At 68.2% G+C, this 54,894-nt stretch carries 56 protein-coding genes (2 of these 56 cut by a window edge); 35 read left to right on the plus strand and 21 right to left on the minus strand.

The features are described from left to right. Positions 1-735 carry the 5' portion of a CAF17-like 4Fe-4S cluster assembly/insertion protein YgfZ gene (gene ygfZ / locus AC1Q5A_RS06525; protein ID WP_492699454.1) on the minus strand. 39 nt of this gene lie to the left of the window's left edge, so 735 of the gene's 774 nt are visible here — the first part of the coding sequence; it begins with the start codon at positions 733-735; its stop codon lies off the left edge, out of view. Between the two features lie 161 nt (positions 736-896). Here ygfZ and AC1Q5A_RS06530 point away from each other — a divergent pair, with 161 nt between their 5' ends. From AC1Q5A_RS06530 to lpxK, 14 genes are all read left to right on the plus strand, one after another. Next, the gene (locus AC1Q5A_RS06530; RefSeq protein WP_492699456.1) at positions 897-1,064 is read left to right on the plus strand and encodes a DUF1674 domain-containing protein; all 168 of its coding nucleotides are present in this window, start codon (positions 897-899) and stop codon (positions 1,062-1,064) included. A gap of 87 nt (positions 1,065-1,151) precedes the next feature. Next, positions 1,152-1,547 (plus strand): succinate dehydrogenase, cytochrome b556 subunit, encoded by a 396-nt coding sequence (gene sdhC, locus AC1Q5A_RS06535; protein WP_492699458.1) that lies wholly within the window; start codon positions 1,152-1,154, stop codon positions 1,545-1,547. Continuing rightward, a complete protein-coding gene (gene sdhD, locus AC1Q5A_RS06540; protein WP_492699460.1) occupies positions 1,544-1,948 on the plus strand; it encodes a succinate dehydrogenase, hydrophobic membrane anchor protein in 405 nt (134 codons plus the stop codon). Before sdhC ends, sdhD begins: the two co-directional genes overlap by 4 nt. Positions 1,949-1,972: 24 nt before the next feature. Further along, entirely contained in the window at positions 1,973-3,760 is a 1,788-nt protein-coding gene (gene sdhA / locus AC1Q5A_RS06545) for a succinate dehydrogenase flavoprotein subunit (RefSeq protein WP_114341000.1), read from the plus strand. Between the two features lie 84 nt (positions 3,761-3,844). Next, entirely contained in the window at positions 3,845-4,627 is a 783-nt protein-coding gene (locus AC1Q5A_RS06550; protein ID WP_492699462.1) for a succinate dehydrogenase iron-sulfur subunit, read from the plus strand. Positions 4,628-4,730: 103 nt separating this feature from the next. Beyond that, positions 4,731-4,979, plus strand: coding sequence for an FAD assembly factor SdhE (locus tag AC1Q5A_RS06555; protein ID WP_114340998.1), 249 nt, complete (start codon positions 4,731-4,733; stop codon positions 4,977-4,979). Next, positions 4,951-5,391 carry a protein YgfX gene (locus AC1Q5A_RS06560; RefSeq protein ID WP_492699464.1) on the plus strand — a complete coding sequence of 147 codons (441 nt, stop codon included), beginning with the start codon at positions 4,951-4,953 and terminating at the stop codon, positions 5,389-5,391. The genes AC1Q5A_RS06555 and AC1Q5A_RS06560 overlap by 29 nt, the downstream gene beginning before the upstream one ends. A 97-nt stretch (positions 5,392-5,488) precedes the next feature. Further along, positions 5,489-6,730 carry a lipoprotein-releasing ABC transporter permease subunit gene (locus AC1Q5A_RS06565; protein ID WP_492699466.1) on the plus strand — a complete coding sequence of 414 codons (1,242 nt, stop codon included), beginning with the start codon at positions 5,489-5,491 and terminating at the stop codon, positions 6,728-6,730. Next, on the plus strand, positions 6,723-7,436 hold the full coding sequence (gene lolD, locus AC1Q5A_RS06570) for a lipoprotein-releasing ABC transporter ATP-binding protein LolD (protein WP_492699468.1): 714 nt from the start codon (positions 6,723-6,725) through the stop codon (positions 7,434-7,436). The genes AC1Q5A_RS06565 and lolD overlap by 8 nt, the downstream gene beginning before the upstream one ends. A gap of 225 nt (positions 7,437-7,661) precedes the next feature. Next, entirely contained in the window at positions 7,662-9,971 is a 2,310-nt protein-coding gene (locus AC1Q5A_RS06575; RefSeq protein ID WP_492699470.1) for a DNA internalization-related competence protein ComEC/Rec2, read from the plus strand. Positions 9,972-10,070: 99 nt separating this feature from the next. Further along, complete coding sequence (locus AC1Q5A_RS06580) at positions 10,071-10,721, plus strand: MotA/TolQ/ExbB proton channel family protein (RefSeq protein ID WP_492699471.1); 651 nt, start codon at positions 10,071-10,073, stop codon at positions 10,719-10,721. A gap of 8 nt (positions 10,722-10,729) precedes the next feature. Continuing rightward, positions 10,730-11,161, plus strand: a complete 432-nt coding sequence (locus tag AC1Q5A_RS06585; protein WP_492699473.1) for an ExbD/TolR family protein — start codon at positions 10,730-10,732, stop codon at positions 11,159-11,161. Then, the gene (gene msbA, locus AC1Q5A_RS06590) at positions 11,158-12,942 is read left to right on the plus strand and encodes a lipid A export permease/ATP-binding protein MsbA (protein WP_492699475.1); all 1,785 of its coding nucleotides are present in this window, start codon (positions 11,158-11,160) and stop codon (positions 12,940-12,942) included. Before AC1Q5A_RS06585 ends, msbA begins: the two co-directional genes overlap by 4 nt. A 10-nt stretch (positions 12,943-12,952) precedes the next feature. Beyond that, positions 12,953-13,954 carry a tetraacyldisaccharide 4'-kinase gene (gene lpxK, locus AC1Q5A_RS06595; protein ID WP_492699477.1) on the plus strand — a complete coding sequence of 334 codons (1,002 nt, stop codon included), beginning with the start codon at positions 12,953-12,955 and terminating at the stop codon, positions 13,952-13,954. Here the strand turns inward: lpxK and hutI are convergent. From hutI to AC1Q5A_RS06610, 3 genes are all read right to left on the minus strand, one after another. Further along, on the minus strand, positions 13,891-15,153 hold the full coding sequence (hutI, locus tag AC1Q5A_RS06600) for an imidazolonepropionase (RefSeq protein ID WP_492699479.1): 1,263 nt from the start codon (positions 15,151-15,153) through the stop codon (positions 13,891-13,893). The genes lpxK and hutI overlap by 64 nt on opposite strands. 25 nt (positions 15,154-15,178) lie before the next feature. Next, positions 15,179-16,648 carry a chloride channel protein gene (locus AC1Q5A_RS06605; protein WP_492699481.1) on the minus strand — a complete coding sequence of 490 codons (1,470 nt, stop codon included), beginning with the start codon at positions 16,646-16,648 and terminating at the stop codon, positions 15,179-15,181. A gap of 117 nt (positions 16,649-16,765) precedes the next feature. Continuing rightward, on the minus strand, positions 16,766-18,325 hold the full coding sequence (locus AC1Q5A_RS06610) for a GNAT family N-acetyltransferase (RefSeq protein WP_492699483.1): 1,560 nt from the start codon (positions 18,323-18,325) through the stop codon (positions 16,766-16,768). An 82-nt stretch (positions 18,326-18,407) separates the two neighbouring features. Between AC1Q5A_RS06610 and AC1Q5A_RS06615 the strand changes: the two genes are divergently transcribed. The 4 genes from AC1Q5A_RS06615 to AC1Q5A_RS06630 all read left to right on the plus strand — a co-directional run bounded on the left by AC1Q5A_RS06615 (position 18,408) and on the right by AC1Q5A_RS06630 (position 21,903). After that, positions 18,408-19,775 (plus strand): formimidoylglutamate deiminase, encoded by a 1,368-nt coding sequence (locus AC1Q5A_RS06615; RefSeq protein ID WP_492699484.1) that lies wholly within the window; start codon positions 18,408-18,410, stop codon positions 19,773-19,775. A 108-nt stretch (positions 19,776-19,883) separates the two neighbouring features. Next, positions 19,884-20,288, plus strand: a complete 405-nt coding sequence (locus AC1Q5A_RS06620; protein WP_492699486.1) for a DoxX family protein — start codon at positions 19,884-19,886, stop codon at positions 20,286-20,288. Positions 20,289-20,348: 60 nt separating this feature from the next. Then, on the plus strand, positions 20,349-20,543 hold the full coding sequence (locus tag AC1Q5A_RS06625) for a hypothetical protein (protein WP_492699488.1): 195 nt from the start codon (positions 20,349-20,351) through the stop codon (positions 20,541-20,543). A 73-nt stretch (positions 20,544-20,616) separates the two neighbouring features. After that, entirely contained in the window at positions 20,617-21,903 is a 1,287-nt protein-coding gene (locus AC1Q5A_RS06630) for an MFS transporter (protein WP_492699489.1), read from the plus strand. A gap of 124 nt (positions 21,904-22,027) precedes the next feature. Here AC1Q5A_RS06630 and AC1Q5A_RS06635 read toward each other — a convergent pair whose 3' ends face one another. After that, the gene (locus AC1Q5A_RS06635) at positions 22,028-23,311 is read right to left on the minus strand and encodes an alkaline phosphatase family protein (protein ID WP_492699491.1); all 1,284 of its coding nucleotides are present in this window, start codon (positions 23,309-23,311) and stop codon (positions 22,028-22,030) included. A 52-nt stretch (positions 23,312-23,363) separates the two neighbouring features. On the opposite strand from AC1Q5A_RS06635, the gene AC1Q5A_RS06640 reads away from it, so the two are divergent. Continuing rightward, complete coding sequence (locus AC1Q5A_RS06640) at positions 23,364-23,780, plus strand: hypothetical protein (protein ID WP_492699493.1); 417 nt, start codon at positions 23,364-23,366, stop codon at positions 23,778-23,780. A gap of 142 nt (positions 23,781-23,922) precedes the next feature. On the opposite strand, the gene AC1Q5A_RS06645 is transcribed toward AC1Q5A_RS06640, so the two are convergent. Both AC1Q5A_RS06645 and AC1Q5A_RS06650 read right to left on the minus strand, forming a co-directional pair. Continuing rightward, on the minus strand, positions 23,923-24,435 hold the full coding sequence (locus AC1Q5A_RS06645) for a methylated-DNA--[protein]-cysteine S-methyltransferase (RefSeq protein WP_492699495.1): 513 nt from the start codon (positions 24,433-24,435) through the stop codon (positions 23,923-23,925). Continuing rightward, the gene (locus AC1Q5A_RS06650; RefSeq protein ID WP_492699496.1) at positions 24,432-25,943 is read right to left on the minus strand and encodes an AlkA N-terminal domain-containing protein; all 1,512 of its coding nucleotides are present in this window, start codon (positions 25,941-25,943) and stop codon (positions 24,432-24,434) included. Before AC1Q5A_RS06650 ends, AC1Q5A_RS06645 begins: the two co-directional genes overlap by 4 nt. An 856-nt stretch (positions 25,944-26,799) precedes the next feature. On the opposite strand from AC1Q5A_RS06650, the gene hutU reads away from it, so the two are divergent. The 3 genes from hutU to AC1Q5A_RS06665 all read left to right on the plus strand — a co-directional run bounded on the left by hutU (position 26,800) and on the right by AC1Q5A_RS06665 (position 29,292). Further along, positions 26,800-28,470 (plus strand): urocanate hydratase, encoded by a 1,671-nt coding sequence (gene hutU, locus AC1Q5A_RS06655; protein ID WP_492699498.1) that lies wholly within the window; start codon positions 26,800-26,802, stop codon positions 28,468-28,470. Positions 28,471-28,579: 109 nt separating this feature from the next. Continuing rightward, positions 28,580-28,945 carry a toxin-antitoxin system TumE family protein gene (locus AC1Q5A_RS06660; protein WP_492699500.1) on the plus strand — a complete coding sequence of 122 codons (366 nt, stop codon included), beginning with the start codon at positions 28,580-28,582 and terminating at the stop codon, positions 28,943-28,945. Further along, positions 28,942-29,292: an HVO_A0114 family putative DNA-binding protein gene (locus AC1Q5A_RS06665; protein ID WP_492699502.1), complete on the plus strand. Its 351-nt coding sequence runs from the start codon at positions 28,942-28,944 to the stop codon at positions 29,290-29,292. Before AC1Q5A_RS06660 ends, AC1Q5A_RS06665 begins: the two co-directional genes overlap by 4 nt. 98 nt (positions 29,293-29,390) lie before the next feature. On the opposite strand, the gene AC1Q5A_RS06670 is transcribed toward AC1Q5A_RS06665, so the two are convergent. The 4 genes from AC1Q5A_RS06670 to AC1Q5A_RS06685 all read right to left on the minus strand — a co-directional run bounded on the left by AC1Q5A_RS06670 (position 29,391) and on the right by AC1Q5A_RS06685 (position 31,495). Then, entirely contained in the window at positions 29,391-29,738 is a 348-nt protein-coding gene (locus AC1Q5A_RS06670) for a hypothetical protein (RefSeq protein WP_492699504.1), read from the minus strand. 354 nt (positions 29,739-30,092) lie between these two features. Beyond that, complete coding sequence (locus AC1Q5A_RS06675) at positions 30,093-30,530, minus strand: putative toxin-antitoxin system toxin component, PIN family (protein WP_492699506.1); 438 nt, start codon at positions 30,528-30,530, stop codon at positions 30,093-30,095. Beyond that, entirely contained in the window at positions 30,527-30,844 is a 318-nt protein-coding gene (locus AC1Q5A_RS06680; protein ID WP_492699508.1) for a hypothetical protein, read from the minus strand. The genes AC1Q5A_RS06675 and AC1Q5A_RS06680 overlap by 4 nt, the downstream gene beginning before the upstream one ends. A 291-nt stretch (positions 30,845-31,135) precedes the next feature. Further along, positions 31,136-31,495, minus strand: coding sequence for a helix-turn-helix domain-containing protein (locus AC1Q5A_RS06685; RefSeq protein WP_492699510.1), 360 nt, complete (start codon positions 31,493-31,495; stop codon positions 31,136-31,138). Between the two features lie 248 nt (positions 31,496-31,743). Between AC1Q5A_RS06685 and AC1Q5A_RS06690 the strand changes: the two genes are divergently transcribed. Both AC1Q5A_RS06690 and AC1Q5A_RS06695 read left to right on the plus strand, forming a co-directional pair. Continuing rightward, positions 31,744-32,415, plus strand: a complete 672-nt coding sequence (locus AC1Q5A_RS06690; RefSeq protein WP_492699512.1) for an XAC0095 family protein — start codon at positions 31,744-31,746, stop codon at positions 32,413-32,415. A gap of 246 nt (positions 32,416-32,661) precedes the next feature. Then, positions 32,662-34,164 (plus strand): tryptophan halogenase family protein, encoded by a 1,503-nt coding sequence (locus AC1Q5A_RS06695; RefSeq protein WP_492699514.1) that lies wholly within the window; start codon positions 32,662-32,664, stop codon positions 34,162-34,164. Positions 34,165-34,251: 87 nt separating this feature from the next. Here AC1Q5A_RS06695 and AC1Q5A_RS06700 read toward each other — a convergent pair whose 3' ends face one another. The 5 genes from AC1Q5A_RS06700 to AC1Q5A_RS06720 form a co-directional block, all read right to left on the minus strand. Then, entirely contained in the window at positions 34,252-34,905 is a 654-nt protein-coding gene (locus AC1Q5A_RS06700) for a glutathione S-transferase family protein (RefSeq protein WP_492699516.1), read from the minus strand. Positions 34,906-35,174: 269 nt separating this feature from the next. Further along, positions 35,175-35,654 carry a VOC family protein gene (locus AC1Q5A_RS06705; RefSeq protein ID WP_492699518.1) on the minus strand — a complete coding sequence of 160 codons (480 nt, stop codon included), beginning with the start codon at positions 35,652-35,654 and terminating at the stop codon, positions 35,175-35,177. A 94-nt stretch (positions 35,655-35,748) separates the two neighbouring features. Beyond that, positions 35,749-36,510 carry a metallophosphoesterase gene (locus tag AC1Q5A_RS06710; protein ID WP_492699520.1) on the minus strand — a complete coding sequence of 254 codons (762 nt, stop codon included), beginning with the start codon at positions 36,508-36,510 and terminating at the stop codon, positions 35,749-35,751. Positions 36,511-36,654: 144 nt separating this feature from the next. Next, positions 36,655-37,101 carry an SRPBCC family protein gene (locus AC1Q5A_RS06715; RefSeq protein WP_492699522.1) on the minus strand — a complete coding sequence of 149 codons (447 nt, stop codon included), beginning with the start codon at positions 37,099-37,101 and terminating at the stop codon, positions 36,655-36,657. A 73-nt stretch (positions 37,102-37,174) separates the two neighbouring features. Beyond that, a complete protein-coding gene (locus AC1Q5A_RS06720; RefSeq protein ID WP_492699523.1) occupies positions 37,175-37,531 on the minus strand; it encodes a DUF1428 domain-containing protein in 357 nt (118 codons plus the stop codon). 197 nt (positions 37,532-37,728) lie between these two features. Between AC1Q5A_RS06720 and AC1Q5A_RS06725 the strand changes: the two genes are divergently transcribed. Next, a complete protein-coding gene (locus tag AC1Q5A_RS06725; protein ID WP_492699525.1) occupies positions 37,729-38,202 on the plus strand; it encodes a YybH family protein in 474 nt (157 codons plus the stop codon). A gap of 9 nt (positions 38,203-38,211) precedes the next feature. Here the strand turns inward: AC1Q5A_RS06725 and AC1Q5A_RS06730 are convergent, their stop codons facing one another. The 3 genes from AC1Q5A_RS06730 to AC1Q5A_RS06740 form a co-directional block, all read right to left on the minus strand. Continuing rightward, a complete protein-coding gene (locus tag AC1Q5A_RS06730; protein WP_492699527.1) occupies positions 38,212-38,559 on the minus strand; it encodes an ArsR/SmtB family transcription factor in 348 nt (115 codons plus the stop codon). After that, positions 38,549-39,022: an SRPBCC family protein gene (locus tag AC1Q5A_RS06735; RefSeq protein ID WP_492699529.1), complete on the minus strand. Its 474-nt coding sequence runs from the start codon at positions 39,020-39,022 to the stop codon at positions 38,549-38,551. Before AC1Q5A_RS06735 ends, AC1Q5A_RS06730 begins: the two co-directional genes overlap by 11 nt. Before the next feature lie 146 nt (positions 39,023-39,168). Beyond that, on the minus strand, positions 39,169-40,002 hold the full coding sequence (locus AC1Q5A_RS06740; protein ID WP_492699531.1) for an NAD-dependent protein deacetylase: 834 nt from the start codon (positions 40,000-40,002) through the stop codon (positions 39,169-39,171). A gap of 137 nt (positions 40,003-40,139) precedes the next feature. Here AC1Q5A_RS06740 and AC1Q5A_RS06745 point away from each other — a divergent pair, with 137 nt between their 5' ends. From AC1Q5A_RS06745 to AC1Q5A_RS06765, 5 genes are all read left to right on the plus strand, one after another. Further along, positions 40,140-41,639, plus strand: coding sequence for an amidohydrolase family protein (locus tag AC1Q5A_RS06745; RefSeq protein ID WP_492699533.1), 1,500 nt, complete (start codon positions 40,140-40,142; stop codon positions 41,637-41,639). An 88-nt stretch (positions 41,640-41,727) separates the two neighbouring features. Beyond that, entirely contained in the window at positions 41,728-42,417 is a 690-nt protein-coding gene (locus tag AC1Q5A_RS06750; protein WP_492699535.1) for a GNAT family N-acetyltransferase, read from the plus strand. A gap of 27 nt (positions 42,418-42,444) precedes the next feature. Next, positions 42,445-42,948 (plus strand): host attachment family protein, encoded by a 504-nt coding sequence (locus tag AC1Q5A_RS06755; RefSeq protein ID WP_492699536.1) that lies wholly within the window; start codon positions 42,445-42,447, stop codon positions 42,946-42,948. A gap of 94 nt (positions 42,949-43,042) precedes the next feature. Further along, positions 43,043-43,747, plus strand: coding sequence for a glutathione S-transferase N-terminal domain-containing protein (locus AC1Q5A_RS06760; protein WP_492699537.1), 705 nt, complete (start codon positions 43,043-43,045; stop codon positions 43,745-43,747). Positions 43,748-43,852: 105 nt separating this feature from the next. Then, complete coding sequence (locus tag AC1Q5A_RS06765; protein ID WP_492699538.1) at positions 43,853-44,548, plus strand: VIT1/CCC1 transporter family protein; 696 nt, start codon at positions 43,853-43,855, stop codon at positions 44,546-44,548. A gap of 47 nt (positions 44,549-44,595) precedes the next feature. On the opposite strand, the gene AC1Q5A_RS06770 is transcribed toward AC1Q5A_RS06765, so the two are convergent. Continuing rightward, entirely contained in the window at positions 44,596-46,827 is a 2,232-nt protein-coding gene (locus AC1Q5A_RS06770) for a penicillin acylase family protein (RefSeq protein ID WP_492699540.1), read from the minus strand. A gap of 228 nt (positions 46,828-47,055) precedes the next feature. Between AC1Q5A_RS06770 and scpC the strand changes: the two genes are divergently transcribed. The 3 genes from scpC (at position 47,056) to AC1Q5A_RS06785 (ending at position 50,082) form a co-directional block, all read left to right on the plus strand. Then, complete coding sequence (gene scpC, locus AC1Q5A_RS06775; RefSeq protein WP_492699542.1) at positions 47,056-48,564, plus strand: succinyl-CoA:acetate CoA-transferase ScpC; 1,509 nt, start codon at positions 47,056-47,058, stop codon at positions 48,562-48,564. Positions 48,565-48,652: 88 nt separating this feature from the next. Next, positions 48,653-49,081 carry a VOC family protein gene (locus AC1Q5A_RS06780; RefSeq protein ID WP_492699544.1) on the plus strand — a complete coding sequence of 143 codons (429 nt, stop codon included), beginning with the start codon at positions 48,653-48,655 and terminating at the stop codon, positions 49,079-49,081. Between the two features lie 113 nt (positions 49,082-49,194). Next, entirely contained in the window at positions 49,195-50,082 is an 888-nt protein-coding gene (locus AC1Q5A_RS06785; protein WP_492699546.1) for a patatin-like phospholipase family protein, read from the plus strand. Between the two features lie 213 nt (positions 50,083-50,295). Here the strand turns inward: AC1Q5A_RS06785 and AC1Q5A_RS06790 are convergent, their stop codons facing one another. After that, positions 50,296-52,593 (minus strand): nitric-oxide reductase large subunit, encoded by a 2,298-nt coding sequence (locus tag AC1Q5A_RS06790; protein WP_492699548.1) that lies wholly within the window; start codon positions 52,591-52,593, stop codon positions 50,296-50,298. Positions 52,594-53,040: 447 nt separating this feature from the next. Between AC1Q5A_RS06790 and AC1Q5A_RS06795 the strand changes: the two genes are divergently transcribed. Then, positions 53,041-53,817 carry an iron-containing redox enzyme family protein gene (locus AC1Q5A_RS06795; RefSeq protein WP_492699550.1) on the plus strand — a complete coding sequence of 259 codons (777 nt, stop codon included), beginning with the start codon at positions 53,041-53,043 and terminating at the stop codon, positions 53,815-53,817. 79 nt (positions 53,818-53,896) lie between these two features. Beyond that, on the plus strand, positions 53,897-54,894 hold the start of the coding sequence (locus AC1Q5A_RS06800; protein WP_492699551.1) for a putative bifunctional diguanylate cyclase/phosphodiesterase. The gene runs 1,741 nt beyond the window's last position; 998 of the gene's 2,739 nt are visible here — the first part of the coding sequence; its start codon is at positions 53,897-53,899; its stop codon lies off the right edge, out of view.

A 54,894-nucleotide genomic window follows, 5' to 3' on the forward strand; every position in this document is an offset into this window, starting at 1 on the left:
GTCGTCGAAGACAGGCGTGTGCCCATCGTCGGCATGCGCAGCGATGTCGTCGTTCAACACGACGAGTGCTTCGATGGCGTCGTCTGCAACGATGGCGTCGAGCACATAGCCGACATCGCGGCCCTCGTTGCGCAGGACGTCGCCGGCATCCATCGCTTGCGACAATCTGACGCGGTGCAGGTGCCGCTTGTGTCCGCCGCGAAAGTGCAGCCGTGCGACGATCTCCTGGCCCGGGTAGCAACCCTTGTCGATGGCGACGGCCTGCAGGCGATGCAGCGACAAGGCTGGCGGCAGCAGCTGGTCCTGCAATTGCGCGGGCAGCCAGGGCCAACCCGCGCGCAGTTGCGGCAGCCGCCATGCGTCGTCGCCGGTGCCGGTGGCGCTGATGCACAGACTGTGCGTGCCGCAACCGAGCGAGATGCTTTCGCCATCGTCCGTGACCGTGTGCAGCGGCTTCGCCGGGCCGGTGGCGAGAATGCGCTGCGGCAATGCCGTCACGTCGACTCTCGAGCGGAACACGAAGCGCCGCAGCACATCGGCCATCGACGCGGCGACACCTCCGCGCAGCAGCAGCAGGTAACAGTGGTCGGCAAGTCGGGTCAGATGGAAAAGTGCGCGCACGCACCCCTGCGGATCGAGCCAGGCGCTGAATTGCCAGTGGCCGGGGGCGAGCGATTTGACCGCGCTGCCGAACTGCGCGTGTGCAAAAGCCGCCGCGTCGGGGCCTTCGATCAACAGGGTTTCAGCGGGATGGTGTGTCGGCATGAGACTGGCGGAGTTGGGGGCAGGCGAGGCAGGCCACAAGTGGCGGTGTCGCGATGCCGACACGTCGCGGCGCGACGGCATGGTTGTACTGCACTGCCGCAAGTATTAACCTTTGCCGGCTTTCAAAGACCATGTCCGATACCTCCTCTCCAACCGAATCCACATCAGTTTCCGTTCCGGCGGAAACGACGGTCGTGCCTGCCGGCCCGGCTGCGGACAAGGCGTCGAAGGAGCGGCCGGCTCCGGATCCCACGCGTTACGGTGATTGGGAAAAGAACGGGCGCTGTATCGACTTCTGAACGGCCGCGCGGCGCACGTCGCCGTCGCGTATCAGGACAGGGGAAGGTGCGGCATGGGCATCAGCGATTCCACACAGGATAGCCGCCATGGCAGATACGCAACGACCGCTCTCCCCGCACCTGCAGATCTACCGCAGGCAGGTGCAGATGATGACCTCCATCACGCACCGCGCCACCGGCATCGCGCTCGCCGTCGGCACCCTGCTGGTGGTCTGCGGCCTGCTGCAGCTGGCGGCGGGCGAGGAGAGCTTCAACCGCTTCAAGGGCATCATCGGCAGCCCGGTCGGCATCGTGCTGCTGCTCGGCTGGAGCTGGTCGCTGTTCTACCACCTGTGCAACGGTATCCGGCATCTGCTGCAGGATGCCGGCCTCGGTTACGAGATTCCCCAGTTCGTCCGCTCCAGCTGGCTGTCGGTCGCCGGCAGCATCGTGCTCACGGTGCTGGTCTGGGCATATGTATGGATGGCCGGAGGTGCGGCATGAGCGCGAAGGACGTGGCCGTGAAAGACCGGCGCAACCCGTTGAAGACCGCCCGCGGGCTGGGCTCGTCGCAATCCGGCGTGGGTCACTGGTGGACCCAGCGGGTGACCGCCGCGGCGCTGGTGCTGCTGGGCGTGTGGTTCGTGCTCACCGTGCTTGGCCTGCTGCATGCCGACTACGCCGCCGCGCGCGCCGCGGTGGCGAAGCCCTGGAACGCGCTGCTGCTGATCGCGTTCGTGCTCACCATGTTCTGGCATGCCGTGCTGGGCCTGCAGGTGGTGATCGAGGATTACGTGCACACCCGCTGGAAGGAAGTCGCGCTGCTGGCGGCGATCAAGTTCCTCGCGGTGCTGGGTGCGCTGGCTGGCGTGCTGGCCGTGCTGCGCATTGCGCTGACCCCATAAGACAAGACGCGAGGCCGCGATTTCATGGAAAGCTACAAGGTTCAGCAGCATCTGTATGACGTGATCGTGGTGGGCGCCGGCGGCGCCGGGCTGCGCGCCACGTTCGGCCTGGCCGAGAAGGGCCTCAAGGCCGCCTGCATCACCAAGGTGTTCCCGACCCGTTCGCACACGGTGGCGGCGCAGGGTGGCATCTCCGCCGCGCTCGGCAACATGGGCGAGGACGACTGGCGCTTCCATTACTACGACACGATCAAGGGCTCCGACTGGCTCGGCGACCAGGATGCGATCGAGTACATGTGCAAGAACGCGCCGGCCGCGATCATCGAGCTGGAGCATTACGGCGTGCCGTTCTCGCGCACCGACGAGGGCAAGATCTACCAGCGTCCGTTCGGCGGCATGACCACGCACTACGGCAAGGGTACCGCGCAGCGCACCTGCGCCGCGGCCGACCGCACCGGCCATGCGATCCTGCACACGCTGTACCAGCAGGCGCTGGCGCACGACGCCACGTTCTTCGTCGAATACTTCGCGATCGACCTGATCTTCGACGCCGAAGGCGTCTGCCGCGGCGTGCTGGCGCTGGACATGAACGAGGGCACCCTGCACTTCTTCCGCGGTCACGCGGTGGTGCTGGCCACCGGCGGCTACGGCCGTGCCTACTTCAGTGCCACCTCGGCGCACACCTGCACCGGCGACGGCGGCGGCATGGTGCTGCGCGCCGGCCTGGCGCTGCAGGACATGGAGTTCGTGCAGTTCCACCCGACCGGCATCTACGGCGCCGGCTGCCTGATCACCGAGGGCGTGCGCGGCGAAGGCGGCTACCTCACCAACTCCGAGGGCGAGCGCTTCATGGAACGCTATGCGCCCAGCGCGAAGGACCTGGCCTCGCGCGACGTGGTCAGCCGCGCGATGACGATCGAGATCCGCGAGGGTCGCGGCGTCGGCGAGCACAAGGACCACATCTACCTGAACCTGATGCACCTCGGTCCCGAGGTCATTCACGAACGGCTGCCGGGCATCGCCGAGTCGGCGCGCATCTTCGCCGGCGTGGATGTGACCAGGCAGCCGATCCCGGTGATCCCGACCGTGCACTACAACATGGGCGGCATCCCCACCAATTATCACGGCGAAGTGGTGCAGAAGCGCGGCGGCGACGTCGACGCGGTGGTGCCGGGCCTGTTCTCCATCGGCGAGGCGGCCTGCGTATCGGTGCACGGCGCAAACCGGCTGGGTTCGAACTCGCTGCTCGACCTGGTGGTGTTCGGCCGTGCCGTGGCGTATCGCTGTGCCGAGCTGATCCAGCCGGGCACCGCGCACAAGGACCTGCCGACCAACGTGCTTGACCAGTCGCTGGCGCGCTTCGACGCGCTGCGCAACGCGAACGGCAGCACGCCGACGGCGCAGATCCGCGCCACCATGCAGCGCACGATGCAGAAGGACGCCGCGGTATTCCGCACCGGCGAGTCGCTGGCCGAGGGCAAGCGGAAGATCTCCGAAGTGTTCGACATGTTCAAGGACGTCAAGGTCAGCGACCGTTCGCTGGTGTGGAATTCGGACCTGGTCGAGACGCTGGAGCTGTCCAACCTGCTGGCGCAGGCGGTGGCCACCATGCACGCGGCCGAGCAGCGGCCGGAAAGCCGCGGCGCGCATGCGCGCGAGGATTTCCCCGAACGCGACGACGCGAACTGGATGAAGCACACCCTGGTGTGGGTCGACGAGGCGGGCAGGTCGCGCTTCGACTTCCGCCCGGTGCATTCGAATCCGATGACCGACGAGGTCAAGGCCGTGCCGCCGGCGAAGCGCGTCTACTGACCCGCCGCCGCGGCATCGCGGGAACATCATTGGTTGTACGGCCGGGGCGCAAGCCCTCATGCAGAAAGTCGAAGGGTCCAGCACATGGCAGAGTTTTCGCTACCGAAGAATTCCAAGATCCAGCCGGGCAAGCACCACCCCGCCAAGGATGCGAAGAAGCCGCGTACCTTCCGCATCTACCGCTGGTCGCCTGACGACGGGCAGAACCCGCGCATCGACACCTACGAGGTCGATCTGGCCGCGTGCGGCCCGATGGTCCTGGACGCGCTGCTGAAGATCAAGAACGAGATCGATCCCACGCTGACCCTGCGCCGCTCCTGCCGCGAGGGCATCTGCGGTTCGTGCGCGATGAACATCGACGGTACCAACACGCTGGCTTGCACCAAGGCGATCGGCGAGTGTACCTCCGGCGACGTGAAGATCTACCCGCTGCCGCACATGCCGGTGGTGAAGGACCTGGTGCCGGACCTGACCCATTTCTACGCCCAGTTCGCCTCGATCAAGCCGTGGATCCGCACGCAGAGCCCGGCTCCGGACCGCGAGCGGCTGCAGTCGCCGGAGGAGCGCAAGAAGCTCGACGGCCTGTACGAATGCATCCTCTGCGCGTGCTGCACGACCAGTTGCCCGAGCTACTGGTGGAACGGCGACAAGTACCTCGGCCCGGCGATCCTGCTGCAGGCCTACCGCTGGATCGTCGACAGCCGCGACGAAGCCACCGGCGAGCGCCTGGACGACCTGGAAGACCCGTTCAAGCTGTACCGCTGCCACACCATCATGAACTGCACGCGGACATGCCCCAAGGGCCTCAACCCGGCCAAGGCGATCGCGGAGATCAAGAAGCTGATGGTGGAGCGGCGTTCGGCCTGAGCGCGCCGCCCATGATCCACAAGGACGGGCCGCCACGCGCGGCCTGTCGCTTTATGGCGCAGCGGATACACTTCGCGTATCACGGATACCGGTCGAGCCAGTGATGGACGAAGCACGCATCAAGCGCCTGCGCTGGCGCACCCGCCGCGGCACCCGCGAGCTGGACGCACTGTTCGGTGGCTGGCTGGACGAGCGCTTCGACACGGCGGACGCGGCGCAACAGCGCGCCTTCGACGAACTGCTCGACGTGCAGGACCCGGACCTGTGGGACTGGGTGATGGGCCATGCGCGCCCCGAACGGACCGACTGGCAGGCGATCATCGATGACATCCGCGCCCGCCATCGGCTTTGAGTACCGTCCGTCGCGGTGGCTGCGGCGGGCCCTGCTCCTGGTCGCCGCGCTGGCCGTGCTGGCGGTGGCGCTGAGTGCGCTGCCCGCGTGGCTGAAGCTGCTGCTGGCAGCGGTCGCGCTGCTGGCGACCTGGCGCACGTTGCGTCGGCTGGCCACGGATCCCGTGACGGCCGCCGGCTGGGGTGCCGACGACATCTGGACACTGCGCCTGCGCAGCCACGAGGACGTACCGGCCACGCTGGCCTCGTTCCGGGTGTACGGCATGTTCTTCGTGCTGCTGCGCCTGCGCACGGCAGAGCGGGGTGCGCAGGCATTGCTGCTGGCGCCGGACAACAGCGACGCGGACATCCGCCGCCGCCTGCGCATGCGCCTGGCGACCGTGCAGCCCGGCGAGGCCGTGCCGCGCCTTTGATCGGGCGGCAACTTCAGCGCTCCAGCGCGGTCCGAGCGAATACCTGATAATGCACGTCCGGGCGGCCCGCCCTGCGATCCTCACAAGCGACCCGCCCATGTTCCGACCGCTCGAACTCTTCATCGGCCTGCGCTACACCCGCGCCAAGCGGCGCAACCAGTTCATCTCCTTCATCTCCACCGTGTCGATCGTGTGCATCGCGATCAGCGTGGTCGCGCTGATCACGGTGATGTCGGTGATGAACGGCTTCGACTACCAGATGCGCTCGCGCATTCTCGGCGCGATCTCGCATGCCACCGTTTCCGGCGTCGGCCAGAGCGTGCAGGAGTGGCCGCGCGCCCTGCAGGTCGCCGAGGCGAACCCGCACGTGCTCGGCGCCGCGCCGTACGTGGAGAGCGAGGCGATGCTGCTGGCGCGGCGCTCCAGCGGTGCGCTGGTGCGCGGCATCGAGCCGGCGCAGGAGCCGAAGGTCGTCGACATCGACAAGCACATGATCGAGGGCAAGCTCGGCGAACTGACCCCGGGCAGCTGGAACATCGTGCTGGGCCGCGAGCTGGCGATGACGCTCGGCGTGGCGGTCGGCGACCGCGTCACCATGGCGGTGCAGCAGCTGCGCGCCACCCCGATGGGCAGCGTGCCGCGGATGCGCAGCTTCCACGTGGTGGGCACGTTCGAGCTGGGCATGGAGCAGTTCGACTCCGGCCTGGCACTGGTCAACATGAGCGATGCCGAGAAGCTCAACGACCTCGACGGCCCCACCGGCATCCGCCTGAAGCTCGACGACCTGTTCAACGCCCGGCCGGTTGCGCGCGAGCTGGCCGACCAGCTCGGCCAGGTCTATCGGGTGCAGACCTGGATGGACACCAATGCGAACCTGTTCGCCGCGCTGTCGATGGAAAAGATGGTGATGTTCATCATCCTGTCGCTGATCATCCTGGTCGCGGTGATCAACCTGGTTTCGATGCTGATGATGCTGGTCACCGACAAGCAGGCCGACATCGCGATCCTGCGCACGCTCGGCGCCACCCCGCGCAGCATCATGGGCATGTTCATGGTGCAGGGCGTGCTGGTCGGCTTCGTCGGCATCGGCTTCGGCGTGGGTTTCGGCTCGCTGTTGTCGTGGAAGCTGCCGGGCATCATCAAGTGGATCGAGCACACCTTCCACGTCACCTTCCTGTCGCCGGACGTCTACTACATCAGCGAGGTGCCGAGCCGGCTCGACTGGCACGACGTGGGCTGGACCGCGCTGCTGACCTTCGCGTTCTCGCTGCTGGCCACCCTCTATCCCGCGTGGCGTGCCTCGCGCACGCAGCCGGCGCAGGCGTTGCGCTATGAATAAGGCCGTCATGAACCCCACCACCGAATATGTGCTGCGCGCCAGCCGTGTCGCCAAGACCTACGACGAGGGCGGCCTGCGCACCGAAGTGCTGGGCGACGTCAGCTTCACCCTGAAGCGCGGCGAGACGATGGCGATCGTCGGCGCCTCCGGTTCGGGCAAGAGCACCCTGCTGCACATCATCGGCGGGCTGGACACGCTGACCGCCGGCGAGGTGGAAGTGGACGGCCGCGTGCTGTCGAAGCTGTCCGACGCCGAGCGCGGCCGCGTGCGCAACCGCTCGCTCGGCTTCATCTACCAGTTCCACCACCTGCTGCCCGAGTTCACCGCGCTGGAGAACGTGTGCATGCCGCTGCTTATCCGCGGCACCGCGATCGCCGAGGCGCAGAAGCAGGCCGCGGCCTTGCTGGAACGTGTCGGGCTGGGCGGGCGCACGCACCACAAGCCGTCCGAGCTGTCCGGCGGCGAGCGCCAGCGCTGTGCGGTGGCGCGCGCGCTGGTGACGCGCCCGGCCTGCGTGCTCGGCGACGAGCCGACCGGCAACCTCGACGAGGGGAATGCCGCGCAGGTCTACGCACTGATGCTGGAACTCAACCGCGAGATCGGCACCAGCTTCGTGCTGGTCACCCACGATCCACACCTGGCCGCGAAGATGGACCGCACCCTGGTGCTGCACAACGGCGCGCTGCAGGAAAGCCAGGGAGCCTGATGCTCGGCTCCTCCCCCTGCATGCAGGGGGAGGTTGGGTGGGGGTAGCCCGAGCTTGCGGCAAGATCAAGAGCCACCCCTCCCTGACCCTCCCCTGCTGCGCAGGGGAGGGGACCCTGACTGGTTCGGCAAGTCGTCTGGGCGTGCGCCTACACATTTTTCATCTTCACCGCTGCGCCCGCCGCGCTAGGCTCGCACTCTTCCAGGATGGAATGGGGCACGTGGCATGACGCGAATCACGGCGACCACCGCGGCCCTGGCCCTGCTGGCCGGCGTGCTGCTGGTGCAATGGTTGCCGCAGTTGCCGGCGCGCTGGTGCCCCATCCTGTTGCTGCTGGTCGCCATGCTGCTGGCCTGGCGTTGTCCGCGTTGGCGCTGGCTGGCGTGGGTGTTGTTCGGCGTCGCCTGGGCCGTCTGGCATGGCGCCACGGCGATGGATGCGCGGTTGCTGCGTGCGCTGGAAGGCCGGGACATCACCGTGGTCGGCAGCATCGTCGACTTGCCGCGGGCCGGCACGGACGCCAGCCGCTTCACGCTGCGGGTGGATCAGGCCACGCTGGATGGTCGTCCCTTGGCATGGCATGGCCGGGTGACGGTGACCTGGTATGGCGATGCGCCACTGCTGCAGCCGTGCACCCGCTGGCAACTGCTGTTGCGGCTGAAGCGGCCGCGTGGCCTTCTCAATCCCGGCGTGGCCGACAGCGAGCGTTCGGCGCTGGAGCGCGGCATCGTGGCCACGGGTTATGTGCGTGATGATCCCGGCAACGCACGGCTGGCCGGCCCGCCCTGGTGCATCGACGGCGTGCGCGACGCGATCGCCCGCGGCATCGCCGCACGCGTGCGCGACCCGCACGACGCGACTCTGCTGCAGGCGTTTTCGGTGGGCGACACGCGCGGGCTGGAGCAGCGCGACTGGGAAGTGGCGCGCGCCAACGGCGTGTCGCACCTGATCGCGATTTCCGGTTTTCACGTCGGCGTGGCCGCGGTGGCCGGGGTGTGGCTGGCGCTGCTGGTCTATGCGCTGTCTCCGAGGCTGGCGCTGTGGCTGCCGCGACCGCAGGCACAGGCCGCCGCCGCGTTGCTGGTGGCCGGCATCTACAGCGCGTTGGCCGGTTTCGGGTTGCCGACGGTGCGCACCCTGCTGATGATCGCGGTGGTGGCACTGGCACGTTGCAGCCGGCGTGCCGGCAGCGGCGCGCAATCGTTGGCGCTGGCACTGATCGCGATCGTGCTGGTCGATCCGCTGGCGGTACTGGCGGCCGGATTCTGGCTGTCCTTCGTCGGCGTGGCCTTTCTGATGCTCTGCCTGCAGTCGCGCGGTCGCGGTTTGCGCGCGTTCCTGCATGAGCTGTCGGCCGGACAGATGGTGATGACAGTGTCGCTGCTGCCGCTGACCCTGTGGTTCTTCGGCGAAGCCTCGCTGGTCGGGGCGTTATCCAACCTGCTGGCGGTACCGTTCGTGAGTTTCGTGATCGTGCCCTGCGCACTGCTCGGCATGCTGCTGCTCGGGTTGTGCCCGCCACTGGCCACGCCGGTGCTGTGGCTGGCCGCGCAACTGGCGCATGCGCAATGGTGGCTGCTGGAACGGATGTCGGGCTGGCCCGGTGCGCACTGGTATCTGCCGACGCTGCAGCCGTGGGCCCTGCTGCTGGCGGTACTCGGAGCGTTGTGGCTGTTCCTGCCGCGCGGCATGCCGCTGCGCTGGCTCGGTCTGCTGCTGTTCCTGCCCCTGCTGTGGCCGCCGCGGCAGTTGCCGGCCGAGGGTGCATTCCAGGTATGGGTGCTGGATGTGGGGCAGGGCCTGTCGGTGCTGCTGCGTACGCGCGAGCATGCTCTGGTGTACGACACCGGCGCGCGTTATCCGTCCGGTTTCGATCTGGGCGAGGCGGCGGTGCTGCCGGCGATCCATGCGCTGGGCGTCACGCGGCTGGACATGCTGGTGGTCAGCCACGCCGACAACGACCATGCCGGTGGAGCGGAGGCCGTCGCCAGCGCCTTCCCCCGGGCGCAGCGCTATGCTGGCGAGCCGGCACGGATGGCACGGATGAAGCTGCCGATGCGTCGGTGCGTCGCCGGGCAGTCGTGGCAATGGGACGGCGTGCATTTCCGCGTGCTGAATCCTCGCGGTGACGCGGGTGATCGGGGCAATGACAGCTCCTGCGTGCTGCTGGTCGAGGGCCGCGGCGGGCGCCTGTTGCTGACCGGCGACATCAGCTCGAAGGCGGAGCCGCAAGTGGCGGCGACGCTCGGCCCCGGGCCAGGCCCGGTGCTGCTGGTGCCGCATCACGGCAGCAAAACCTCGTCCGGCGCGGCCTTCATCGCATCCGTGCAGCCGCCGCTGGCGGTGGTGTCGGCGGGCTGGCGCAACCGCTTTGGCCACCCGAAACCGGAGGTGCTGGCGCGTTATGCGGACGCCGGCGTGCCGGTATTCAATACGGCGGAACAGGGGGCCATTCCGCTGGATTTCCCCGCCGATGCTCCACCGCGACGCGAGGCCGGCTGGCGGCAGCGCCGGCCTCGCTACTGGCGCGAGTGAGGAATGCCACGCCTGCCGCAGTACAGGCCGGCGGGACTGCTATGATGCGCGCTTCCTGTCAGGTAGCGCGTCCGGGGTCGAAAAGTGCTGGAAATTCTGATGGCTGGCGGGTGGGCGATGGTGCCCATCCTTATCTGTTCGGCGATTGCCCTGGCGATCGTGCTGGAGCGTTGCTGGACCTTGCGCCGCAAGTCCGTGCTGCCGCCGGGGCTGGGCGATGAGGTGCGCGAATGGGCGCGTTCCGGACAGCTCGATCCGGGCCATCTCGACGCCCTGGCCAGCGGCTCGCCGCTGGGCGAACTGTTGGCCTCCGCCCTGGTCGTGCGCCGGCAGTCGCGCGAGCTGATCAAGGAGCGCATCGAGGACACCGGCCGGCACGTCGTCCACCGGATGGAGCGCTATCTCAACACGCTGGGCACCATCGCGCTGATCGGTCCGCTACTGGGCCTGTTCGGCACCGTGATCGGCCTGATCCGCATGTTCATGGAAGTGATGGCGGGCGGCATCGGCGATCCGGCCAAGATGGCCGGCGGCATCGGCGAGGCGCTGATCTGCACCGCGTCGGGCCTGACCGTGGCGATCCCGGCCTACGTGCTGCACCGCTACTTCCGCTCGCGCGTGACCGGCTATCGCGTGGAGATGGAGAAGCAGGCCACGGCCCTGCTCGACGATCTGACCCTGTCCCCCGCGACGCCCTTGCCGGTGCGGCCGCGGCGCACGCCGGCGCCGTCCACGCCGGGCGCAGGCTGAGCGCGCCCATGCGTATCGGCAACGACCGCCGCGGCGACGAGTTCGAGATCAACGTGATCCCGTTGATCGACGTGCTGCTGACCCTGCTGATGTTCTTCGTGCTGACCAGCACGTTCGTGCAGCACTCGCGGCTGCAGGTGACCCTGCCGCAGGCGAGCACTCAGGATCGCGACATGAACGCCCCGTCGCTGACTGTGATGATCGACCGTGACGGCCGTTTCTTCGTGGGCAGCGACGAGGTGATGGGCGAGGGCATCGAGGCACTGAAGCAGACCATCGCGCGCAACGCCGGCGACGACCGCGAGCGCCAGGTGACGATCCGCGCCGACGCGCACACGCCGCACCAGGACGTGGTCACCGCGATGGACGCGCTGGGCCAGCTCGGCTTCACCCGGCTGTCGATCGCCACCACGCCGAGCAAGCCGGGCCAGGGCAAATGAACGGCGGCAAGGTCGCCGTGTGGGACGCGCAGACCTGGCGCGTCTACGCGCGACTGCTCGGCTACACGAAACGCTACTGGCTGATGGGGCTGATCGCACTGGTCGGCATGGTTCTGGATGGCGGCGCGCTGGCGGCCTTCACCCAGAAGCTGAGGCCGATGATTGACGACCTGTTCGCGAAGAAGGACGCCTACCTGATTTTCTGGATGCCGATCTGGATCGTCGGCATCTTCGCGGTACGCGGCATCGGCACCTTCGTCAGCAGCTACGGCATCGCCTACATCGGGCGCAACGTGGTGCAGGCGATGCAGCGTGACGTGTTCGCCGCGTACCTGCGGCTGCCGGCGACGTTCTTCGGCAATGAGCCGTCGGGACAGCAGATCTCGCGCGTCACCTATACCAGCGAGCAGGTGGCCTCGGCGTCCACCGATGCGGTGAAGATCATGGTGACTGAAGGCGTCACGGTCATCGGCATGCTGTACGTGATGTTGAGCAACAGCGCCTACCTGTCCATGGCCCTGCTGGTGATGGTGCCCGCCATCGCCTTCATCGCCACCATGGTGAGCCGGCGCTATCGCCTGATCAGCCGGCGCATCCAGGGCATGATGGGGTCGATCACCGGCGCGGTGGACGAGTCGGTCAACGCGCACCGCGAAGTGCGCGTCTACGGCGGGCAGCAGCACGAGGCCGCCCGTTTCGACGAGGTGACCCACCGTGCCCGTCGGCTCAACCTGAAGATCGCCGCCACCAACGCGACCGCCAGCACCGCCATCCAGTCCGTCGCCGCGGTCGCCCTGGCGGTGCTGGTGTTCCTGGCGACGCGGCCCGACGTGATCGCGAACATTTCCCCCGGCGTGTTCGTCACCGTGCTGACGGCGATGGGGGCGTTGATGCCCTCGCTGAGGCGGCTGGCGAGCGTGCAGGCGAACATCCAGCGTGGCGTATCCGCGGCCGAGGACCTGTTCGAGGTCATCGACATGCCGCCGGAAGTCGACCACGGCACCCGCGAACTGGTCCGCACTCGCGGCGAGCTGTGCTTCGAGGACGTGCGACTGACCTACCCGCGCAACGATTTCGAGGCCCTGCGCGGAGTCGACCTGGCCTGCGCGCCCGGCACGGTGACCGCGCTGGTCGGGCGTTCCGGCAGCGGCAAGAGCAGCCTGGTCAGCCTGCTGCCGCGCTTCTACGAACCCAGCTCCGGCCGCATCATGCTGGATGGCGAGGACTATCGCGACTACACGCTGGCCTCGATGCGCCGGCAGATCGCCTGGGTCGGGCAGGGCGTGGTGCTGTTCGACGACACCGTGGCCAACAACATCGCCTACGGCGAACTGGCCGGCGCCAGCGAGGCGGACATCGTGGCCGCCGCCGAAGCGGCGAATGCGATGGAGTTCATCGCGCGCATGCCGCAGGGCATCCATACCCAGGTCGGGCAAAGCGGCAACATGCTGTCGGGCGGCCAGCGCCAGCGCATCGCGATCGCCCGCGCGATCCTGAAGAACGCGCCGATCCTGGTGCTGGACGAGGCCACCAGCGCGCTCGACACCGAGTCGGAGCAGCTGATCCAGCAGGCGCTGCAGCGCCTGATGCGCGACCGCACCACGCTGGTGATCGCGCATCGCCTGTCCACCGTCGAGGGCGCCGACCAGATCGCGGTGATGGAGCAGGGCCGCATCATCGAGCGCGGCAACCACGCCGAGCTGATCGCGCTGGGCGGGCAGTACGCCGCGCTGTACCGCATGCAGTTCCACGACCATGCGGCCGAGCAGGCCGGCGACTGAGGAAGCACCCATGGCGCTGATCGACACGCTCGAATCAGCCTGGTACGGCGGCGGCCGGGCACCGTGGTGGACGCGGCCGCTGGCGATGCTGTACGGCGGCGCATCGCGCCTGCGCCGGGCGCTTTACCAGGCCGGCTGGTTGCGTCGCGTGCGCCTGCCGGCGCCGGTCGTGGTGATCGGCAACATCAGCGTGGGCGGTACCGGCAAGACACCGCTGACGATCGCCGTGGTCGACGCCCTGCGCGAACGCGGTTACCGGCCCGGGGTGGTCAGCCGCGGCCATGGCGGCAGCCGGCGCGAACCGCTGTTGCTCGGCGACGCGCCGGATCCCGCGCAGGTCGGCGACGAACCGTGCCTGATCCGCGCCAGCGGTGCGCCGGTGGCGGTGGGGCGCGACCGCCCGGCCGCGGCGCAGCTGCTGCTCGACGCCGGCTGCGACGTGCTGGTCGCCGACGACGGCCTGCAGCACTATCGCCTGGCGCGCGACGTGGAAATCTGCGTGATCGACGGCGTGCGCCGTTTCGGCAACCGCCGCCTGCTGCCGGCCGGTCCGCTGCGCGAGCCGCTGGACCGGTTGCGGCGGGTGGACCTGCGCGTATGCAACGGAGGCGCTGCCGAGCCGGGCGAATACCCGATGCAGCTGTGCGGCGGCGAAGCGGTCGCGGTGGACGATGGCCGCACGCAGGCATTGGCGAGCTTCGACGGCCAGCGTGTCCACGCGGTGGCGGCGATCGGCAATCCGCGGCGCTTCTTCGACAGCCTGCGCGCGGCGGGCATCGAGGTGATCGAGCACGCGTTCGCCGACCATCATGGTTTCGCGCCGGCCGACCTGGATTTCGCCGACGGCCTGCCGCTGCTGATGACCGACAAGGACGCGGTCAAGTGTCGGCGCTTCGCCCGGGCGAACTGGTGGCGGGTGCCGGTGCAGGCGCAATTGCCGCCGGCATTTTACGAGGCGCTGGGCGTGCACCTGGACGGTTTGCGACGCGAAACGAGCTCGCCGGCCACATAGACCCGGCGCGCCAGCCCCCCACCGATCCAGTAGCACAGCTCGGCCGGCTGGCGCGCGTTCCACGCCACCAGGTCGGCGCGCTGGCCGACCGCCAGCGTGCCGCGGTCGTGCAGGCCCAGCGCGCGGGCCGCGTTGACGGTGACCCCGCGCAGCGCTTCCTCCGGGGTGAGCCGGAACAGCGTGCAGGCCATGCCGGCGGCCAGCCGCAGCGACAGCAGGGGCGAGGTGCCGGGGTTGCAGTCGGTGGCGATCGCGATCGCCACGCGCTGTTCGCGCAGCGCCGCCACCGGCGGCAGCTTCGTCTCGCGCAGCGCGTAGAACGCACCGGGCAGCAGCACGGCGACGGTGCCGGCGGACGCCATCGCCTCGATGCCCGCTTCGCTCAGGTGTTCCAGGTGGTCGGCGGAGAGCCCGCGGTATTCGGCGACCAGTGCGGCGCCGCCCTGGTCGGACAACTGCTCCGCATGCAGCTTCACCGGCAGGCTGAGCTGTTTCGCGCGCTCGAACACGCTGCGGGTCTCCTCGCGGCTGAAGCCGATGCCCTCGCAGAACGCATCGACCGCATCGACCAGGCCCTCGGCGGCGAGCGCGGGCAGCATCCCGTCGCAGACCAGCGAGACGTAATCGCCGCGTCGCTCGCGGTATTCAGGCGGCAGCGCATGCAGGCCGAGGAAGCTGGTGCGCACGCTGATGCCAAGCTCGCGGCCGAGCCGTCGCGCCACGCGCAGCATGCGGCGCTCGGTCTCCAGCTCCAGGCCGTAGCCGGACTTGATCTCCAGCGTGGTGACGCCGTCGGCCAGCAGAGCCCGCGCGCGCGGCAGCGATTGCGCGAACAGCTGCTCCTCGCTGGCGGCGCGGGTGGCGTTGACGCTGGAGGCGATGCCGCCGCCGGCGCGGGCGATGTCCTCGTAGCTGGCGCCGTTCAGGCGCAGCTCGAATTCGTGCGCGCGGTCGCCGCCGAACACCAGGTGCGTATGGCAGTCGACCAGCCCCGGCGTGACCAGCGCGCCGTCCAGCGATTCGACCGCAGCGGCGAGCGCGTCGGGGGCGTCCGGCAGCGCGTCCATGCGGCCGACCCAGGCGATACGGCCGTGATGCAGCGCGATCGCGCCGTGCTCGACCAGCCCGTACGGCGCGTCGCCGGCGAACGTGGCCAGGGTGGCATTCAGCAGCAGTCGATCCCAGCGGGTCTCGCTCATGTCGGTACGGATTCCGTGTGGATGCTCAGGGTTGCCCGGGCGCGGGCGGGCGGGTCGGCGCGACCGGTTCGCCGAACGCGCTGGTATGGCCGCCGGGCGGCAGCGGCTCGTCGGGCTCGTCTGCGGTCTCGCCGGTCGGCGCAGGGCTGGCCTGCTGGCGCTCGAAGTCCTGCACCATGCGTTCGGCGAAATCGCGGTACACCGGCGTGGGGCAGAACAGCGACGACGCGGCGCGCGCGAGCAGGCAGGCGGCCATGATCGGGATGACCATCTCCTGGTTGTCGGTCAGCTCCATCGCGATCACCGCCGAGGTCAGCGGTGCGCCGGTGACGCCGGCCAGATACGCGCTCATGCCCAGCAGCACCACCGCGGCGGCGGGAACGCCGGGCAGGAAGTGCGCGATGTTCTGGCCCAGCCCGGCGCCGACCGCCAGCGCCGGCGAGAAGATGCCACCGGGAATGCCGGCCCAGTACGAGACCACGTTGGCCGCGAGCTTGGCGATGCCGAAACCCTGGTCCGGCATGCCGGCCGTGGCCTGCACGATCGCACGGGCCTGGTCGTAGCCGGTGCCATAGACGCTGCCGTGCGTGCACACGCCAAGCAGCGCCAGCGCCAGGCCGCAACCGGCGGCGAAGCTTACCGGCCAGCGCTCGCGCAGGCGGCCGACCTGCGCCAGCGGGCCGTGCCGGCTGAGCAGGATCAGCCGTGCGAACAGCCCGCCGAGCAGGCCGCAGACCACGCCGGTCAGCAGCACGGCGAGCCAGGCGTGGCCCAGCGGCAGGCTCGCCTCGACCTCGCCGAAGTACGAGTAGTTGCCCATGATGCCCAGCGAGACCACGCCGCCGATGATCACCGCGGTGAGCAGCAGGCCGCTGAAGCGGTGCTCGAACGTGCCGGCCAGTTCCTCGATCGCGAACACCACGCCGGCCAGCGGCGTGTTGAACGCGGCCGCGATGCCGGCGGCGCCGCCGGCCAGGATGAAGCGCGAGGCGGCCTTGGGGTCGCTGAAACCGAAGCGGCGGCCGAGCGAATAGAACAGCCCGGCGCTGACGTGCACGGTCGGTCCCTCGCGGCCGATCGAGGCGCCCACGGCCAGCGCGATCAGGGTCAGCGCCATCTTGCCCACGGCGATCGGCAGCGCCAGCATCCGCTCGCGGAAACCCGCATCCTCGATGTGCAGCGTGGCGATCACCTGCGGGATGCCGCTGCCGCGGGTCGCGCGCAGGCGTCCCGCGGTGGCCCAGGCGAGCAGGCCGAACACCAGCGGAGTGAGGATCAGCGGAATCCAGCTGCCATGGCCGAGGATGCCGAGAAACAGATGGTAGGACCAGGTGCTGGCCTTGGCGAACAGGATCGCCGTCAGCGCCACCAGCACAGCGCCGGACCACAGCACCAGTCGGCGCTTCCAGTGGTGCGGAGCGAAGAATTCGTGCCCGAGCAGCGCCTGCAGGCGCGGGTTGGCGGACTTTGCTTCGGGTTCGGGCGGCTTGGGCATGGCGCGATTATCGCAGACTCGCCGCTGATGGCATTTGGTAGGGCGGACACTGGTCGCCGGCTTTCGGTCGTCGGCGACAGCGGCGGGCGGTGCCCGCCCTACAGCCAGCACGGCCGATCAGCGCGGCCGCCAGCGCGTCTCGTACAGGTCGAAGCGGCGGTCCTTGAGGTTCTGCACCGCGCCCGCGTTGCGCGCGCTGGCCAGGCTTTCCAGGCGCAGGTCGGCGAACAGCACGGTCTCGATGTTCGGCGTGGAATCCGCGGCGATGCCGTCGCGCGCGAACGGGAAGTCGCTCGGCGTGAGGATGCAGCTCTGGCCGTACTGGATGTCGAAGTTGTTGACGCCCGGCAGGTTGCCCACGTTGCCCGACAGCACCACGTAGCACTGGTTCTCGATCGCCCGCGCCTGCGCGCAGTAGCGCACGCGCAGGTAGCCCTCGCGCACGTCGGTGCAGAACGGCACGAACAGCATCAGCGCACCCTGGTCGACCAGGTAGCGCGCCACCTCGGGGAACTCCGCGTCGTAGCAGATCATCACCCCGATCGGGCCGCAGTCGGTCTGCACGGTGGCCGCGCTGTCGCCGCCGGTGATGTTCCACACGTTGCGTTCGCTCGGCGTGGGGTGCAGCTTCTCGCGCTCGTGCAGCGAGCCGTCGCGCAGGCACACGTAGCAGACGTTGTGGATGTCGCCGTTGGCCTGCTCGGTGGGATGCGTGCCGGCGATGATGTTGATGTTGTAGTGCACCGCCAGGCGGCTGAAGAGTTCCTTCACCTGCGGCGTGTACTGGCTCAGCTTGCGGATCGACTCCACCGGCGACAGCTCGGTGTTCTCGATCGACAGCAGCTGCAGCGTGATCAGCTCGGGGAAGGTGACGAAGTCGGCGCTGTAGTCGGCGGCGATGTCGGTGAAGTATTCGACCTGGGTGGCGAACTCCTCGAACGAGGTGATCCGGCGCTGCTGGTATTGCACCGAGGCCACCCGCACCGAGTCGGGCAGCAGCCGGGCCGAGGTGACCGGCGGGATGTCCGGCTGGTCGAGCAGTTGCGGGTTGCGCCAGACCAGGTGCGCGGCATAGCCCAGCGATTCGTGGTCGGACGGCACGTAGGCGCGCAACACGCCGACCACCTCGAAATCGTTGGAAAGCTGGAAGCTCAGCGTCTGGTCGCGGCGCCGGCCTTCCACCACCGCCTGCACGTAGGCCTCGGCGTTGCCGTAGCGCTGGATGTTGCGCGCCAGCCCCGGGATGCGTCCGCCGAACACGATCCCGCGCAGCTTCAGGTCGACGCACAGCCGCTTGCGTGCCTGGTACAGCCGCTGGCCGATGCGCATGCCACGGTAGTCCGGGTGCACCACCACTTCCATGCCGTACAACCAGTTGCCGTCCGGCTTGTGCCGCGAGCCCATGCCGCCGCCGGTGATCTGCATCCAGGTATGCGGCGCCAGCGCGGTAGCCTCGTCGATGCGGAAGGTGGCGCAGTAGCCCACGACCGCGCCCTCGTACTCGACCACGAACTGGCCTTCGGGGAAGTGCGTCTGCTGCGAGCGCAGCATCTCCGCCGAGTGGCCCCATTCGGGCGTGTAGATCCGTGCGGTGAGCTCGACCAGTGCCGGCACGTCGGCGGGCACGGCCTGGCGCAGCAGCAGTTTCGGCTTGTTTTCGCTGTTTTTCCTGACCATCGCCCGAGTATGCCCGCGGCGGGGTGAAGGCGGTTTCACCACCCGGTTACACTGCGCGGCATCGCCATCCGGAGCCGGAACCATGAGCAGCAACGCCATCGCCCACTTCAAGGCCGGCCATGCATGGCGCGGCGATGGTTGGCAGGCCGATGCCGTGCTGGGCGTGGATGCGGGCGGGCGGCTGCAGGCCGCGCCGGAGCCCGGCGGTGCGGCGCTCGGCCGCTGGGTGTTGCCCGGCATGCCGAACCTGCACTCGCATGCGTTCCAGCGCGCGATGGCCGGTCTGGCCGAACGCAAGGGAAGGGCCGACGACAGCTTCTGGAGCTGGCGCGAAACGATGTACGCGTTCGCCGCCACGATCGGCCCGGACGAACTCAAGGCGATCGCCGCCCAGCTCTACGTCGAGATGCTCAAGGCCGGCTACACCAGCGTCTGCGAGTTCCACTACCTGCACCACCAGCCGGACGGCGCGCCGTACGCGTCGCCGGAGGCGATGTCGCTGGCGCTGATCGAGGCGGCGCGCGAGGCCGGCATCGGCCTGACCCTGCTGCCGGTGCTGTATATCAGCGGCGGTTTCGACGGCCGTGCGCTCAGCACGCGCCAGCGCCGTTTCGGCCATGCCGTGGACGCCTGGCTGCGCCTGCTGGAGACGCTGCGCCGGCAGCAGAACGACGAGGTGTGCGTGGGTATCGCGCTGCATTCGCTGCGCGCGGTGCCGGAGCCGGCGCTGCGCGAGGTGCTGGCCAGCGAGCTGGCGGCCGGCGGCCCGATCCACATCCACATCGCCGAGCAGGTCGGCGAAGTGCAGGACTGCGTGGCCACCCGCGGCGCGCGGCCGGTGGAATGGCTGTTCGCGCATGCCGCGGTCGACGCGCGCTGGTGCCTGGTCCACGCCACCCACCTCACCGCAGCGGAAACCGCGCAGCTGGCGCGCAGCGGCGCGGTGGCCGGGCTGTGCCCGACCACCGAGGCGAACCTCGGCGACGGCCTGTTCCCGCTGGCCGATTATCTCGATGCCGGCGGGGCGCTCGGCATCGGCTCGGACTCACACATCTCGATCTCGCCGGTGGAGGAACTGCGCTGGCTGGAATACGGCCAACGCCTGGCCACCCGCCATCGCAACATCGCCGCGCGGCACGAGGGCGACAGCGTGGGCGAGACGCTGTGGCGCGCCGCGCTGCATGGCGGCGCGCTGGCCTCGGGCCGGCCGGTCGGCGAGCTGCGCGACGGTGCGCGCGCCGACCTGGTCGTGCTGGACGAGGACTCGCCGCTGCTTGCCGCGCGCGACGCCCGTTCGGTGCTGGACAGCTTCCTGTTCGCCGGCAACACGCCGCTGGTGCGCGACGTGATGGTGGGCGGGCGCTGGCAAGTGCGCGACTTCCGTCATTGCGATGAGGAACGTATTGCGGCGCGGTATCGCGGCGTGGTGGCGCGGCTGGCGGGCGGCTGATCCGGCCCATTCCGGCCTATGTCCCGGCACACGCGATTGGGCTAGATTGCACTGGCCGTACGCGCCGTCGTCGGCGACGGTTTCCGAAACCACCAAGGGGAGAGTCCCATGCAAGCTTCTACCGATCTGGGCAAGCTGGTGCTTCGTGTCGTGCTGGGTGTGTTGATCCTGTTCCATGGCGTGTCCAAGCTGATCCACGGACCGGGCTACGTCATCGGCGTGGTGACCGGAGCCGGCCTGCCGTCGTTCGTGGCCTACGGGGCGTACGTGGGCGAGGTGGTAGCGCCGCTGCTGCTGCTGATCGGGTACTGGACGCGGGTGGGTGCGCTGATCATCGTGATCAACATGTTGGTGGCGATCGGGTTGGTGCACCTCGGCCAGCTGGCCACGCTGGCCGACACCGGCGGCTGGGCGCTGGAGCTGCAGGGCATGTTCCTCGGCACTGCGCTGGCGATCATGCTGCTCGGCGCGGGCCGCTACAGCCTGGGCGGCGCGAACGGCCGCTGGAACTGAGCGGGCTTCCGTCCGCCATCGTTTGACCGGAACGCCCGCCTGCAACGGCGGGCGTTCTGCATGTCCTCCGCTGTTGCCGTGCCCGGATGCTTCGCAGGCGCGGCGCGATGTGCCACGCTCGACGTTTGGCCCGACGCCGCGTTCGGCACACTGGCGATCATCGTGGGCATCGCGCTGTTCGGCTGGTTCAGCGGGCGCGGCGCGGCGGGGCACGGCGAGGAGGTGCGCGCCTTGCGCGGCGACCGCAGCGCCTGAGCCGCTGGTGCGTCATCCATCGTTTGGCCGGCTCGCTCTATCCTTGCCGGGTTGAGCCACCGGGGTGAGTGGAATGAAGCGTGACGTGGCGCCGGAAGCGGCGGGACCATTCGAGGCCGAGGCGCCGGCGCCGTATATCCACCACGGCACGCCCGCGTTCCGCCGCACCAACCTCGCGCTGTTCGCGGCCGGCTTCGCCACGTTCGGACTGCTGTACTGCGTGCAGCCGCTGATGCCGGAGTTCAGCCGGCACTACGGGGTGAGCGAGGCGGGCGCGGCGCTGTCGCTGTCGCTCACTACCGGCGTACTCGCGTTCGCGATGCTGTTCGCCGGCGGGTTATCGGATGCGTGGGGGCGCAAGCCGGTGATGGCGGCCTCGCTGCTGGCCTCGGCGCTGTTGGTGCTGGCCAGCGCGGCGATGCCGACCTGGGGCTCGCTGCTGGTGGTGCGCACGCTGCTGGGGCTCACCCTGAGCGGCCTGCCGGCGGTGGCGATGACGTATCTCGGCGAGGAAATGGACGCCGAATCGATCGGCCTGGGCATGGGCCTCTATATCAGCGGCAGCGCGGTCGGCGGCATGGGCGGGCGGCTGATCTCCGGCGTGCTGGCCGACTTCTTCGGCTGGCGCATCGGCGTGGCGGTGGTCGGCGCGATCGGCGTGGCGGCCGGGCTGGTGTTCTGGCGGGCGCTGCCGCCGTCGCGGCATTTCACGGCGCAGCCGCTGCGCTGGCGCACTCTGCTGGGGCGCCTCGCCGGCATATTCCGCGACCGCGGGCTGCCGTGGCTGTTCGTCGAAGGCTTCCTGCTGCTCGGCGCGTTCGTCACCGTCTACAACTACCTCGGCTACCGGCTGATGGCGCCGCCGTACGGGCTCAGCCAGGCGGTGGTCGGATTGATCTTCGCGATCTACCTGATCGGCACGTTCAGCTCGGCGTGGATGGGTCACCTGGCCGGCAAGCTCGGGCGTCGCAAGGTGCTGTGGACCGCGTTCGCGCTGATGCTGGCCGGCGTGGCGCTGACCATCGCGCGGCCGCTGCCGCTGATCATCCTGGGCATCGTGGCGATCACGTTCGGCTTCTTCGGCGGCCACTCCATCGTCAGCAGCTGGGTCGGCCGGCGCGCCGGCGCGGCGAAGGCGCAGGCGTCGTCGGTGTACCTGTTCTGCTACTACATGGGTTCCAGCATCGCCGGCGCCAGCGGCGGCCTGTTCTACGCGTCGCACGGCTGGAGCGGGGTGGCGCTGTTCACCGGCGCGCTGGTGCTGGCCGGCCTGCTGATCGCGTTGGGCCTGGTGCGGCTGAAGCCACTGGTCGACGTGGCCACGCCGCCCACGCCGATGAGCAAGGGCGCGATGGGGTAGGAGCGCTCTGCTCCTCCCCTGCTGGCAGGGGGAGGCAGGGAGGGGGTAAAGCTCTTGATCTGAAGTCCGAGCAAAAAGCACCCCACCCCTCCCCTCCCCTGCGTGCAGGGGAGGGAGAAAAGCTTCAGCGCGACGCGGGTTTCAGCATGTCCTTCACCGCGTCGTAGTCGCCGTCGTTCGCGGCGGCGGGGAGGCCGAGCAGGCGGGTCATCAGCGGGTAGACGTCCACGTTCGGAAACGCCGGCACCTTCGCGCCGGCGCGGAACGCGGGGCCGTGCGCCACGAACAGCGCCTGCATCAGCGGCTCGGCGTTGTCGTAGCCGTGCTCGCCCAGGCTCAGCCGGCCCTTGCGCTTCGCCGCGTAGTCGCTGGTGGTGATGCGCCAGTGCACGTTCGCCAGGCACAGCAGCTGCGGCACGCGCGGGTTCTTGCCGTAGGCCAGCCGCGCCGGCACGCGGGTCTTGTCCCAGCACTGCATGTGCGGGTGCGGCTGCTCCAGGGTCTGCTCGACCTTCGCGAAATCGGCGCGCGCCTGCGCACTGTCCGACGTCGGGTTGAAGCCGGCCAGGATGCCCATGCTCACCGTCTGCACGCGGTCGAGCGGGACCAGTTCGTCGATCATCACGCTGTTCGATTCCGGCACCCCGGCCATGCCGTGGTCGGACAGCACGATCAGGTTGATCCGCTCGAACAGGCCGCGTTGCTTCAGGCCGTGCACCAGCCGGGCCAGCGCCGCGTCGGTGCCGCGCAGCGCCACCTCCACCTCGGGCGAGTCCGGGCCGTGGACATGCCCGGCGTGATCGACCTCATCGAAGTACAGGGTGAGGAAGCGCGGCCGCTCGGCGGCCGGCAGGTCCAGCCAGGCCAGCACCTGGTCCACCCGCTCGCCGGCCGTTACGCTGCCGTCGAACGGCTTCCAGTAATCCGGGTGATGGCCGTGGATGTCCGCTTCCGAGCCAGGCCAGAACATGGTGGCGGTGCGCACGCCGTGCCGGTCGGCGGTTTCCCAGACTGGCGTGCCCTCGGCCCACCAGCGACCGTCGCTGACCGCCTTGCGGCTGCCCAGCGAGAACTTGCCGAGCTGCGGGTCGAACATGGTGTTGTTGACCACGCCGTGGTGGTCGGGGGTGAGGCCGGTGACGAGGGTGTAGTGGTTTGGAAAGGTCAGCGAGGGGAACGCCGGCTGCATCGAGGCGGCCTGCACGCCGCCCTGCGCCAGCATTGCCAGGGTCGGGCTGTGCCCGCGTTGCAGGTAGTCGTGGCGGTAGCCGTCGATCGAGACCAGCAGCAGCGGCGCCGGTTCGGCGCTGGCGACGGGGGCGGTGGTGTCGCGGGCCGCGTGTTGCGCGGCGCAGCCGGCGCCGAGTGTCACCAGGGAACCCAGCAGCAGGCGAAACAGGATTTTCATGCAGCGAACCTTACGATGTATTCAAACTATCTCCGCATGATCGTGCACCGTCATGACCATTACACGACTCGCCAGGCATTTCCCGTTGCTGCGCACGCTGCTGGCCGGCGTGCTGGCACTTGCGCCGCTGGCCGCCACCTGTGCCTGGCAACAGTCCGGCACGCAGCCGGTGATCCGGCCGGTGCCGCCGAGTGTGCGGTTCCAGCAGGATGCGCAACAGCAGCAGGCGCGCGACGAACTGCAGAAGAGCCAGCTGCAGCAGCAGTTGCAGCAGGGCGTGTCGGACAACGCGAAGCGCCCGATGGCGCAAGACGCGCGCGCCCGCAGCCAGCTCGACCAGGCCGACCAGGCACGCCGCGATCGCGATCGCGCCAGGGAACAGGACCTGCTAGATCGCGAGCGCGCCGCGGCGAACCTGCCGCGGGTGGTACCGCCGGCGTTGCCGGTGCCGAAGCAGAACGGCGGTTGATCGATCGTCCCGGCGATGCGAGGAGACTCGCATCACTTATGTAGGGCGGGCACCGCCCGCCGCTTGCGCTCTGCCTTGATACCACGCAGCGGCAAGAGCCGGCGGGCAGTGCCCGCCCTACAGGAGCGGCACGGGCAGAGTCTCAGCCGAACAGGTCGCCGTGCGCGATGCGCTGTTCCAGGTTCAGCAGGTAGCGTTTCGTCGGCAGGCCGCCGCCGAAGCCGGTGAGGCTGCCGTCCGCGCCGATCACCCGATGGCACGGCAACACGATCGGCAGCGGGTTGCGCCCGTTCGCGGCGCCGACCGCGCGCACCGCCAGCGGCTTGTCGATGCGCCGGGCCAGTTCGCCGTAACTGATCGTGACGCCGTACGGTATCCGCCCCAACTCGTGCCAGACCTCCAACTGGAATGTCGTACCGACGGGGTGCAGCGGCAGCTCGAAGTGCTGGCGTTCGCCGGCGAAATATTCCTGCAGCTGCACGCGGGCGAACTTCAACGGTGCGGCCGCGCGGACCCAGCCGGGGTGCGCCTGCTTCGGATGGCGTTCGCGCTCGAACCAGATCTGGCGCAGGCCGCGGCTGTCCGCGACCAGGCGCAGCGTGCCGACCGGGCTGTCCATCTCGTCGTAGTAGATCGTGTCGGGCGGGTTGGTCATGCGATCGCCTCCGGTTTTTTCTGGCGTGCCGGCGACAACGCCTGCGAGGCGACGCGCCACAAATGGATCACCGCGTACGCGCGCCATGGGCGCCACGCATCCGCGCGTTCGGTCAGGGCTTTCGTGCCGAGCGGTGCGGCGCCAGGCGCCGCTTCGCGGCGCAGGATCAGGTCCGCCGCCGGGAACGCGTCCGGGTCGCCCAGCGCGCGCATTGCGATGTAGTGGGCCGTCCATTCGCCGATGCCGGGCAGTGCGACCCAGCGCGCCACGAACGCGTCCAGCGATTGCCCCGTGCTGAAATCCACCCGGCCGTCCAGCAGCGCCTGCGCCATGCCGCTGATCGTCGCCGCGCGCGCCGCCGTCAGGCCGACCTCGCGCAGGTCCGCCTGCGCCAGTGCGGCCGGCGTCGGGAACAGCCGCTCCAGCTCCGGCAACGGCGCGACCGGCAGCGGTTCGCCCCAGCGTTGCACGATGCGCGTCGCCAGCGTGCGTGCCGCCGCCACGCTGATCTGCTGGCCGAGGATCGCGCGCACCGCGATCTCGAAACCGTCCCAGCCGCCGGGCAGGCGCAGGCCGGGGTGGCGGGCGACCAGCGGGCCGAGCACGGCGTCGCGGCGGAACGTGTCCGCGATCGCCTGCGGGTTTGCGTCCAGATCGAACATGCGCCGCAGCGTCGTCACCACGCCGAGCAGCCGCTTCGGCTGCGGACAATGCAGCTGCAGCCGCAGCGTGTGCTCGCCGCCGGGCCACGCACTGAGCCGCAGCCAGCCCGGCGCATCCACCGGGCCGAACACGCGCGCGTAGCTGCCTTCGTCGACGAGTTCCACGCCCGGCAGCGCGCGCGTGCGCAGGAACGCGAGCAGGCCCGGAAAGTCGTACGGCGGCCGATAGCCGAGCCGCAGCAGCAGCGGCGCGCCGGCCGCCGCGCGCGGGTGCCGGCGCAGTTCGCGTGGCGCCACGCGGTTCGCCTGCGCAAACGCCGCGTTGAACCGGCGCAGGCTGCGGAAGCCGGACGCGAGCGCGACTTCCGTCACCGGCAGCGCGGTCTCCGTCAGCAGCTGTTTCGCGAACAGCAGCCGGCGCGTCGTGTGCACGCTGACCGGCGGCGCGCCGATGCGCTCGACGAACAGCCGGCGCAATTGCCGCGCGCCGATCCCGACGCGCGCCGCCAGCTCGTCCAGCGACTGCTCCGCCAGCGCGCCGGCCTCGATCAGCTTCAGCGCACGCGCCACGACATGATCGCCGCGCTGCCACTGCTCGTTGCCAGGCGCGAGTTCCGGCCGGCAACGCAGGCACGGCCGGAAGCCGGCCGCTTCCGCGGCGGCCGCGTTCGCGTAGTAATGCACGTTCTCGCGCTTCGGCGTCGGCGCCGGGCACACCGGCCGGCAGTAGATTCCGGTGCTGCTCACCGCGGTGAAAAACAGCCCGTCGAAGCGCGCGTCGCGGCTGAGTCGGGCCTGCTCGCAGATGCGCGGGTCGGGCAGGGTGCCGGCATGGAGGTCGCTCATGCCCGCAGGTTAGCAGCAGGGCGGCGACGCGACTCGCCGTTTTCGGACATCAATGGCGTACGCCACGCCCGCAGCGGCTCAGAGCTTGTGAAGAAAACCACCTCCTGTGGTTTTCTTCTGTCGCGAGTCCGGCACATGTATGCATGCCATCCTGGCATGCACCCTGCGGGCCAGCCTGCGGCTGTTCAAATCCGTTCCTGACGGATTTGTCCGGACTCGCTCACGCGAATCAGGCGCCTGCGTGCCCGATCCGCGTCCGGCCATCGGGCAACTGCTTCCTGCGTTGCCTCCACTCGGGCATCGGGCAACCGCTCCTGCGTGGCCTCCACTCGGGCATCCATGCCCTCGCCATGCCCTCGCCATGGCAGGGCTTCGAGGTTGAATAGTCACAACCTCTCAGTGCGCAGGCACCATCAGGTGCTGGTAAGGCGTACCGGCCTACATCACGTACGGCACCGTCGTATCCGGTGTCGCGCGTGTCGTAGAACGCTGCATCCGCGCCGAAGATCATCAGGTGCGGACCGCTGCGGACCCAGTGCTGGCCGACCGCCTCCGCGGCGCCGGCGGAGGTGGTGCCGGCGGCAGGGTGGACGGACGAAAGCAGGTCGACGCAGACCCCAATGCCGGGCGGTACCGGCCAAGCGGCAACCGGCGCCACGCCGGCGACCGTTGTACCCGGTCGGGCAAGCTTCGGGAAATCGCGTCGGTCCGGCAGCATGGCGATCTCCGGTGACGATCGGCGCGAAGTCCGGTGCTTGTCTGTACGCAGGTTTTTCCATCGCCATGCGGCAGCGCCCCTTTCCACGCGGGGAGGCGCTCGCCACAATCGGGTTTTATCCAGTTCCGCGAGATCGCCATGAACGCACCCACCCGCATCGACACCACCCGCACCATCCGCGCGCCGCGCGGCAGCACGCTCAGCTGCAAGAGCTGGCTCAGCGAGGCGCCGTTCCGCATGCTGCAGAACAACCTCGACCCCGAGGTGGCGGAGAACCCGGCGGAGCTGGTGGTGTACGGCGGCATCGGCCGCGCCGCGCGCAACTGGGAGTGCTTCGACGCGATCCTGAAATCGCTGCGCGAACTGAACGACGACGAGACGCTGCTGGTGCAGTCCGGCAAGCCGGTCGGCGTGTTCCGCACGCATGCCGACGCGCCGCGCGTGCTGATCGCGAACTCCAACCTGGTGCCGCACTGGGCCACCTGGGAGCATTTCAACGAGCTCGATAAGAAGGGCCTGATGATGTACGGCCAGATGACGGCCGGCTCGTGGATCTACATCGGCTCGCAGGGCATCGTGCAGGGCACCTACGAGACGTTCGTGGAGATGGGCCGCCAGCACTACCACGGCTCACTCAAGGGACGCTGGATCCTCACTGCCGGCCTCGGCGGCATGGGCGGCGCGCAGCCGCTGGCCGCCACGCTCGCCGGCGCCTGCAGCCTCAACATCGAATGCCAGCAGAAGAGCATCGACTTCCGCCTGAAGACCCGCTACGTCGACGAACAGGCGACCGACCTCGACGACGCGCTGGCGCGCATCGCGAAGTACACCGCCGCCGGCGAAGCGAAATCCATCGCACTGCTCGGCAACGCCGCCGACGTGCTGCCGGAACTCGTGCGCCGCGGCGTGCGCCCCGACGCCGTCACCGACCAGACCAGCGCGCACGACCCGGTCAACGGCTACCTGCCGCAGGGTTGGACGGTCGAGCAGTGGTTCGAGCGGCGCAAGAGCGATCCGGAAGGAACCGCGCGCGCCGCCAAACTGTCGATGAAGACCCACGTGGACGCGATGCTCGCGTTCCACGCGCAGGGCATCCCCACCTTCGACTACGGCAACAACATCCGCCAGATGGCCAAGGACGTGGGCTGCGCCAACGCCTTCGCCTTCCCCGGCTTCGTGCCCGCCTACGTGCGCCCGCTGTTCTGCCGCGGCATCGGCCCGTTCCGCTGGGCCGCGCTGAGCGGCGACCCGGAAGACATCTACAAGACCGACGCCAAGGTCAAGGAACTCATCCCCGACGACAAACACCTGCACCGCTGGCTTGACATGGCCAGGGAACGCATCAGCTTCCAGGGCTTGCCGGCGCGCATCTGCTGGGTGGGGCTGGGGCTGCGCGACAGGCTGGGCCTCGCGTTCAACGAGATGGTGCGCAACGGCGAGCTGAAGGCGCCGGTGGTGATCGGCCGCGATCATCTGGATTCCGGCTCGGTCGCATCACCGAACCGCGAGACCGAGGCGATGAAGGACGGTAGCGATGCGGTGTCCGACTGGCCGCTGCTCAACGCGATGTTGAACGTGGCCGGTGGGGCGACGTGGGTGTCGCTGCATCATGGCGGCGGGGTGGGGATGGGCTACTCGCAGCATTCCGGCGTGGTGATCGTGTGCGATGGTACCGAGGCGGCGGACAAGCGGATTGCGCGGGTGTTGTGGAACGACCCGGGGACCGGGGTGATGCGGCATGCGGATGCGGGGTATGACGTCGCTATCGAGTGTGCGAAGGAGCAGGGGTTGAGGTTGCCGATGGTTTGATCGGCAGGCTGCAGCGCCCCGCTTCGATCGTCATCCCAGCGCAAACTGGGATCCAGTGGCTCAAGGGCTTGGCGGAATAACTAAATTTATCATCGGATGATATATAGTCATGTCAACGGAAGATGTGGGACTGGAAACGCTGCTGTTGCTCAACGGCGAGATCTACGACCAAGGCAACGGTTACTGGATCAAGATCGAGGCATGGCGTATCGAGATGAATGAGCATGTGCCGCACGGCGTGCGCTATGCGCTGACACTGCATGATCGCTACGGCACGCGGCTGCTTGGTTTCGACAATGCACATGCCGTCAAGCCGCCGAAGCGCAAGCGTTATGCAGGTCGGCGTCTAGCCTATGACCATCGCCATCGTCATGCCCGCGACAAGGGCGTGCCGTACGAATTCACCAACCCGCAGCAGTTGCTCGAAGATTTCTTCAACGAAGTCGATCGCGTACTTGAGGCAATGAAGTCATGAAGAAAATGATCATCGGCATCGCATCCCAGCAAGCCATTCGCGCCCGCGCGTTGGCCATTGCGCGCGGCGATCACCGGCCGCGCCCCGACGAGCCGAAGATATGGTTCACCTCCATGCGCTCGCTGGCCGAAGTGTTGTCCGACGACAACCGCGCGTTGCTGCGCGTGATCAGGGAGCAGAAGCCGGAATCATTGAGCCAGCTTGCGGAGTTCACCGGGCGCGCACCCAGCAATCTTTCGCGGACGCTCAAGACGATGGAGCGATATGGCCTGGTCGAGATGCAGCGGGAGCTGCGGACTGTGCGTCCGGTGGCTAAGGCCAGCGAATTTGTGATTCAGGCGGCGTGATCCTAAGGGGGAAAGTGTTGAGGCCATTTTCGACGGGCGACCACGTTGCTCAAATTGTCCCAGACACTTTCCTTACTCTGTAAAGGTCCGTTCCGGACTCAGTGCGGCATGTCGCTCGTGTGGAGCAGCGTGGGCAGCGGCAGCTGGCTGAGCCGTTCGGCCTGTTCGCTGAGGAAGTACAGGGCGGCGAAGAGGCCTTCGGTGGTGGGGACGTCGAGGGGGCTGCAGCCGGGGTCGATGGTTTGGCAGTTGGCCTGGATGTCGCGGAAGGCTTCGCTGTTGGCGAGCACGCGGGCGAGGGCGCGGATGGCGGTGGTGATGCCGGCCAGGGTGGCGGCGTCGTGCTGGCCGAAGCCGGCTTCGGCGAGAGTCCAGTAGGGGCGCGAGAGCGGGTTGGTGGGGATGCGCGCGTCGGGTGCGACTGCCGTATGATCGGGCTTAGCCATGATCAACTCCTAGTAAGTTGGTTGTGGTCAGCGGGTCGTATGGGTTGCTGCCCATGCGGCCCGCGCTGCTTTAGTCTTGCGGGTTTTCTCCGGCCGACAGCTATTGCGCCGTGGCGGTTACGATAATAATCGGGAAGAAAAAGAAAATCTGTAGGAATAGGGCTGTATTTTGTAATCCATCGCTTTTGGATTAATGGCGCTTCTGGCATTGCCTGGTAACGGATTTATATACCCGACATGTCGTAATGGATGTCATGTGGAAACGTGGGTGGGTTCATTCGATTGGCCGAGAGCGAAGCCACCGGCTCTGCCCGGATTTCGAAAATGGTGGATGGCCTGGTCGCCGTCGAACGCCTACGACGACAGCTGCTCGATCGCCTGCGCCGGCGTGAGGATGGCGAGGCCGCGCAGCGGTGCGAGCACGTGCAGGTCGGCGTCGCCGGGGACCAGCGCATCGGCTTTCGCGGCGAGCGCGAGTTGCAGGAACGGCAGGTCGTGCGGGTCGCGGCACGGCGGCGTGCGTGGCGGCGGGTCGGGGATGCGGAAGGTCTCCGTCCACGGCAGGTAGTCGGCGAGGAGGTCGTGCTGTTCGCCGGGCGTCAGCTTGAACTTGGGATAGGCGAGCACGCGGATCAGCTCGGCGGCGGTAGCACGGCTGGCCAGCGGCACGCAGAGTGCCGCCTGCCAGGCGAGACGCAGGCGGCCGCTGACGCCGCCGGGACGGATCAGCGCCGACAGCACGACGTTGGTGTCGAGTACCCAGCGCGGTGTCCGGCGTGTTGGCGGACTCACGGCTTGCGCCGCGGCGCGGGTTTGCCCGTGCGCGGCGGTTTCGCGTCGTAGCGGCCTCGCAGTTCGGCGACATGAGCAGCGTGGCGCGCCGGACCGGCCTGGCGCGCCCAGGCGACCGCCGCGGCGAGATCCTCGTCGCCAAGCTCAAGCGCGGCGAGCTTGGCGCGCACGGCGTCGGCGCGCTGGATGCGCACGGGTGTCAGCACCAGTTGCCCGGCGCGTGCTTCCACCTCGAAATACTCGGCGTTGCCGGCGGCTTCGACCGCAGCCTTGGGCAGCGTCAACTGGTTCTTGCTGGTGAGCTTGGCGAGCATGGGTCGGGCCGTATGTAAGGATACCTTACTCTAGGCCGCGTTGCCGCCGCCTGCAAGCTTGCTGACAGATTCGCCTGGTGCCTGCTCGACCTGCTGTGCCGGCGACGGCTTTCGTGGGTGCCGCCACATCGAGCCCATCGTGCAACGGCCGCAACGGGCGGCACTGGAAAACGCCGGACATATTCCGCCTCCGCGACTGGCTGACCCACCGAGGAGCCCGGCATGAAGAAGTCGAAGGCCGAGGTGCTGTCGTCGAGGTGGAGCCGCTGATCGCGTCCAACCTCCCGTTTTTCAGGAGAGGAACTTCACCAGCAACTGCCGCTTGGGCTCGGGCAGCTTGTGGAATGCATCGAGCAGGCGGCCCTCGCTTTCGGTCAGCCGCCGATAGACGGCGCGGGTTTCTCCCACGCCCAGCGGCATGGGGCCGCGACCGGTGGCCAGCCATTCGAGGCTGATGTCGAATTCCTTGGCTAGCTCGATGATGCGAGAGAGTTCAGGCAGTGCAAGGCCCGTGAGCCATTTGCGGGCGGTTTCCCTCGACACGGCGTAGCGATCCGCCAGAGCGCTGGTTCTTCCGCGTCCCTGTACGAAACCGGTCCGGTCCAGCGCCTTGCGCAGGCGATCCGCGAAGTCCTCGTAGGGTGCGGCCATCCGAATTCCTGTTGTCGCATCGTCCCCGGTGCTTGCGCATGGCGACGTTTGGCAGGTGCGGTCCATTGTTGCGCACGTGCGCTTGTGAATATGCTATTTTTGGTTGTTGACAATGGCACTTTTTGATTGCATTGTGCTTGCTGTGCGAGATACAGAAACAGGAGCCAGGGCGTACTTCTTCGAGGAAGGGTTGTAGAAGCCGATGCTGGCCCCTTCAGATGGGCACTTCATGGAACCAGGAGGCGAACATGTCGACGATCGATTCGGATGATCTGGAAGCGATGGGCTATTTTGTGCCGGAGGACAGCCAGTTGCGGCTGAAAAAGCTCCGCGAGTATGTGGAGTTCCTGGCCAACCTGGCGCGACCGCGCATGGCGGACGAGGCAAAGGAGTGGTTCGCGGAGATCCGCCCGGGCGAGGTGGCGATCTGCCTGGAATTGCTGGAGGAGCAGATCGCCCAGGTGCTGGACGAACTCTCCTGGCCGGCCGAGCGTGGCGACAGGGCGGCAGCAGGCGAGGCCGATGCGGAAGCGGAGGCTTGCACGGAAGCCGCAGAACCGGAGGTTGCCGGGGCGATGATGGATGAGGCCGGCAACCGCTTCCTCTTCGGCGTCACCCTGGATCAGATCGACGAGATCAACCTGCTGCTGAGCAGCCTTCGGGCCCTTGGCAACGTGGTGACCTGCACCGATCACGCCGAGTTGTCCGACGCCACGCTGTCGATCATGGGCGACGCCATCGTCCGCGACGTGGAGAAGCTGCGCGACATCATCGGCGACGTGAATGCGCAGGGGCTGAAGCCACAGCGTGGCACGAAACCCGGTGTGCGCGAGGAGCGGGCCACCTACCTCGCGCTGCCCGCGCGTTTGCTCTCGAGCGGAGCGCCGTACGTCGTTCGGCAGCATCCAACCTACCAGTAGCCGGAAGTCATGGCGATCGCCTGCCGGTTCGTACTTTATGCCGGCACAAACTGACTGGGTCAGAGCCACTTAGGGTCTTTAAAGGAGGTGGCTCTGGCCCGGTTCCGGAAAAAGGAGCCAAGGACGATTTGCGGAAGCTGTCGCAACAAGGCTGATAGAGGCCGATTCGACGGCCCCGGGGTTTGCGGGTCTCCCTGCTTCCGGTAAAGATGCACGGGCATTCCCGCCCGCTACCGCCTTCGTCCCATGACCGACCGCCGTATCCGCCGCATCGTTATCGTTGGAGGGGGCACGGCTGGCTGGATGGCCGCCGCCGCGCTGGCGAGGGGGCTGCAGGGCAACTGCCGCATCGACGTGGTGGAGTCCGACGAAATCGGCACCATCGGCGTCGGCGAGGCGACGTTGCCGCCAATCAAGCTGTTCAACCAGACCCTCGGCATCGACGAGAACGCGTTCGTCGCCGCCACCCAGGGCACGTTCAAGCTCGGCATCGAGTTCGTCGACTGGAGCAGCCTGGGGCATCGCTATTTCCATCCCTTCGGGCAGATCGGTATGCCGTTCGACGCGGTGCCGCTGCACCAGTACTGGCTGCGCGAGCGCGCCCGCGGCGACACCACGCCATTGCAGGATTACGCCTACGCCTGGGTGGCCGCGCGCAAGGGCCGGTTCGAGCGGCCGTCGGGCGGGCGCCAGCACGTGCAGTCTACGTTCGACTACGCCTACCATTTCGACGCCGCCCTGTACGCGCGCTTCCTGCGCGGCTACGCCGAGCAGCGCGGCGTGGTGCGTACCGAGGGCAAGGTGGTGGACGTCACGCTGCGCGCGGACGACGGCTTCATCGAATCGGTGACGCTCGCCGGTGGCGCGGTGCTGGAGGCCGACTTGTTCATCGACTGCTCCGGTTTCCGCGGCCTGCTGATCGAGGGCACCCTGAAGACCGGCTACGAGAGCTGGGACCAGTGGCTGCCGTGCGACCGCGCGGTGGCCGTGCCGAGCACGCATGGCGAGGCGCCGGTGCCGTACACCCGCGCCACGGCACACGCGGCGGGCTGGCAGTGGCGCATCCCGCTGCAGCATCGCATGGGCAACGGGCTGGTCTACGGCAGCCGCTACATCGGCGACGACGAGGCGACCGCGCTGCTGCTGTCCAGGCTCGAGGGCGAGGCGCTGGCGGAACCGCGGCTGCTGCGCTTCGTCACCGGGCGGCGGCGGCTTGCCTGGAACCGCAACTGCGTGGCGCTGGGCCTCGCCGCAGGCTTCATGGAGCCGCTGGAGTCGACCAGCATCCACCTGGTGCAGTCGTCCCTGTCGCGCCTCCTGGCCTTGTTCCCCGACCGCGACTTCGATCCGCTGGCCGCGCGCGAATTCAACCGTCTCACGCATGCCGAGCACGAGCGCATCCGCGACTTCCTGATCCTGCACTACCACGCCACGACGCGCGACGACGCCCCGCTGTGGCGCGACTGCCGCGCGATGGCGATTCCCGACACGCTGCAATACAAGCTCGACCAGTTCCGCAGTTGCGGCCGCACCGTGGCCGAGCCGCTGGAGCTGTTCCAGAACCCGAACTGGCTGGCGGTGATGATCGGCCAGGAAGTCTGGCCCGCGCGCTACGACCCGCTGGTGGACCTGCGCACCACCGTCGACGCGCCGAGCCGGCTGGCCGAGCTGCGACAGGTGATGGAGCAGGTCGCGACGGCGATGCCGACCCAGGCCGAGTACATCGATCGCCATTGCCGCGCGCGCTAGGGTCTGCCGTCCACCAACAAGGGGGCTAAAGTGGGCGAAGTCCCGGTGTCGCGGATCTGTTGAATCCGCAGCCCGGAACGGGCCTTGTCAGCCGGCCGGTGGCTTGCCGGTGAACACCGCCAGTTGGGCGGCGAAGGCACGCTTGTACGCGGGTCTTGCTTCGCCGCGGGCGACATAGGCGGCGAGGTTCGGGTACTCGTCCAGCATGCCCGAGGGCCTCAGCCGGAGCAGCGCGTGCACCATCATGAGGTCGCCCGCGCTGAACGCGCCGTCGAGCCACTCGGCGTCGCCGAGGCGGACGGAAAGCTCGCCCAGCCTGCCGCGGATGCGGTCCTTGATCAGCGGCAGGCGTTCCGCGGTCCAGGGCTTGTCGCTTTCCTGGAATTTGGCGATTTGCAGCTCGATGATGGGCGGCTCCACCGTGTTGAGCGCGGCGAACATCCAGCTGATCGCGCGTCCCCGGGCGTTCGCCTCGTCCGGCAGCAGGCCCGCGTGGTGCTGGGCGATGTGCAGCACGATGGCGCCCGACTCGAACAGGACGAGCCCGTCTTCCTCGTAGGTGGGGATCTGCCCGAACGGTTGCAGCGCGCGATGCGCGGGCTCCTTCATCGCCTTGAACGAAACAAGGCGAACGTTGTAGGGCTGGCCCGCTTCCTCGAGCGCCCAGCGCACGCGCATGTCGCGCGCAAGGCCCTGGCCGCGGTCGGGCGAGCTTTCGAAGGCGGTGATGGTGGGGGGCATGGGAAGGCTCCAGGGAATGGCGTGTCGCGGATACAGAGGCAGCGTGCACTTTTCGAACAGGCGACCCTGCTCCTTGTTTGCCTGCGGGGGATATCGGGAATCCGGTTATCTGTTCGTCATTCCAGCGAGGTGTTCTGCAGCAGCCGAAGGCTGGTCAAGGCGGGATCCGGTGCCTTCGGAACCCAATGCCTGAAGGCGCTGGGTTCCTGCCTTCGCAGGAACGACGAAAATTTTTCGGGAGTCGCTGCAGCGACCGACAGCGGCCAGCGTCAGCCGCGCCGGGCGGCCTCGATCGCGGCGATGTCGATCTTCGTCATCGTCATCATCGCCTCGAATGCGCGCTTGGCGGCGGCGGGATCGGGGTCGGTGACCGCGGCCGTCAGGGCGCGCGGGGTGATCTGCCACGACAGGCCCCACTTGTCCTTGCACCAGCCGCAGGCGCTGGCCTGGCCGCCGTGGTCGATGATGGCGTTCCAAAGGCGGTCGGTTTCGGCCTGGTCGTCGGTCGCCACCTGGAACGAGAACGCATCGGTGTGCGGGACTCCGGGTCCGCCGTTCAGGCCCAGGCACGGGATGCCCATGACCGTGAACTCGACCATCAGCACATCACCCTGCTTGCCCGCCGGATAGTCGCCCGGTGCACGGTGGACGGCGCCCACGGCGCTGTCCGGGAACGTACTGGCGTAGAACGTCGCCGCCTCCAGCGCGGCGCCGTCGTACCAGAGGCAGATCGTGCTCTTGCTCATCATGCTGGTGCTCCTGGGTCGGTCGGGGAAGCGGCTCTTCCTGTTACCGACGAACGGCGGCCGTGCGGATCGACACGGCGCCGCCGCATCGCGCCCGTTATCGGCCTGCCGCCACCTCGATGCACAGGCAAGGGTCGAAATGCGGGTTCTCGTTTACGCCGTCGGAGCCGTAGCCGCGCGGGTTGCACACCACGCGGGTGCCGTTCACGTTGTAGTCGAAGCTGTCGTGGGTGTGGCCGTGGATCCACAGCGCGGCGCGGCCCATCAGCGCGCTGCAGTCGGACACGAAGGCGGCGCTGACCGGCGAATCGGCAAAGCGCGGATGCACGCTGCGCGGGGTCGGCGCATGGTGGGTGACGACTACGGTCGGCCCGGCGAAGGGTTCATCCAGCGCGGCGGTGAGCCATGCGTATTGTTCGGCGAACAGCGCGCAGGCGTCGGCCGGGGTGAACACGCTGCCGTCGGCGTTGCGGATGACGGCGAAGTCGCGCATGAGCCTTGCCGACTGCGTTATTGCGAGGCTCTTGTTTTCGGCGCCGAACAGCGCGAAGTCCGTCCACAGCGTCGCGCCCACGAAGCGCACGCCATCGATCACCTGCACAGCCTGATCCAGCAGCCGGACGCCGTGTTCGCGGGCGCTTCGGGCCAGAGCCTGGCGCACCTCCGGGATCGAGCCGCCGTAGAACTCGTGATTGCCGGGGACGTACAGTACCGGCCGCCCCAGGCCGGCCGCCCACTGCATCGCGTCGGACGCCGGGCGCCGGATGTCGCCGGCAAGGATCGTTGCATCCGCCGCCACTGCGGGCGGCGGCATGCCGTGCACGCCCAGGTGCAGGTCCGACAGGATGTGCAGGCGCATGCGTTGCTCCGTTCACGATCATGACGATGGGCACGAAACCGGGCAGCCCCGGCTTTCCGGGCATGCCGGTCAGGCGCTCCCGGCCTCGACCGGCGGCTGGCGTTCCTTCATCGACATTACCAGTGTCCGCGGCCATCGCGCCGGTCAGTCCGGGATATCCGCTTCCACCAGTTTCCCGAGCAGCACCAGCGATTCCTGCCAGCCCAGGTAGCACTGCTCGACCGGGATGGCCTCGGGCACGCCTTCCTGCACCACCTGCAGTTCGGTGCCGCAGGACACGGCGCGCAAGGTGATGGTGGTGGTCATCTCGCCTGGCAGGTTGGGATCCTCGAAGCGGTCGTTGTACTTGATGCGCTCGCCCGGCACCAGCTCCTGGTACGTGCCGCCGAAGCTGTGGCCGTTGCCGCTGGAGAAGTTGGTGAACGTCATCCGGTAGCTGCCGCCGACCCGTGCGTCGAGCTGGTGCACCTTGCAGGTGAAGCCGTTCGGCGGCAGCCACTTGGCGATGGCGTCGGCGTCGAGGAAGGCGCGATAGATGCGCGCGGGCGGCGCGCGCAGCACGCGGTGGAAACGAAGGGTGTTGGTGGTCATGGTGGCTTCCGTGGCAAAAAGATGGGCCCTCGTCCCGCGGGACGAACGGACGGTACGGGAATGGAGGTCGTGGCTACGCCGGCAGGCTCACGACCGGCATGAAGCCGCCGAAGATCATGCGCTTGCCGTCGAACGGCATGTTGCCGGCTGCGTCCATGCGCGGGTCTTTCATGACTTTCTCCATGCCGGCGTCGCGGGTGGCCTTGTCCGGCCACTCGATCCAGGAAAACACCACCGATTCGTCCGGCTTCGCCTGCACGGCGCGGCGGAAATCGGTGAGCTTGCCTTCGGGTACGTTGTCGCCCCAGCACTCCACCACCCCCGTGGCGCCGAACTCCAGGAAAATGGCGTCGAAGGTACGGGCGTGCGCGATGAACTTGTCGCGGTTGGCGTCGGGTACGGCGATCACGAAACCATCGATGTAGGACATGGCTGTCTCCTTGGGAGAATGGCGGCCGAAACGGTCGCCTTCATGGGTGCGACGAACGGGCATGGACCGGATCGACATGGAAACGGACGAGATTGCATTTCCGCGTGAAGGTGGCGACCCGCTCTTGTCGACCCTTGCGGATGAAGGCAACCTTGCTCCGGAATTCCATCCGGCCATTACCCGCAGCGGAGTACGCGATGAACCGGCGAAGATTCTTCCTCCTGTGCGGGTTGCTCGCGACGATGGCCGGTTCGGGGGCTGCCGCTCCGGCCCGGGCGGCGGGCGACGATGCCGCCGCGATCCGCCAGGTGATGGCGCAGCAGGCGGCGGCGTGGAACCGCGGCGACGTGGCGGACTACATGCGCGGCTACAAGGACGCAGCCGACACCACCTTTGTCGGCAGCAGCGTGCGCAAGGGCTATCGCACGATCCTCGACGGCTACCGCAAGCACTACGCGAACCCGGCGCAGATGGGCCGGCTCACGTTCTCCGGACTGGACGTGCGCCTGTTGCCCGGCGCCGACGGCGAGGTGCGCTATGCCGCGGTGACCGGCCGCTTCCACCTCGACCGCGCGGCGCACGGCGAGGTGGCCCAGGACGATGGCGTGTTCTCGCTGTTGTGGGAGAATACCGTCGACGGCTGGAAGATCATCCTGGACCATACCAGCTGAGCCGCCGGCTCATTCCTCCACGAACGCCTTCAGCCGCGCCAGCGCGTCGTCCCACTGGCTCGATACGAGGTCGATGTAGTCGCGCAGTTCCCCGATCGGCTGCGGGTTGAGCGCGTACAGGCTTTCGCGACCTGTGCGCTCGCTGCGCACGACGCGGGCATCCTCGAGTACGCGTAGGTGCTTGCTGATCGCCTGCCGGGTCAGCGACTGGCCGTCGCAGAGCTGGGTGATCGACCGACGCGAGCCGTCGCACAGCCGGACCACCAGCGCCAGCCGCGTGGGGTCGCCGAGCGCGGCGAACATCGTGGCCGCCCGCGGCGACCGCCGCGCCAGGCGCGCCTGTGCGCTAGCCGCCATGGCCGGCTGCGGTGGCATTGCCTTCGAGATGCTGGCGGATGTTCTCCACCTGGATGCCCCAGCCGTCGTCGTTCATGCGGAACGCGTCGGCGCGGCGACCGGCCGGGATGCCGGCGAAACCCGACTCGACCAGGGTCAGCACGGTGCCGTCGCCGTACGGTTCGAGACGGAACTCGACCAGGGTCGGCGGCTCGGCGGAGTAGTCCACGTCCGGGTCGATGGCGTAGGGATGCCAGGTGAAGCTGAACAGCCGCTCCGGTTCCATCGCCTGCACCACGGCGCGCCAGACGATGTGCTCGTAACCGGGCCAGGTGATGTGGCCGATGGATTCCCCGCCGGGTTCGAACGGCCCTGACAGGGCAACGCGGAACCATGCGCCGAATTCGCGGTGGTCGGTCAGCGCATGCCACACGCGCGATACCGGCGCTTTCAGCTTGATGCGTTTCTCGATGCGGTCGTTCATGTGCCACCTCCGGGTTGCAGGTGAGCCTGCGCCGACAGCGTGGTAAATGCAACTTCTTGGTTGCTTTAGAGAATGGTTTCGATGCAGGGTGAATGCCGGCGAGGCCGAATGGTTTCCGCGGCTTGAGGCCCCCGGTTGAAGCGTTGCTACCCGCGCAGCGCGGTTTCCGGCCGCTTGCCCGTCTGCAGAAACGCCAGCGCCTCGTGGCAGGGCGCATCGACCTTCAGCGTGAGCAGCGCGTCGGCACGGGTGCGGCCCAGTGTCACCGCGGCGACCGGCTTGCCGGCGCGCGCTGCGGCGTCGACGAAGCGGTAGCCGGAATAGACCATCAGCGAGGAGCCCACCACCAGCACCGCATCGGCGGCCTGCCAGGCGCGCGCCGCGGCATCCACGCGTTCGCGTGGCACCGCCTCGCCGAAGAACACCACGTCGGGTTTCACGATGCCGCCGCAGTGCGGGCAGGGCGGCACGTCGAACGACGCGAAATCGTGGCCTTCCAGGTCGGCGTCGCCGTCCGGCGCGTCGGCGGCGTCGAGTCGGGCCCATGCCGGATTGCGCTCGACCAGTGTCCGCTGGAATACATGGCGGGCCAGCCGCCAGTCGCAGCCCATGCAGCGCACCTCGTCGAGGCGGCCATGCAGGTCGATCACCCGCTCGTTGCCGGCGCACTGGTGCAGGCGGTCCACGTTCTGCGTCACCAGCAGCTCAACCTGGCCGCGCCGCTCCAGCTCGGCCAACGCATGGTGCGCGGCGTTCGGCAATGCGCTGCCGAAGCGTCGCCAGCCGACCATGCCGCGTGCCCAGTAGCGCTGGCGCGTGGCCGGCTCATGCATGAAGGCGCCGTAGTTCACCGGCGGCGGACGCTTCCACTGGCCGTCGCGGTCGCGATAGTCGGGGATGCCCGAGTCGGTGCTGCACCCCGCGCCGGTCAGCACGAACAGGCGCGGGTGGTCTTCGACGAATTGCTGCAGCGGAGTCATTTGCCGGATATGGGTGCGGGGTCGCCGGAAAACACGGTGTCTGCAAACGAGCAGGCATTTTCACCCAAGCGGATCTCGCTGGAGTAGTTTTGGCCGACCGGCGGGCCGTTTCCCGCCTCGCCATGGGGAATCCAAGCATGCCGTTGCAAATCCACCGCCTCGCGGGCGCCCGGCCATCGCCAGGCGCTTGCCGGAACACCCTGCTGCTGGCCGCCGCGCTGGCCGGGTTGTGCGCCGTTTCATCCGCCTGGGGCCAGCTGCCGCAGCTGTCGGCGCAGACGCAGCAGTTCGTGAAGTACGCGCAACCGCTGCTGGCGATCACCCATGTGCGGGTGATCGACGGCAACGGCACACCGGCACGGGAAAACCAGACGGTGCTGTTGCGCGACGGCGTCATCGCGGCGGTCGGCAGGCACGTGAAGCTGCCGAAGGAGGCGACGGTGATCGACGGCAGCGGGCACACGCTGATCCCCGGCCTGGTCGGCATGCACGACCACATGTTCTATCCGGCGCCGAAGGTGAATCCGGAGGCGAAGGAGGCGATCTATCCCGAGCAGGCATCGAGCTTTCCCAAGCTGTACCTGGCCGGCGGCGTCACCACCATCCGCACCACCGGCAGCACCGAGCCGTACACCGACCTGGAGCTGAAAAAGGCGATCGATGCGGGCAAGATCCCCGGGCCGAAGATGCATACCACCGGGCCGTACCTGGAGGGCAAGGGCAGCTTCACGCCGCAGATGCACGAACTGGCGGATGCGGCCGACGCCACCGAGACGGTCAACTACTGGATCGGCGAGGGCGCAACCTCGTTCAAGGCATACATGCATATCACCCGCAGCGAACTGGCGGCGGCGATCGCGGCGGCGCACGCGAAGCAGATCAAGGTGACCGGTCACCTGTGCGCGATCGGTTTCACCGAAGCGGCCGAGCTCGGCATCGACGACCTGGAACACGGACTGCCGGTGGACACCGAGTTCAGTGCCGGCAAGCAACCCGATGTCTGTCCCGACACCAAGGCCGCGGTGGCCCATCTGGCGACCATGAGCGTCGACGATCCCCGCATCCAGCAACTGATCAGGACCCTGGTGTCGAAGCACGTGGCGGTCACCTCGACCTTGCCGGTGTTCGAGACGTTCGTGCCCGGCCGTGCGCCGGTGGATCAACGCGTACTGGACGCGATGCTGCCGGAAACCCGGGTGGAGTACCTCAAGGGCCGCGAGCGCATCGCCGGCATGCACGATTCGCCGTGGCCGAAGATGTTCAAGCTGGAGCAGGATTTCGAGCACGCCTTCGTGCAGCAGGGCGGCACCCTGCTGGCCGGCCTCGACCCCACCGGCTATGGCGGCGTGATCGCCGGTTACGGCGACCAGCGCGAAGTGGAGCTGCTGGTGGAAGCCGGGTTCACCCCGGTGCAGGCGATCCGGATCGCCACCCTCAACGGCGCCCGCTTCATGGGCGAGGACAAGCGCATCGGCTCCATCGAGCCGGGCAAGGCCGCCGACCTGGTGCTGATCGACGGCAACCCGGCAAAGAACATCAGGAACATCGAAAACGTCGCGCTGGTGTTCAAGGACGGCGTGGGCTACGACCCGGCCAGGCTGGTGAAGGCGGCGAACGGTACGGTGGGCCTGCGCTAGCGCGGGCTTCGTCTCGTGGTTGCGGGTGGGCCCTGCGACAGGCCGTATGGCTCCGCCCGATCTTTTCATCACTGGGCAGCATGGCGGCATGACCGATTCAGAGCTGGACAATCCCTTCTGGGCCTCGCTGCGCAGCCGGCATCGGGACATCGCACTGCGCCGTGGCGAGGTGGCGCGTTATCCGGCGGAGTTCGCCCCGTTTCTCGGCGTGGCCGGTGCGGAGACGGACCTGGCCGCGGCGGTCGCATCGCTGGTCGGTCCGGACGAATCGGTCTATCTGCTCGGCGTGGCGCCGGAGCCGCCGCAGGGATGGCGCATCGAGGCGCAGGCTCCGCTGGCGCAGATGATCTGCCCGGCGCCGATCGCGGTGATCGACGGGCCGCCGGTGATCGAGCTGAGCGAGGCGCATCGCGCCGACGTGCTGGCGCTGACCGCGCTGGTGTATCCGCATTACTTCCGCCCGCGCACGATGGAGCTCGGTCGCTACTTCGGCATCTACCAGGACGGGCGGCTGGCGGCGATCACCGGCGAGCGGCTGGGCATGGATGCGCAGCAGGAGATCAGCGCGGTCTGCACGCATCCCGACTTCAACGGCCTCGGCTACGCACGCCGCCTGCTGGCGCTGCTGTCGAACGACAACCTCGAACGCGGCCGCCTGCCGTTCCTGCACGTGAGCCACCAGAACCAGCGCGCGCAGCAGCTGTACGAGCGGATCGGCTACCGCCACCGGCGCGACATCGGCTTCTGCTCGCTGCGCCGGTCCCCGGCGCAGGAATGAGCCATGTGCCGCCGTGCCGCCCGGCTGATGCCGGCGGCCCGTTTTCATCGACATCACATCCCGGGCGCTAGCCTCGGCACCGCGGCGCAGCGTCGCCCGGTGCGCCGGCAACCCGAGGAGGTCACGATGAAGAAGATTCCCACTGGCGCATGGGTCGTGGTGGCTGACGGCACCGGCGCGCGACTCCTGCGCAACGTCGGCAAGGGCCTCCACGTATCGCTCGAACAGGTGAAGCTGGTGGGACCGAAGGATCTTGCCAACGACGGCCCGGCCGGGCGTCAGCCGCCGGAGCGAAGCATCGCCGAGATCGACGAGGCCATCTTCGCCAAGCAGCTGGCGCAGCGCCTGAACGCCGCGGCGCTGAAGAACGAATATTCCCATCTGGTATTGGCGGCCGATCCGCAGACGCTGGGGCAGATGCGCCCCCTGCTGCACGAGGAAACCACGAAGCGGATGGTGGAGGAACTGAACAAGTCGCTGTTCCATGCGCCGCTGCAGGAGATCGAGCGCGCGCTGAAAGCGACCTGGTGAAATCACCTGCGTGGTGGGAGGGTTCGTCCGCCATGTTGAACGTGCCGCCGGAACCGCTTACCGTGCGGAGTCCCCCCCGCCGCAGGAGTGTCACGTGCCCCGGTTGTCCGACTTCCCCATCACCACGCGCTGGCCGGCGCAGCATCCCGACCGCATCCAGCTCTATTCGCTCAACACGCCGAACGGGGTGAAGGTGTCGATCATGCTGGAGGAGACCGGGCTGCCGTACGAGCCGCACCTGGTCGACATCGGCAACGACGAGAGCCACCTGCCGGAGTTCCTCGCGTTGAACCCGAACGGCAAGATCCCCGCGATCATCGACCCGCAGGGGCCGGGCGGAAAGCCGCTGGGCCTGTTCGAGTCGGGCGCGATCCTGCTGTACCTGGCGGAGAAGAGCGGCAAGTTCCTGCCCGCCGATCCGGCGCGGCGCTGGGAGACGATCCAGTGGCTGTTCTTCCAGATGGCCTCGATCGGGCCGATGTTCGGCCAGGTGGGCTTCTTCCACAAATACGCCGGCCGCGAGTACGAGGACAAGCGGCCGCTGGCGCGCTACGTCAACGAGTCGAAGCGCCTGCTCGGCGTGCTGGACGGGCGCCTCGCCGGCCGCGAGTGGATCATGGGCGACGAGTACACCATCGCCGACATCGCCACGCTGGGTTGGGTCAACAACCTGATCACCTGGTACGAGGCGCGCGCGCTGGTGGAGTACGACAGCTTCAAGCATGTCGACGCATGGCTGCAGCGCGGGCTGGCGCGCCCGGCGGTGCAACGCGGGCTGCAGGTTTGCGGGCGAGGCTGAGTTTTCCCGAAGGCCGGGGTACGGACAACTGACGGGACGAGAAGCGTTTGCACGGGCCGTGGCCCAACCTGCGCACAATGCGTCATCCCACCCGCGAGATCGCCCATGCCACGACACCATCACGAACGACACCGCACCGACCGCATCGGCTGGCTGCGTGCCGCGGTGCTGGGCGCGAACGACGGCATCGTCTCGACCGCCAGCCTGGTGCTGGGCGTGGCGGCGGCGCATGCCAGCGGGCAGAACATCCTGGTCGCCGGCGTCGCCGGGCTGGTGGCCGGGGCGATGTCGATGGCCGCCGGCGAGTACGTGTCGGTGCATTCGCAGGCCGACAGCGAACGAGCCGAACTCGAACGCGAGCACCTGGAGCTGCAGACCCAGTCGGAAGCCGAGCACCGCGAACTGGCGGCGATCTATGTCGACCGCGGGCTCGACGCGGCGCTGGCCCGGCAGGTGGCCGACCAGCTGATGGCGCACGATGCGCTGGATGCCCACGCCCGCGACGAACTGGGCATCACCGAGGCGTTGAAGGCACGGCCGCTGCAGGCGGCCGGGGCCTCGGCGCTGAGCTTCGCGGTGGGCTCCTCGCTGCCGCTGCTGGTGGTGGCGCTGGCGCCGGCGGCGGCGTTGCTGTGGCTGGTCTTCGCCACTTCGCTGGTATTCCTTGCCGTACTCGGCGCGGTGGCGGCGTGGGCCGGCGGCGCGAAGATGGGCGTAGGCGCCATGCGCATCACGTTCTGGGGCGCGCTGGCGATGGCGGTCACCACCGGCGTGGGCATGCTGTTCGGCACTGCCGCCTAGCGCGGCGGCTCAGTGCTTGTGGAAGATTGCGCTTCCAGCGCAATCGCTCAGTCGCCCGGGTGGTAGACCCGTTCGGTGTGCCCCTCGAGCTGTTCCGGCCAGAAATACACCGTGCGCAGGTTGCCGGTGGTGTAGCGCTCGGCCTCGTCGTTGAAGTGCTTCGAGCCCGGGTGGCCGCTTTCGCCGCCGGCGGTGATCGCGCGCGCGCTCACCTTCGGGCCGAACTCCACCACCGCGACGAAGCTGTTGCCGCTGGTGCCGTAGTAGCGTTTCGTGCCCGGCCAGCGGTGCGCGCCGAACGAGGCCAGCGAGCCCCAGCGCGAGGACACGAACGGCACCGGGATGCTCGGCCTGGCGTCGTCGAATTTCTGCACGATGGCGCCGTCGTTGCGCTGGTAGCGGTTGACCTCGCCCCAGGGCATTCCCCAGCTGCCGAAATCCTGCACCAGCCGGTCGGACGCTTCGGTCAACGCACCCAGGCGTGCCTTCGCGCCGGCATCGCCGGCCATGTAATCGTAGACCGACTGGTGCGCGGATTCGGCCGCGGCGTGCACCCGGTCCCACAGCGTGTCGCCCCAGAACACCGCCAGCGAGGTGGGCATCGAGGCGATGCCCCAGCGGTAGTCCCAATCGCGCAACAGCGCGATCTGACCTTTCAGGCGGGACTTGAGCGGATCGCTGGGGGGCAGCGCGTCGTAGTCGGCGATCAGGATCGGCAACTGCCGCGCGAACGCCGGCAGGTACGAATCGAACGCCTTGGTGATCAGCGAGGCCATCGTGACGTCGTGCGCGCCGGTGAGCAGGCGGGTGGCGTGGATGCCGCGCGGGTTCTCGCCGAAGCTGTCCATGTAGCGCGGGTAGTCCGCCTGCTTCGGGCTGAACGCGCCGGCGGCGGAGTACGGCCAGTTGTTGGTGTTCATGATCCAGCCGTTCGGTGGGTTGAGCAGGTGCGGCGCCTCGTCGAGCGCGTGCAGGCCCTGCCAGTCGGTGGCCGGGTTGCTTCCGTCGACCGGTTTCGTATAGTCGAAGCGGTTGTCGCGTTTGGGGATGAACTGCGGGTGCATGTACGCGATCTCGCCCTTGTCGTCGGCGAAGATGGTGTTGTTCGACGAGTTGGCCTTCAGCTCGGCCACCTTCAGGTAGCTGGCGTAGTCGCTGGCCTTGGTGCGCAGCCAGCTCTGCTCGAGCGCCTGCAGCGGCTTGTTCATCATCGCCACGGCGATCCACCTGCCGTCGGCCGCGCGCACGATCGGGCCGTGGTGGGTGAAGTGCGCGTCGAAGCTGCGCGAGGCCAGCGTGCCGTCCTTCGCGCGATACGACAGGCGGATCGTGCGCGTGGTGACCGGCCGCAGCTCCTTGCCGTAGCGGTAGAACAGCTGGCCGCCCTGGCGCACGATGGTTTCGGCGAACTCGTCGACCACGTCGGCGCCGGTGGAGGTATGCATCCAGCCTATATGGTGGTTGAAGCCCTGGTAGACGAAGAACTGGCCCCAGGTCACCGCGCCGTACGCGTCCAGCCCCTCGTCGCTGGTCATCTGCAGTTCGGAGCGGAAGAAGAACGAGGTGTGCGGGTTGATCCACAGCAGCGCGTGGCCGTCGGCGGTGAGCCTGGGCGCGATCGCGAAGCCGTTGGAGCCGGTGGGCTCGACCCAACTGGACGGCGTGTCCGCGAGCGCCGGCGCGACAGGGTTGCGGCCGTAGAAGGCTTCGAGCTGCTTCAGCGACACCCGCTCGATGTCGCCGCCGATGCTGCCCTCGCTGAAGCTGAGCGCCATCCACGGTTCGAAATGCTTGATCACGCGCGGATGCACGTCCGGATGCGTGGCGAGGTACCAGTTCAGCCCGTCGGCCCAACCGTTCATCAGCGCCTGCAGCCAGGCCGGGCTCTTCGCGTACAACGCCTGCAGCTCGACCGGGTCGACGAACATCCGCTGGCGCAGGTCCTGCCATAGCGCGGATTCGCCCTCGGCCTCGGCCAGCCGACCGAGCGACACCAGGTAGTTCGTCTCGACCCGGTTGAAGTCGTCCTCGGCCTGAGCGTAGGCCATGCCGAACACCGCGTCGGCGTCGGTCTTGCCGCGCACGTGGGCGATGCCCCAGTCGTCGCGGGTGATGGTGACCGCCTGTGCCTGCTGCCACCAGCGCGCCTGGTCGGCGGGCGGGGCGGCCTGGACGGTGGCGGCCAGTCCGCAGGCGAGCAGCGCGGCGGCCAGCAGCAGGTGCGGCAGCTGCCGCCGGCGTGCCGGGCGGCGCGGGTCCATCGCAGTGTGCGTGGGCATCGGTCTGTCATCTCCCCTGAGCGTGTCGGCGCCATCATGCAGCGTTGGAGTTGACCATCACCGGGCCGTACTTGCAAAACCACGGGGTGAGGTGGCGATATGACGCATACGGCGAAGGTCGCCTTGGCGGCTCGCGCCGCCGTGCCCAAAATGGGCTCCGGGCAGGAGCGCGGTCCGGATGACCCTGCGGCTGCGGCCTGTTCGGTCCCTTTGGCGAGTTGGAAAACCATGACGACACGTATTGCACATACCGGCCTGGCCGCACGCCGCATGTCGGCGGAGCAGGCGGCCGAGCTGATCCTGCCGGGCATGACGGTGGGCATGAGCGGCTTCACCGGGGCCGGCTACCCCAAGGCCGTGCCGCTGGCGCTGGCCGCGCGCATCGCCGCGGCGCACGAGCGCGGCGACAAGTTCGCGCTGCGCATCCTCACCGGGGCCTCGACCGCGCCGGAGCTGGACGGCGCGCTGGCGCGCGTGGGCGGCATCGACTTCCGCCTGCCGTACCAGTCCGACCCCGAGCTGCGCGCGCGCATCAATGCCGGCCAGATCGAGTACATGGACATCCACCTGGGCCAGGTGGCGCAGTACGCGTGGTGCGGCTTCCTCGGCAAGATCGACGTGGCGCTGGTCGAGGTCGCCGGCATCCTGCCGGATGGCCGGCTGGTGCCGTCCACCTCGGTGGGCAACAACAAGACCTGGCTGGACCTGGCCGACAAGGTGATCCTGGAGGTGAACCGGCGCCAGCCCGAAGGGCTCGAGGGCATGCACGACATCTACTACGGCACCGCGCTGCCGCCGCACCGCAAGCCGATCCCGCTGCTGCAGCCGGGCGACCGCATCGGCGAGCCGTACCTGCACTGCGACCTGGACAAGGTGGTCGCGGTGGTGGAAACCGACGCGCCCGACCGGTTGGGCCGCTTCGCGCCGCCGGACGAGGCGTCGCGGCGCATCGCCGGGCACCTGGTGGAGTTCTTCCGCCACGAGATCGCCGCCGGACGACTGGGCGAACAACTGCTGCCGCTGCAGTCGGGCGTGGGCAACATCGCCAATGCGGTGCTGGGCGGCCTGCGTGAGGGCGGCTTCCGCGGCCTGACCGCGTTCACCGAGGTGATCCAGGACGGCATGCTGGAGCTGATCGGCGACGGCACCATCGCGATGGCCTCGGCCACCTCGCTGTCGCTGAGTCCCGAGGGGGTGGAGGAGTTCGTGCGCCGCATCGACTTCTACCGCCAGCACATCGTGCTGCGTCCGCAGGAGATGTCCAACCACGCCGAGCTGGTGCGCCGGCTCGGCTGCGTCGCGATGAACGGCATGGTCGAGGCCGACATCTACGGCAACGTCAATTCCACCCATGTCGCGGGCAGCCGCATCATCAACGGCATCGGCGGCTCCGGCGATTTCGCCCGCAACGGTTTCCTGTCCTGCTTCATGAGCCCGAGCACGGCCAAGGGCGGCGCCATCTCGGCGCTCGTGCCGATGGTCAGCCACGTCGACCACACCGAGCACGACGTGGGCCTGGTGGTGACCGAGCAGGGCCTGGCCGACCTGCGCGGACTGTCGCCGAAGCAGCGTGCGCGGGCGGTGATCGCGCAGTGCGCGCACCCGGACTACCGGCCGATGCTGCAGGACTACTTCGACCGCGCCTGCCGCGACAGCTACGGCAAGCACACGCCGCACCTGCTGAACGAGGCGCTGTCCTGGCACCAGCGCTACCTGGACAGCGGCAGCATGCGCTGAGCGCTGTCGATTTGCGTTGGGGCCATTCGTCGTTCCAGTGAGCCGGAGCGCCGGTTCCGCTTTGCCCACCCCGCGACGAGGCCACCCCATGCAAATCCAGCCCTACCTGTTCTTCGACGGCCGCTGCGAAGAGGCCATTGCGTTCTACCGCCAGGCGATCGGCGCCGAGGTGGTCATGCTGATGCGCTATGCCGACGGCCCCGAAGGCTCCGCCCAGTGCCCCGACGGCACGCAGCTGCCGGCGGACAAGGTGATGCACGCATGCCTGCAGATCGGCGCGAGCCAGGTGCTGGTCTCGGACGGCTACAGCGGTGGCACGCCGACGTTCGACGGTTTCTCGCTGGCGCTAACCGCCGATGACGATGCCGCGGCGAAGCGCATGTTCGATGCGCTCGCCGATGGCGGCCAGGTGCAGCAGCCGCTGATGCCCACCTTCTTCGCCTCCAGCTTCGGCATGCTGGCCGATCGTTTCGGCGTGGCGTGGATGGTGATGGTGCCGAGCATGCCGGCCGGCTGACGGCGCAACGACAACGGGATGGCCAGCCGCGGGCCTGCACGGGGAACCTGCCATGGCGGCACGCGTCAGATGACCGGGCGCGCCGTAATATCGGCTCCATGCAGGTGGCTGAGATGGCAGAGGCGAAACCGGTCGTCGGGAGTGCGCAGCGGCGCACTGCCTTCGTGCTGGCCGGCGGCGGCAGCCTCGGCGCGATCGAGGTGGGCATGCTGCAGGCGCTGCTCGACTGGGGCGAGGCGCCGGCGTTCCTGGTCGGCGCCTCGGCCGGGGCGATCAACGCTGCGTATTTCGCCGGTGATCCGACCGTCGCCGGCGCCCGCGAGCTGGAGCGGATCTGGTGCGCACTGACCCGGCGCGAGGTGCTTCCATTCAACCTCGGCAGCGTGTTCGGCCTGCTGCGCCGGCGCGATCATCTGGTCGATTCGTCCGGCCTGCGGCGCCTGCTCGAACGCTACCTGCCTTATCGGCAGCTGGAGGATGCGGCCTTGCCGGTCCATCTGGTGGCGTCGGACATGCTGAATGGTCAGGAGGTGCTGCTGTCTGCCGGTGCGGCGGTCGACGCCGTGCTGGCCAGTGCCGCGATCCCGGGCGTGTATCCGCCGGTGCTGATCGGCGGACGCTGGCTGGTCGACGGCGGCGTGGCCAACAACACGCCGATCTCGGCGGCGATCAGCCTCGGCGCCACGCGCGTGATCGTGCTGCCCACCGGGTTTGCCTGTGCGCTCGAGCGGGCGCCGTCGGGTGCGATCGCGCGCGCGATGCACGCGCTCAGCCTGCTGGTGGCCCGCCAGCTGGTGCATGACGCCGATCGCTTTGCCGCCGACGCAGCGGTGGAGCTGCGCATCGTGCCGAGCCTGTGCCCGCTCGATGTCTCGCCGTATGACTATTCCGCCGCGGCCAGGCTGATCGCCCGCGCCCGGACCGAGACCCGCCGCTGGCTCGAACAGGGTGGGCTGGATCGTGCCGGAACGCCGCCGCAGTTGCGCGAGCACCACGACTGAGCGGGCTGGCGCTGGCAGCGATCCGTCCCGGTTCGCCGCCACTGGTCTCCGGAGCGGGGCGATTTCGTCGCATGGAGTGCGGACGGGTTCACCCGACGGGAAGGCGCCTGAGCACGCCGTCCCGGCAAACCGCGCCATCCCGTGCTGCCCCGGCCATGCCGGCGGCAGCGCGGCTGCCGCCGTCGGTCGGTGGCGACGGAGTCCGGCGCGCGCTCAGGCGGACGCTGGCGATGCGCGCACGCCCAGCCAGCCCTTGATCGCGGCGATGGTCAGCGGGATCGCGCCGAAGATGATGAACACCAGGTCGCCGGGCAGGCGCAGCCATTCGATCAGGTGCGAGCGCGGGCTGCCGATGTAGTCGAGCGAGCGGGCGTGCCAGTAGCCGTGCTGGATCACGTCCCACACCTGCAGCACGCCGCTGGGGAACAGGCTGAACACCACCATCATGGCCAGGCCGATGTTGGTGCCCCAGAAGCCGGTCCGCACGTACTTCTCCATGCCGGCCCAGCGCTCGTCGCTGCTGGTCTGGCGCAGCACGAATACCATCAGCGCCAGCGCCAGCATGCCGAACACGCCCATCATCGCGGCGTGGCCGTGGTTCGGCGTGAGCTGGGTGCCGACTTCGTAGTAGCTGACGATCGGCAGGTTGATCAGGAAGCCGAAGATGCCGGCGCCGACGAAGTTCCACACGCCCACCGCGATCAGGAAGTAGAACGTCCAGCGGTGCGGCACCGCCACCGACTTGCCGCAGACGTCGCACTGGCCGCGGGTGGTGCGCACGAAGTCCCAGGCGTCCAGCGTGAGCAGGGTCAGCGGCACCACCTCCAGTACCGAGATCATCGCCGACATCGCCATGTTGACGCTGGTCTGCCCGGTGAAATACCAGTGGTGGCCGGTGCCGATCAGGCCGCCGAGGAAGTACAGGATGCCGTCCAGGTAGATCACCCGCAGCGCCACGTTGCGGCGGGTCAGGCCCAGCTGGTAGAAAGTCAGCGCCACCACCGTGGTGGCGAAGAACTCGAAGAAGCCCTCGACCCACAGATGGATGATCCAGAAGCGCCAGGTGTCGACCACGGTGTAGTTCGTCTTCGCGCCGAAGAACAGCGCGGGGATGTAAAACACCGGGATCGCCACCGCGGCGAACAGGAACATCTTCACCAGCGGCTTCGACTCCGGGTTGGCCAGCGAGCGCGGGCGCACCAGCAGCCACAGCAGGGCGAACCAGACCAGCAGGCCGACCACCAGCAGCAACTGCCAGATCCGGCCCAGTTCCAGGAACTCCCAGCCCTGGTTGCCCAGCCAGAACCACCACTTGCCGAGCATCTGGGCGATGCCCAGCCATTCGCCGAGCAGGCTGCCGCCGATCACCACCACGAATGCGCCGAACAGCAGGTGCACCCAGGGCGCGAACCAGCGTGGCTCGTCGCTGCGCAGCGTGCGGCCCAGGAACAGCGCGGCCGCGACATAGGCGGTGGCGATCCAGAAGATCGCCGTCTGCAGGTGCCAGGTGCGCATCAGGTTGCTGGGGAAGATCGTTTCCAGCTGGAAGCCGTAGAAGCTGCCCGGGTCGGCACGGTAGTGCGCCACCGCACCGCCGACCAGGGTCTGCGCCAGGAACAGCAGCGCGACCACCACGAAGAACTTCACCAGCGCGCGCTGGCCGGGGCTGGCCACGCCCGGCAGCAGGTGCGGGTGGATGTGCTGGCCGCGGCTGATCCAGCCGAGGTAGTCGAACTTGCCGAACATCAGCAGCACCACGGCGATGCCGGCCAGCAGCACGATCAGGCTCAGCGCGCTCCACAACAGTGCCCCGGGCACCGGTGTGTTGCCGACGGCGGGGTCGTAGGGGAAGTTGTTGGTGTAGGAGTAGTTCTCGCCGGGACGGTTAGCCACCGAGGCCCATGCCGCCCACGTCACGAACGCGGTGAACTGGCGCAGTTCGGTCGGGTCGGTGATCAGCCCGGCCTTGAGCCCGCCGTTGCGCTCGGGGTGCAGGAAGTAGTCGGTCCAGTGTGACACCTGCTGGCGGTAAGCCGCCGCTTCCGGCATGGTCAGGTGCAGCGTGTCGCCGGTGGCGTCGTAGCGGTTGGTCTTCAGGTCCACCGCCGTTTCCGCCCGCACCGCAGCTTGCCGGCCGGGACTCAGACCGGCCAGCGCCTGCTGGTACTGCAGCTCCGCGGTCGCCGCAGCGGTGTCCTCGCCGATCCGGTGCAGCGCCACTGCGGAGTAGTCTGGACCCAGGTAGGCGCCGTGGCCCCAGATGCTGCCGTTGTCCATCAGCCCGTATTTCAGGAAAACCGCCTGGCCGTCGCGGATGTCGTCGCCGCTGAACAACGGGTTGCCCTGTGCATCCACCACCTGGGCAGGAATCGGCGGGGCGTTGCGGTAGGCCAGCGTGGTGATCGCGAACAGGCCGGCAAAGCCGAGCACCATCACGATCAGCACCGTACGCAGCCACCAGGGGGAAAGTTCGGGATCTTCCGGAGTCAATGGCTGGGCAGCAATGCTCATGGTGCTTCCTCTTCCGCTGCGTGTGGGCGAGTATCGGGCGATATCGCAAACGCGCCGGCCCCGCCAGTGCCGGTACCGGTACCGGACCATGCCTTGTGCAGACTTCCCCCGGATTGTGGCGGCAAGCATTTTCTTTTTTTCGTGCAGGACATGTGAACGACGGTTGGGCTGGCGATCCATTCGGTCGAGGCGAATCGGATCGGCAGCAGAACAGGCAGACGCGTGCACTCCGGATGCGTGTTCTGGGGCATCGCGTCGTGCCGGTGGCGACGTCCGGTTCCGACGGCGCGCGCAGATAGGCGCCGCCACGGTGGTCGTGCATGAAGGATTTCGGCATCACCCGCGATGCCGGAAGGCGGCCGGCATCGGGATTTCTGTCTTCCGTGCCGGTCATTGACGCTGCGGTTGGTCGCAGCACCCATTGATTGATGAGTGAGGAAAAACGTTATGCATACTCCTTTTGACCGTACCGGCCCGTTGACCGAACTTGGCAGCTATCCGCAGTGGGCACAGGACATGGTCGCTGACTGCGAAAGCACGAAGCAGAGCGTGCTGGATCATGAGCTGTGGGCGATGATGCGTGAGGTTAGGCTCGATCATGTTTCCACCGCCAATTTCATGGTGGGTGTCTGGCCATTCATTGAACGATTCCCGAGCTACATGGCCTTGAATCTCCTTAAAACCCGCTATGGCCGCAGTCACGGCGACGATCTGGCGCGTCGCTGGCTGGTGCGCAATATCCGGGTCGAACAGAATCATGCGGAATACTGGCTTGCCTGGGCAGAGGGCTCCGGCGTGCCTCGCGATGAGGTGCTGAGTGCACGGCCCCCGCACGGCACACAGACTCTGGCCAACTGGTGTGAGGAAATCAGCACCATCGGGACGCTGGCAGCGGGAATGATCGCCACCAACTATGCGATCGAGGGAGTGACCGGTGAATGGTCGCGGCCCATCTATGAAAGTACCGCTTACGCCGAGAGCTTTCCCCCGAGAACCAGGACGGGCAGCCTGCGTTGGCTTCAACTGCACGCGGCCTACGACGACATCCACCCGTGGGAGGCACTGGAGATAGTCTGTACGCTGCTGGGGAGGACGCCAAAGATTGACGAGGTGACTCATCTGGGTGAGTGCGTCCGCAGAAGCTATACAAGTATGCGGATCGTTGGCGACCTCTGCATGCAGGCACGCCGCCCATCCACTTTGATGAAGGAAGTGGCTGCCTGACGGTCATCGAGACATAGGGCAAGGCGTTCCATTGACGGGTCAGGCATGAGATAACTTGCGCATGCGCAAGACATCCCCCATGCTGCAGCAACCTTTGTCACGACGCATGTTGCCGCTGGCCTACGCGCTGGTGGTGATGTTGGCCACGATCCTCGGGCTGACATGGTTTGCCCTGCAGACCCAGGTCACTCTCGCTGGGTTTCTCAACAGCGAGAGTGTCTGGTCCAAAGCCCAGAAGCAGGCGGTAATTGCCCTGGATGCCTACGCGGTCACCGGCAATTCCGCCGATCTGGCCGGGTTCTGGCGGAACTACTCCATCCTCGACTCCGATCGGCTGGCGCGAGACGAGATTGCGTCGGGGCATTTCGACCAGGCAGTGGTGGACAGGGCATTTATCCATGGCAACGTCATGCCGACGGCGAAGCCTGGCATGATTTTCGTGCTGGAGCATTTTTCCAGAGCGCCTTATTTGCGTGATGCGCTGGCGGCATGGCGCTCCAGCGATGTGGAGATTGCCCAACTTGCCGTAATTGCCAAGGAGCTGGAGCGCACATATGCCGCCGGGACCTTTTCGGCTGAACAGGCAGCCATCCAGCGTGGCCGCATTCATGCTCTGAATGATTCGACCGAGCCGAAGGCCAACCGGTTTTCACTCGAAATAGCCCATGGCACGACGTGGATGGGTCACATGCTGTTTATTGGCGTTTTGAGCGCCGCCTGCATTGCCGTCCTGCTATGGCTGGATATGGCGCGGCGCACTCTAGCCAGTATCCGCGGCAGCGAGGAGCGCTATCGCCTGCTGTTCGACAGCGCCGCCGACGCGATCGTGATGGTCGACGAGACCAGTGGGCGCATCCTGGACGTCAACCGTACCGCTTCGGCGTGGACCGGGCGCGATGCGAAGGAGCTGGTCGGTGACCGCTTCGTGCATCTGTTCATGCAATCCATGGCGGGTCAGCAGGCCGGGCGGGCCGCTACCAACGTACTGCTGGGCGCCAATGGCCAGACCCGCCCGGTGGAAACGCAGACCAGCGTGGCGGAGTGGGGTGCGCAGCCGGTGCGCCAGGCGATCATCCG

Source organism: Rhodanobacter sp. GW835-FHT13D09, from assembly GCF_058793995.1.

Coding starts and splice junctions, on each gene's coding strand:
- AC1Q5A_RS06530 (WP_492699456.1), top strand. CDS start 897: ATGTCCGATACCTCCTCTCCAACCGAATCCACATCAGTTTCCGTTCCG.
- sdhC (WP_492699458.1), top strand. CDS start 1,152: ATGGCAGATACGCAACGACCGCTCTCCCCGCACCTGCAGATCTACCGC.
- sdhD (WP_492699460.1), top strand. CDS start 1,544: ATGAGCGCGAAGGACGTGGCCGTGAAAGACCGGCGCAACCCGTTGAAG.
- sdhA (WP_114341000.1), top strand. CDS start 1,973: ATGGAAAGCTACAAGGTTCAGCAGCATCTGTATGACGTGATCGTGGTG.
- AC1Q5A_RS06550 (WP_492699462.1), top strand. CDS start 3,845: ATGGCAGAGTTTTCGCTACCGAAGAATTCCAAGATCCAGCCGGGCAAG.
- AC1Q5A_RS06555 (WP_114340998.1), top strand. CDS start 4,731: ATGGACGAAGCACGCATCAAGCGCCTGCGCTGGCGCACCCGCCGCGGC.
- AC1Q5A_RS06560 (WP_492699464.1), top strand. CDS start 4,951: ATGACATCCGCGCCCGCCATCGGCTTTGAGTACCGTCCGTCGCGGTGG.
- AC1Q5A_RS06565 (WP_492699466.1), top strand. CDS start 5,489: ATGTTCCGACCGCTCGAACTCTTCATCGGCCTGCGCTACACCCGCGCC.
- lolD (WP_492699468.1), top strand. CDS start 6,723: ATGAATAAGGCCGTCATGAACCCCACCACCGAATATGTGCTGCGCGCC.
- AC1Q5A_RS06575 (WP_492699470.1), top strand. CDS start 7,662: ATGACGCGAATCACGGCGACCACCGCGGCCCTGGCCCTGCTGGCCGGC.
- AC1Q5A_RS06580 (WP_492699471.1), top strand. CDS start 10,071: ATGGCTGGCGGGTGGGCGATGGTGCCCATCCTTATCTGTTCGGCGATT.
- AC1Q5A_RS06585 (WP_492699473.1), top strand. CDS start 10,730: ATGCGTATCGGCAACGACCGCCGCGGCGACGAGTTCGAGATCAACGTG.
- msbA (WP_492699475.1), top strand. CDS start 11,158: ATGAACGGCGGCAAGGTCGCCGTGTGGGACGCGCAGACCTGGCGCGTC.
- lpxK (WP_492699477.1), top strand. CDS start 12,953: ATGGCGCTGATCGACACGCTCGAATCAGCCTGGTACGGCGGCGGCCGG.
- hutI (WP_492699479.1), bottom strand. CDS start 15,153: ATGAGCGAGACCCGCTGGGATCGACTGCTGCTGAATGCCACCCTGGCC.
- AC1Q5A_RS06605 (WP_492699481.1), bottom strand. CDS start 16,648: ATGCCCAAGCCGCCCGAACCCGAAGCAAAGTCCGCCAACCCGCGCCTG.
- AC1Q5A_RS06610 (WP_492699483.1), bottom strand. CDS start 18,325: ATGGTCAGGAAAAACAGCGAAAACAAGCCGAAACTGCTGCTGCGCCAG.
- AC1Q5A_RS06615 (WP_492699484.1), top strand. CDS start 18,408: ATGAGCAGCAACGCCATCGCCCACTTCAAGGCCGGCCATGCATGGCGC.
- AC1Q5A_RS06620 (WP_492699486.1), top strand. CDS start 19,884: ATGCAAGCTTCTACCGATCTGGGCAAGCTGGTGCTTCGTGTCGTGCTG.
- AC1Q5A_RS06625 (WP_492699488.1), top strand. CDS start 20,349: ATGTCCTCCGCTGTTGCCGTGCCCGGATGCTTCGCAGGCGCGGCGCGA.
- AC1Q5A_RS06630 (WP_492699489.1), top strand. CDS start 20,617: ATGAAGCGTGACGTGGCGCCGGAAGCGGCGGGACCATTCGAGGCCGAG.
- AC1Q5A_RS06635 (WP_492699491.1), bottom strand. CDS start 23,311: ATGAAAATCCTGTTTCGCCTGCTGCTGGGTTCCCTGGTGACACTCGGC.
- AC1Q5A_RS06640 (WP_492699493.1), top strand. CDS start 23,364: ATGACCATTACACGACTCGCCAGGCATTTCCCGTTGCTGCGCACGCTG.
- AC1Q5A_RS06645 (WP_492699495.1), bottom strand. CDS start 24,435: ATGACCAACCCGCCCGACACGATCTACTACGACGAGATGGACAGCCCG.
- AC1Q5A_RS06650 (WP_492699496.1), bottom strand. CDS start 25,943: ATGAGCGACCTCCATGCCGGCACCCTGCCCGACCCGCGCATCTGCGAG.
- hutU (WP_492699498.1), top strand. CDS start 26,800: ATGAACGCACCCACCCGCATCGACACCACCCGCACCATCCGCGCGCCG.
- AC1Q5A_RS06660 (WP_492699500.1), top strand. CDS start 28,580: ATGTCAACGGAAGATGTGGGACTGGAAACGCTGCTGTTGCTCAACGGC.
- AC1Q5A_RS06665 (WP_492699502.1), top strand. CDS start 28,942: ATGAAGAAAATGATCATCGGCATCGCATCCCAGCAAGCCATTCGCGCC.
- AC1Q5A_RS06670 (WP_492699504.1), bottom strand. CDS start 29,738: ATGGCTAAGCCCGATCATACGGCAGTCGCACCCGACGCGCGCATCCCC.
- AC1Q5A_RS06680 (WP_492699508.1), bottom strand. CDS start 30,844: ATGCTCGCCAAGCTCACCAGCAAGAACCAGTTGACGCTGCCCAAGGCT.
- AC1Q5A_RS06685 (WP_492699510.1), bottom strand. CDS start 31,495: ATGGCCGCACCCTACGAGGACTTCGCGGATCGCCTGCGCAAGGCGCTG.
- AC1Q5A_RS06690 (WP_492699512.1), top strand. CDS start 31,744: ATGTCGACGATCGATTCGGATGATCTGGAAGCGATGGGCTATTTTGTG.
- AC1Q5A_RS06695 (WP_492699514.1), top strand. CDS start 32,662: ATGACCGACCGCCGTATCCGCCGCATCGTTATCGTTGGAGGGGGCACG.
- AC1Q5A_RS06700 (WP_492699516.1), bottom strand. CDS start 34,905: ATGCCCCCCACCATCACCGCCTTCGAAAGCTCGCCCGACCGCGGCCAG.
- AC1Q5A_RS06705 (WP_492699518.1), bottom strand. CDS start 35,654: ATGATGAGCAAGAGCACGATCTGCCTCTGGTACGACGGCGCCGCGCTG.
- AC1Q5A_RS06710 (WP_492699520.1), bottom strand. CDS start 36,510: ATGCGCCTGCACATCCTGTCGGACCTGCACCTGGGCGTGCACGGCATG.
- AC1Q5A_RS06715 (WP_492699522.1), bottom strand. CDS start 37,101: ATGACCACCAACACCCTTCGTTTCCACCGCGTGCTGCGCGCGCCGCCC.
- AC1Q5A_RS06720 (WP_492699523.1), bottom strand. CDS start 37,531: ATGTCCTACATCGATGGTTTCGTGATCGCCGTACCCGACGCCAACCGC.
- AC1Q5A_RS06725 (WP_492699525.1), top strand. CDS start 37,729: ATGAACCGGCGAAGATTCTTCCTCCTGTGCGGGTTGCTCGCGACGATG.
- AC1Q5A_RS06730 (WP_492699527.1), bottom strand. CDS start 38,559: ATGGCGGCTAGCGCACAGGCGCGCCTGGCGCGGCGGTCGCCGCGGGCG.
- AC1Q5A_RS06735 (WP_492699529.1), bottom strand. CDS start 39,022: ATGAACGACCGCATCGAGAAACGCATCAAGCTGAAAGCGCCGGTATCG.
- AC1Q5A_RS06740 (WP_492699531.1), bottom strand. CDS start 40,002: ATGACTCCGCTGCAGCAATTCGTCGAAGACCACCCGCGCCTGTTCGTG.
- AC1Q5A_RS06745 (WP_492699533.1), top strand. CDS start 40,140: ATGCCGTTGCAAATCCACCGCCTCGCGGGCGCCCGGCCATCGCCAGGC.
- AC1Q5A_RS06750 (WP_492699535.1), top strand. CDS start 41,728: ATGACCGATTCAGAGCTGGACAATCCCTTCTGGGCCTCGCTGCGCAGC.
- AC1Q5A_RS06755 (WP_492699536.1), top strand. CDS start 42,445: ATGCCGGCGGCCCGTTTTCATCGACATCACATCCCGGGCGCTAGCCTC.
- AC1Q5A_RS06765 (WP_492699538.1), top strand. CDS start 43,853: ATGCCACGACACCATCACGAACGACACCGCACCGACCGCATCGGCTGG.
- AC1Q5A_RS06770 (WP_492699540.1), bottom strand. CDS start 46,827: ATGCCCACGCACACTGCGATGGACCCGCGCCGCCCGGCACGCCGGCGG.
- scpC (WP_492699542.1), top strand. CDS start 47,056: ATGACGACACGTATTGCACATACCGGCCTGGCCGCACGCCGCATGTCG.
- AC1Q5A_RS06780 (WP_492699544.1), top strand. CDS start 48,653: ATGCAAATCCAGCCCTACCTGTTCTTCGACGGCCGCTGCGAAGAGGCC.
- AC1Q5A_RS06785 (WP_492699546.1), top strand. CDS start 49,195: ATGGCAGAGGCGAAACCGGTCGTCGGGAGTGCGCAGCGGCGCACTGCC.
- AC1Q5A_RS06790 (WP_492699548.1), bottom strand. CDS start 52,593: ATGAGCATTGCTGCCCAGCCATTGACTCCGGAAGATCCCGAACTTTCC.
- AC1Q5A_RS06795 (WP_492699550.1), top strand. CDS start 53,041: ATGCATACTCCTTTTGACCGTACCGGCCCGTTGACCGAACTTGGCAGC.